Here is a 42,059-nt window from a genome sequence, read left to right on the forward strand (position 1 = left end):
GCGTAAGCGTGGCCGGTAGGCCGCCTTGCTATTGTGCTCGGCTTTTCAGGTAGGCGATCTTCCCGGCATGGCGGCGGCCCGCGATGGCGGCGACGGCGCGTCGGGTGAGGCGTTCGTCGATATCGTCGGGATTGTAAGGGCCGCCGTACCATTCACGTAGACGATGGTGCTCCTCGTGGGTCGGGTCGGCCATGGCATCGAGGAACATCTCGAAGCCGGGTAGCCCCCCGACATCCTCGGGCGGACAACGTCGCGCGCCATCGACAAAGCGCGGATATTGTTGGTCCGGCTCACCGGAGCCGATGCTTTCGACGGTGATGGTGTGCCGCCAGTCATCACCCATGTCGTAGGTATAGAGGAGTTCCCGTACGCCGCGGTCGAGGAGCACCGCGAGCTTGACGTTCCGCGCCGCAGCCATGCCGTGGTCCGGCCATGCCGGGTCGGGCACACCGTAGCGCCGGTCTCCGGCTTCGAAATGCCACAGGTGGTAATGCCCCCAGCCCATGGCGGCCTGGATGATGTCATGGAGCATCTTCAGGCTGGCAGTGACCGGCACGTCGACCCGGCGCCAGATGGCGGGTTCGATGTCGTTCAGGACAATATGGAGGCGGGCGATGGTTTCGGCGCTCATGCCGCCATTTTGGCAGGTTCGCCTACCCAGTTCCACGGCAGGAGTTCATCCCAGCGACTGGCCGGCCAGTCGCTGGCGATTTTGGCGATTACATCGGCGATATAGGCCTGTGGGTCGACGCCGTTGGCCTTGCAGGTCTGGATGACGGTGTAGATGGCGGCGGCGCGTTCACCGCCCACGCGCGAACCGGCGAACAGCCAGTTGCGGCGGCCGATGGCGACGCCGCGTAGCGCGCGTTCCGCGATGTTGTTGTCGATCTCCAGCCGGCCATCGTCCAGGAAGCGCGACAGCGCCGGCCAGCGCTTGGTGCCATAGGCGATCGCCTTGGCCATGTCGGACTTGGGCGACAGGCGACGCAACGCGGCATCGAGCACCGCGCGCAGCGCCTCGACCAGCAGTTTGCTGCGTTCCTGCCGTGCCCGGTGCCGAATATCCGGCGGCTGGCCGCGCACCTCGGCCTCGACGGCGTAGAACGCGCCGATCCGCTCGAGGATGTCGGTGGTCAGCGGCGTGGGCGTACGTTCGTGCAGGTCGAAGATCTTGCGCCGGAAATGCGCCCAACAGGCAACCTCAGTCACGCCGCCCCGATACAGCCCGTCATAGCCAGCATAAGCATCGGCCTGGAGGAACCCGCGAAAGCCGGCGAGATGTGCCAGCGGGTGGGCGGCGGTGCGGTCCGGCGTGAAGCGATACCAAGTCGCACGCGGCGCCGTGCTGCCCGAGGCCTGGTCGTCGGCCGCGTACACCCATAGCCGTCCCGTCGCGGTCCTGCCGCGGCCGGGGTCGAGCACCGGCACCGGGGTGTCGTCGGCATGGATCTTGTCGGCCTTGAGGACTGCGTCGCGGATACGGGCGACGACCGGATCGAGCAACGCAGTGGCCTGTCCGGCCCAGCCGGCCAGCGTCGAGCGGTCGATATCGAGCCCCTGCGCCGCCATCATCTCCGCCTGACGGTACAGCGGCAGATGGTGCTCGAACTTCGAGACCACGACATGCGCCAGCGTGGCGAAGCTGGCCTTGCCGCGCGCGACGGCGCTGGCCGGCGCAGGCGCCTGGACAATCTTCTCGCAGACCCGGCAGCTATATTTGGGGCGGATGTTGCGCATGACCCGCCAGTGCACCGGCACCACGTCAAGCATCTCATGCGCATCCATGCCCAGCCGGCGCAACGCGCCGCCGCAATCGGGGCAGGTGCAGGCGCCCGAGGCCGGTTCGTGGAAGACCTCCTCGCGTGGCAGGTGCGTCGGCAGGCTGCGGACCGGTGCCGGCCGCGACGCCGTCTCGGACAGGCGCTCCCCTACCGGCGCCGCGTCGCGCTCGGCTTCCAGCTCTTCCAGCGCCAGTTCGAGCTGCTCGATCTCGCGGCCCAGCTTCTCGGACGAGGCGCCGAACTGCATCCGCCGCAGCCGGGCGATCTGCCCGCGCAATCTGTCGATGAGCAGATCGCGGGCAGCAAGCGCGGCATTGGCCCGGGCCAGCAACGCCTCCAGCGCGGCGATCCGCGCGGTGGCATCAGCAGGGGAAACGGGCGCTTCCGACACCCGGATTTCCTAGCAGATCGCAGCACCACAGGCGAGCAAAAGCAACGCAAAACCGCCGGTTTCAGCCCGCCAGCGTCGGCGTGTACGTCCGCTCAGGGCGGCGCCAGTCGATGCCCTCCAGCAGCATCGACAATTGCGCCGGCGTCAGCACCACCGTGCCGCTTGTCGTCACTGGCCAGACGAAACGGCCCCGATCGAGCCGCTTCGAAAACAGGCACAGGCCTTGCCCGTCGAACCACAGCAGCTTGACCAGATGCCCGCGCTTGCCCCGGAACGCGAACAGCGCGCCCGAATGCGGGTTTTTCGCCAGCACCTGCTGCACCAGCACCGCCAGCCCGTCGAAGCCCTTGCGCATGTCGGTCACGCCGCACGCCAGATATACCCGCGTCGGCAACGGCGCCGGGCTCACCGCAGCACCGACAGCACCCGTGCCAGCGCCTCCGCATCCACCCCGCCGTCGACACTGATCCGCACGCCGCTGGGCAGCGCGATGTCGATGCGGCCCGACGAACACGGCACCGGCGGCGACGCGGGCACCACCGGCCGGGCGAGCCGAACCTCGGCAAACACCGGCAGCGACGCTGCCGCCCCGGCCAGCTTGCCGGCCCGCAACTGCTTGCGCCACGTATAGATCAGGCTGCTCGAAACCTCGCGCCGGGCGATCACATCGCAGACCCGCACGCCAGGCTGGAACGCCTCGGCCAGGATCTCCAGCTTCTCCGCATCCGACCATCGCCGCCGGCCCGACACACGGCCGACGACCTCCATGCGACCAGTCATACGACTGCTCGTAGGACTGCTCGTAGAACCCGAAACTCCCTGCACCACCACCGCCCTCGTTAAAGGCGGCAAGCATCCCGGCTATCAACGATGCCGCAAGGCGGCCTGCAGGCCGCGCTTACGGCGCGGCCTAGCGCGAGTTCGCATCAAACAACATCCCCTGAGCTGTCGCATGGTGTGAGCGAATTACTCGCGCAGGTCCGGCGCGCCCTCGACCATGACCCGGAAGCCGCGCATGCCTTTCTGGACAGGCTTGAAGTGATCCTCGCTGCCAGCGAACCAGCGCTCGACAGCATTCTTTTGCCTGCCATGCCTCCGGGCTTGCATGGGCGCAGAATCAGCAAAGGCGGGCTCGCATCATGGCAGGTTCGTCGGGTCAGCGAGCATGTGGAAGCGCGACTGACCGAGCCGGTGACTGTGGACGCGCTGGCGGAGGTCGCGCAACTTAGCACCGGTCATTTCTGTCGCGCCTTCAAGGTGAGCGTTGGTGAGACCCCGCATGGCTTTCTGATCCGGCGGCGTGTGCGACGTGCGCAATCCCTGATGCTTCGCACCAGCGATCCGCTGAGCCAGATCGCCCTTGCCTGCGGTCTTACCGACCAAGCTCATCTCACTCGCCTTTTCCGGCGAATGGTCGGCGAGACACCACTCAGCTGGCGACGCAACTGGGCGCACATATTGCTCACGCCAAGCGCCGGTCCTTAGTTCAGCAGGCGGTTCGAATCTTTCTCAACATCGAGGAGCGTCAGATGCCTGTGACCGCCATGAAAGCGTGGCTTCGACAGAGCGACAGCGATTGGGGGCGCTGCTTCCAGAAAGCTGCCCCCCCCGTCAGCGGCAGGTTTCGGCGGAGGCCGCCGTTCAACACGCCGCCGACGAACGGCTGAAGGTGGTCGACAGTCGCCGATGCCGAATTTTGCATACTGGGTGAAGAACGGGCACGCGATTTGGGAATGCGCTGTCGATAGCTTCGCCCTCGAAACGCGGGCATTTCAGAAATTGGGAAAGGGCTCTAAATTTCCGCCTTCAAGTGCCGGGGAGTCTTGCCGTGAGCGTATTGCACGCGGCGAGAAAAATGGGATCGTGAAGCATAGCCGGCGGCCTGAGCAGCCTGCATAACGGAGTAGCCGGACGATCCCAGGAGCATGCCCGCCGTTCTCATGCGGACGCACAGCAACACCTCGCGAAAGGATGTTCCTGCCCTGTCCAGCTGCCGGCGGAGCGTTGAAGCTCCCACGCCAAGTTCGGCTGCGACATCACCCACCTGCCATGAGTGGCTTGGATCGGCGCAAATGATTGCTTCGACCTGTTCTTTCCGGCCGACCGTCGTCAGCATCCCGGCTACAGGCGTCTCCGCCAGCAGCAACAGGATTTCGAGTAGCCGGTTGCGCGCCAGGGTTGCGGCGACCGCAACCCCCAGCCCGGTCAATGCACTGGCGGCATGGCCATAGGCCTCGACAAGCGCTGGTGTGAGGTCAATGTCGAGCCGATCGGCAGTCGCGCTGTTCACCGGGACGGTACGCAGACTGCGGCGGAGCATCTGGCGAAGAACGTCATCGACAGTGATGCAGATCGATTCATATCGGCCAGATGCAGGATCGGGAATGTTCACCAGATCGAAATCCATGCCCGCCGGAATGACGAACGGGACGCCTGCTGCGAATGTCTGTGCAACGTCGCCACGCCAAACTTCCTTGGTGCCGCTCAAAACCACAACGACTGCTGGATGCTCCATCCGGTTGCGGGCGATGCGCTCGCGCTCCTGGATGCAATAGCCAAAGACGCGAACGCCTGTTTCGGCGCCATGGGAGACAGATCCGTGCACGCCAGACGGCGCACGAAGCCCGGCCAAGCGGTTCAACAATGAGGCACGCAGCCCGTTCTGATCGACAGCGGTGGTCGGCATGGCACAATAATCGCCTCATCGGTTGCACCCCGCAAGAACGCAGTGAGCGTTTCGGGCGCAAAGACGAGCATAGTCGGCACTTTCGCTTCTTGGAGGGTGGGCATCGTCACACCGTATCTAAGGAGAACGCCATGCTTGTTTCGCTGTGGTCCCGCATTGTCGCGGGGTGCATATTCGCCGCTATGAGCGCGGGAGGCCAGGCCGCTGCGCCCAGAGCTGAGGTGATGATCTGGCGTCTCGACTGCGGTCAGATCGTCATGAACGACGCCTCGCCGTTGTCGGATGCTGGCATTTACAATGGTGAATCCCGTCGCTTGAGCGTCGGCTGCTACCTGATCCGCCATGGCAAGGAGTTGATGCTGTGGGATGCCGGCTTGCCCAAATCGCTGCTTGGCAAGCCGATCGATCATCAGCCGATCAGCCCAACGTTGTCGGTCGATCTGCCGACCCAGTTGGCGCGCATCGGCGTGCGACCGGGGGATATTACGCGACTGGGTCTAAGCCACTACCACTTTGACCATGCCGGCCAAGCGGCGGCGTTTTCCAATGCTACGTTGATGATCGGAGCCGCGGACTGGGCTGCGCTCCGTTCCAGCACCATGCCCTTCGGTGCGGATCCGATCCTCCTCGCGAATTGGCTGAACGGGACGGCCAAGGTCGACCCGCTTGAAGGCGACAGGGACGTGTTTGGCGACGGCTCGGTCGTCATTCTAGCGACGCCAGGACATACTCCCGGCTCCACCGCATTGCTAGTAAGGCTGCCAAAAACCGGCCCCATAATCCTGAGCGGCGACGTCGCCCATCTGGAAGCGCAATGGCCCCTATCGGCCGTGCCGACATGGAACACGGAACGCGCCGATAGCTTGGCGTCGATGGATCGCTTGCAGAAGCTAGCATTGAACCTCGGTGCCACGATTGTCGTGCAGCATGACCCAACCGATATACCCAAGCTTGCCGCTTTCCCGGAAGCGTCTCGGTAGACGCCAGCCGTTCCCGATTGGGAACCATTTGGGGATCAGCACCTCAAAGATCGGTTCGAAAGTCCTTCAAAGCGTTCGCTTTCCTTAAATATGTTGCCGACTGCTGTTCCCGAGTTTGCCGTCCGGAGATAAGAAATCCGGATCTATGCCGTCAGCAATCGGCACCTTTGAAGCGCGCAATCGCACGCCTGACTGGGCGCATCCGGGCGGAAGCAGCCAGTCCGGGATCCGGTTTCTGACGGCTGCCGCCTATGGAGCAATTAGGGCTCCGTTCGGCGGCTTTCGGCTCGAGCGGTCCTTCCCGCCAGCTAACAGGAACGGCTTAAGTTGGTCGTCAGCTGCCTCGCCCGCGGCTTTCAAAAAACGGCAGCTTTCCCGCTTATCCTCAACAAAAGCGGACAGGCAACAAACCACCAATCTCGGCCGTCGCCGGGAGGGTTCGAGCTGAAAGCGGACGTTTCCCTGGGGCGAGCAGCGAATGGCGGCTTTTGACACGACCGCTCGCCTGAATGGCCGAGATTGGGGCGTTAGGCGACATCCTCCGGGCGCCCCGTCACGACGTCGAATAATATGTTGCTGGCTGAGTGTGCTCCCACGAAACGGATAGCTTCCTGTTCAGCCGCTCTTGGAGTGATGGCTTGCGCCGAAAGATCGAGAACGAGATCGAGCCGACCAATATGACCTTCGGCAGCTATCTCGATCCCATCCACCCCGAGCACCTGACCGCCGGTCTCGGTGCACAGCTTGATCCGCGCGATCGCATCGTCGGCGGTCAGCATTTGTATCGCCATCGGACCGTACCTCTCATCCGCTCCCGGCAGATTGGCGGTGCTTCTCGATGTCCACAAGTGGAGCGGGAGCAGACCGGCAGCTTTTTCATCCGAAGCGGAATGGCAGCTCCTGGCGCGTGCGGGGCGCTGAGTGGCTGAAAATGGTGGTTTGCGGACTGTCCGCTAAAAAGCCGCAACGGTGGAAAGCAGACTTACCCTCGCGTCGGAACGAGGGATGGTCGACCCTCGTCAGTCACATCCGTGACCGTAGCCTACAATGAGAGAGGCGGCATTCCTCTCCGCACCACGTCACTGGGTCGCGGCCAGTATCACGGCAACCGTCTCGTCCGGCTGGTCCCACATAGGAAAATGTCCGCTGGCCTCGAACCAGTGCAGGTCGGCGGAGGGAAAGGCGAGTTTCGCCCGCGCTGCCTGCCTCGGCAGGCACAGCCGATCATGGCGGCCCCAACCTATCACGATCCGACGCGCAGAGTCGGCTGCCGGGCCAACTTGCTGAGGCCCGCCCGCAAGGTCGCGAACCAACGCGTCGAACGTCGGTGTCGCGCTGAGACTTGCCAACTCGGTCGCAACGACTTTCGCATCGAGCGCCCAAGGACGCGCGGACAGCTGCACGAGCAACGCGGTGCGTGATGCGGCGTTCTTGCTGAGCATCGGCAAGATAGGTCGAATTGCGCGAACCAGCCGCCCCGAAACGCCTATGGTGGTTTTGAAGAATGTGCGTTCCCAACCGCGCCAGAAGCCGCCAGGGTCAAGTGCCACGACGTTGCCGACGCGGCCACGCCGGGCAAGTTCCAGCACGATCCGGGCACCCATCGAGCTACCGACGACGTCGATCCCGTCCAATCCGTTGTCCGCGATATAACGCTCGACGCTGCCTACAAGGCCATCAAAGGTCCCGCTATCGTGATCCGGCGGGGTGGCGCCGTGTCCGGGAAGGTCAATCGCGATCAACGTCCGTTCGACGCTGAGCGGCCCCATGACGGTGTTCCACGATTGCCAGCTGCCGCCGAGACCGTGAACAAGTAGCAGCTTGCGGCCGGTGCCGCGTTGGACCTCATTCATTCAGGGGGTGCTCCTATTGGTTGCTACTGAACCATTGGGAGCTGCCTTTGGGGCCGATAGGCATGTCGTCTGTACGGAATCAGCCGGTTCAGGTCCGCCCGCTTCCAAGGTTAAGCGAGCGACCGCGTCAGGGACCGGCGATCGTCGCGCCGAACGACCGATAATGGGGCGCTTGCCGCCACTTGCTCGGTTCTGGACGCGGTGGCTGACGAATGCCAACATCGAGCGTCCAGACAGGAAGGCACGCTGACATGACGAAGTATCTAATCTCTTTTCCCAGCGACGCGATGCAACTGAACGAAGAAGAACTCGTGCGCGCTGGGGTGGAATCGCGTGCCGTGATCGCGCAGGCAAAAGCAGCGGGTGTTTACGTCTTTGGCGGTGGCATCAACGAAGACGTAGGTCCGGTGTTGGTCTCCGCCGACGGCTCGACGACATCCGATGTCTACCCGGGCAGCCATTTGGATGGGGGATTCACTGTTTTGGAGCTACCAACGCGACCTGATGCCGAGGAATGGGCGCGGAAAATCGCCGTCGCTTGCCGTTGCTCCCAAGAATTGCGCGAATTCATGTACGACCCCGCGAGCTAGTCCCTCGGTGGCGATGGCAGTTGCCTACCACTCAGGGGAGCCGCCACTCCGGCGTCATATATCAGCGAAGGCGCTCGCTTGGTTGAACGGCCCATCTCGGCAGACGCCCGCCTCGGGCTCGTCCGCTGTTGGGGCGGGAGCAGACCGGCTGCTTTTTCCTGCGAAGCGGATGACCGCTGTTGGCGCCTGCGGGGCGCTGAGCGGCTGAAAATGGTGGAAAGCGGACTAGAGCCACAGGTCTCTACGGCAGTTCTAACCTGCGAAACGCGACGTCCTCCAAGCGCCCTTTCGTCAGGGTGAAGCGGGGCAGTCGCACTGATCCAAATTGGGACACGTGGCTCCAAATCGGTCGTTCTCTACGCGGAACAAGTTGCGCGTCCGAGTGTTCGCTCGCAGGCATGTGATGCAGATCAAGAGTAGTATTCCTGACTGGTGCGGCTGAAACCTGCCATCTACCTGAAGAGCGCGAGCGCAAATAAACCTACGGCCGTAGAGCTTTCGCCTGCAGAGTCCATGAAAGAAGCACATAATGGCAGACGCGATTCTCGTTCTTCTTGTAGAGGATGAACCGATGCTTCTAATTAACGCTCAGGATAGCTTGCGGGACGGGGGATTTGAGGTTTTAGACGCAAGTGACGCAGAGGATGCTATCAGAATTCTCGAAGCTGATGCAGAAACCATCGGCGGGTTGATCACCGACGTGCGCCTTGGCTCCGGTTCAACAGGATGGGACGTTGCGCGGCGCGCGAGAGAGCTGAAACCTACGATGCCGGTCGTCTATATGACGGCCGAGAGCGCGGAAGACTGGTCGGCCCAAGGGGTTCCCAAAAGCATTCTGGTGCAAAAACCGTTTGCTCCGGCACAGCTTCTGACTGCTATTTCCACGCTCATCAACGAGGCTAGCACCGGGCTCTGAAAGGGTCGACCTGCGCGTCCACCCGGGGTGCGGACTGGCTGGTTGATCGCGTCTAGGCGCGAGCTGAAGGCCTTCGGCAGCCTCCCCTCTGCTGCACCGCCATCGCTGCAGCGTCCTGCACTCCACGCGGTCAGTCGGGGAAACCCCTCTTTGTGTTACGCGCACGCCGCGCTGTCTAGGCAGCTAAGTGGGTGCAGTTTCGGCCGCTCGACTTTGCGTCATACAAGACCTGGTCCACACTTGCGAACCATGCGCCGACGTCGACAAAACTCCCGATGGGCGACACTCCGAAGCTCGAGGTAACCTTGATGGCTTCACCCCCGGGGAGCTCGAAATCGTGGTTTTGGATGCTGTGCCTCAGCCGCTCGGCAGCCACGAGCGCCTCCGCGGCACTGGTTTCAGGGAGAAGAATGGCGAATTCTTCTCCCCCCATTCGCCCGAGGAAGTCGGTCGGCCGCAGTGTCTGCGTCGCAATCCGGCCGATGTGACGAAGCACCTCGTCTCCCGCTGGATGGCCGTGCTCATCGTTGATCTTTTTGAAGTGATCGATGTCGAACGCCACCAGGGTGCTTGGCCTATGATACCGTGCGTTGCGCGCGAACTCGCGGTTCACCTGCTCCTCGAAGGCGCGACGGCTGAGCGCTCCCGTAAGGTGGTCTGTGCTCGCGATCAGGCGCAGCTCCAGCTCATCGCTTACGATGTTTGCGAAGTTCTTGAGGATGGCAATGTCAGCTGGGCTAAACCGACGAGGTGTGGTGTCAATAGCGCACAAGGAGCCGACATTGTACCCATCTGGCGAGCGCAGTGGCACACCGGCATAACTCCGGATCTTCGGTCCGCCCAGCACCAGCGGGTTGCGAGCAAAGCGCTCATCAAGGAGAGCGTCCTCGACAGTCAGCGGTTCAGCCTGCTGGATCGTGTAGTTGCAGAAGGAAATCGAACGCGGCGTTTCGCGAACGTCCAAACCGCGATAGGCCTTGAACCATTGCCGCTCCCTGTCGACCAGGGAAACGGTTGAGATAGGCACCGCGAGGACGGTACGGACAAGATTGACGATCTTTTCGAAAGGCTCCTCTGGTGCGGTCTCCAGGATCTGCATGCGCCCGAGCGCAGACAGCCGCGCTTCGTCATCCATAAGCTTCTCATCAAGCACGGGCATTCCCCAGCACCACCGCTCGCATCGCCGCAGTAAGTTCGTCACGGTAGCTGTCGAGAAGCTGGTACACGCTCATCTCGATGACGGCTTCATCGACACTGACGTGCTCCCCTGAAACTCCTCCAGTTTGAGGTAGAGTCCTCGATCAAGGAGGACGAAGATGAAGCGCAGCAGGTTTTCAGAAGAGCAGATCATCGGGATTCTGCGCGAGCAGGAGGCCGGGTCGTCGACGGCAGACGTGTGTCGGAAGCACGGTGTAAGCAGCGCGACGTTCTACAAGTGGAAGGCGACGTATGGCGGCATGGACGTGTCGCAGGCGCGCAAGCTGAAGGTGCTCGAGGACGAGAACGCGCGGCTGAAACGGCTGCTGGCCGATGCGATGCTCGACAATGCGGTGCTGAAGGAAGTTGCCGCAAAAAACTGGTGAAGCCTGCCGCTCGCCGAAGGGCTGTCGAGGACGTGCGGCAGATCTTCGGCATCAGCGAGCGTCGGGCATGCGCCATTCTGAGCGTGGATCGGTCGTCGATGCGCTATGCGCATCGGCGTAGTGATGATGGCGACCTGCGGTCGCGGCTTCGCGAGATCGCGCTTGAGCGCCGTCGGTTCGGCTATCGGCGGCTTGGGATCATGCTGGCCCGAGAAGGGATCGTCATGAACCACAAGAAACTGCTGCGGCTGTATCGCGAGGAGAATCTGCGGGTGCGTCGTCGCCGCGGCCGCAAACGGGCGATGGGCACGCGGGCGCCGATGGCGCACCCGCAGGGGCCGAACCAGCGGTGGAGCCTGGACTTTGTGAGCGATACGCTGGTGTGCAGCCGGCGCATCCGCATCCTTGCCGTCGTCGACGACTTCACGCGGGAGAACCTGGCACTGGTGGTGGATACCTCGCTGTCGGGCGCTCGTGTCGCTCGCGAGCTCGACGCGATCATCGCGGTGCGCGGCAGGCCCCTGATGATCGTCAGCGACAACGGGACCGAACTGACCAGCCTGGCGATCCTGCGCTGGGCGCAGGACCGGCAGATCGAGTGGCATTACATCGCGCCGGGCAAGCCGCAGCAGAATGGCTACATCGAGAGCTTCAACGGTCGCTTGCGCGACGAGTGCCTGAACGAGACGCTGTTCGCCTCGCTGAGCCATGCCCGCTCGGTGCTGAGCAACTGGCGAAACGACTACAATCATGTGCGGCCGCATAGCGGCATAGGCGGGCTGACGCCTGCCGATGCCGCCAAGCGCGTTGTGCAAACCCACCCGCCAGCGCATCCTGGCAGCCCCGGACTCTACTTATGAGTGGAGGAGAAAAGGGGAGCACGTCAACACCGGCAGCACGAAGGCTTTCCACAAGGGAGGAAAGGTGTCGTTGATGCCGCTGAACGCTTTCCTGGAGCTCGGGCGGGATCGCATCCTGCTCATTTTTGGGGTCGGTCGCCGCTACGGACTTGCCTTCAGCCATACTCGCTACACTTGCCATGCTCTTTTATAGATTGGCAGGAGGGGGATTGGCGTGGCTGCCAGCGGATTTGCGACAAGCTGCGGAGTTGCGACCTAGCGAACGCCACAGACCATCGCCGTATCGTAATCTCATAAGCAATCGTAGTTGGCCGCACGCCTTAAGGTCCCATGCTGGGTGGAAAGCTGCCGTCGGCGTTGGCTCGTAACGTCGGAGCTAGTCAGAGCTAAACAGCGATTCTCCAGCGGGGTAGACCGCGGGGGGCGTTCTGGCGACAAAACACAGTCGAAGCCGAGCAAAATGTAGGCACGTGCCTACCTTGTAGCGCCCGTGACACACTGCGATCTAGTGCGGTGAAAATCGCCATCTTTGGTCGAAAAGTGGTTGCGTGAGGCGACTTACCTCGTGCTCTTTAGCGCACGGCAACGGGCCAAGCACCGCCATGACAAGGCTGTCGGCCCAGCAGGCCTTGGAGGGAGAGGGGATATGAGTCCAGGCGAGCTGAGCGTCGCATTCTTCATGCAGGTTCTTGTCATTCTCGCGGCGTGCCGTGGGATGGGATGGGTGATGAAGCGTTTCGACCAACCGCAAGTGGTCGGCGAGATGATTGCCGGCGTGATCCTTGGGCCATCGCTCTTTGGCTTGTTCCTGCCGGATGTGCAGGGGATGATCTTCCCAAAAGAGACCAAGTCGATCCTCTACGTCGTCGCTCAGCTCGGCGTCGGGCTGTATATGTTTATGGTGGGGCTGGGCTTCCGAACCGACCACTTTCGTCTGAATGCCAAAAGCGCGGTCGCAGTCTCACTCTCGGGCATGGCTGCGCCCTTTCTCGTGGCGCTCGCGCTGACGCCTTGGCTGATCGGGCTCCACCTGTTCGGAGACAAGGTTACCGAGCTTCAAGCCACGTTGTTCATGGGTGCATGCATCTCGATCACTGCGTTCCCGGTCCTCGCCCGCATTATCCAGGAGCGGGGCATCACCCGCACACCGCTCGGCTCGCTGTCCTTGTCAGCGGGTGCAATCGACGATGCGGGGGCATGGACGGTGCTTGCCATCGTGTTAGCGAGCATCGGCGCCGGGCCACTGGTGGCGGTGAAAGCAGTTCTGGGCGGGGTATTCTTCGCTGCCTTCATGGTGCTCCTTGGACCTAGCGTCTTCGCCCCGCTGGCCAAGTGGGCAGAGCGAGAGGAGCGGATCACGCCGCCGCTTCTAACCGTCATTCTCATGCTGTTCGCGCTGAGCGCATGGGCGATGGATGCGGCTGGGCTTCATTCGGTATTCGGCGGTTTCTTGCTCGGCGTCGCGATGCCGCGTGGCCTATTGACCCGAGAAATCCGCAAGCAAGTCGAGCCGTTCGCCACCGCCCTGCTGGTACCGATGTTCTTCACCTTCTCCGGGCTCAACACCCAGCTGACGATGGTGAACAGCTGGAGCCTCGCCGGCATCGCGCTGGTAATCGTTGCTGGATCAATTCTCGCCAAGGGGGTGGCTTGCTGGGCTGCGGCCCGTGCAACGGGCCAGGACAACGCCACTGCAATGGCGGTAGGCGCATTGATGAACGCACGTGGTCTAATGGAACTGATCATTATCAACATCGGCCTGCAAAAGGGCATTATCGGGCCAGCGCTGTTCTCGATGCTTGTTGTGATGGCGATCGTCACCACGCTGATGGCAACGCCCCTCTTCGAAATCGTTTACGGGCGAAATGCGCGCGCTGCAGGGCTGCTCGGCAAGCTGAACGAGAACGAGTTCGCGGACGAACGAAACGCCGGCGGCGCTCTGGCATCGCGCTAAGCTTACCTCAGAGCATCCCGATGGGCAGAGCCCGTAGGGCAATGCCGACATAGGTGCGCCGTGTGGCGCTCAGGAAGAATTGATATGCAAGAAGGTTTGACGGGAGATCGGGTGGTGCGGCGCGTCGTAGTCGCAGGGGGCGGCACCGCAGGCTGGGTGACCGCGACTGCGCTGATCCGGCATCTTGGGCCGCTGATCGACGTCACGCTCGTGGAATCGGACGCAATCTCCACGATCGGCGTTGGGGAATCGACGGTGCCCACCTTCAAGGGCTTCCATGACCTTCTTGGGATCAAGGAAGACCGGTTCATGGCTGCGGCCCAGGCTACTTTCAAGCTGGGTATCGAGTTTCGTAACTGGGGGAGGATTGGCGATCGCTACATCCATCCGTTCGGAACGATCGGTACCCGAGCTTCTTGGATGGCCGACTTCCACCATTTCTGGATGCATGCACGTGCGAATGGCTTCGGCGGCGACCTCGGCGAATATTGTCTCGAGTGGGTTGCTGGAGAAGCAAATCGCATGGCGCTCGATGCGGCGCCCTACATCGGTTACGCATATCATGTCGACGCGACCCGCTACGCGCGATTTCTCCGAGATCTCGCCGAGCCCGCAGGAGTTCGCCGTGTTGAAGGTAAGATCGAGCGCGTCGAGCTTGATGTTGAAAGCGGTTTCATAAAGGCACTCGCGCTTGAAACCGGCGAGCGAGTAGAGGGAGACCTCTTCATCGACTGCACCGGCTTTCGCTCGCTCCTGTTGGGGCAGGCTCTGGAGGTACCATTCGAAGATTGGGGCCAATGGATTTCGACGAACAGCGCGGTTGCGGTCCAGTCATCCTCCGCTGGGCCGGCCCAGCCCTACACCTCCGCGATCGCCCACGAGGCGGGGTGGCGATGGCGCATCCCGCTTCAGTCTCGCGAGGGCAACGGCTTCGTGTTCTGCAACGAGTTCCTTTCAGACGATGAAGCTCGAGCGCGACTGCTGGCGGAGATTGAAGGCGAGCCGACCATTGAGCCATGGCTCATCCGGTTCAAGACTGGCATGCGAGCCAAGACCTGGAGTCGCAACTGCGTGGGGTTGGGGCTGGCCGGCGGCTTCATCGAGCCGTTGGAATCCACTAGCATCCATTTGATGATGGCGGCAGTTACGCGGCTAATTCAGGACTTCCCGTTCAACGGCTGCAATGAGGGCCTCATTGCCCACTTCAACGAGAAGTCGCGGCTGGAATTCGAGTGCATTCGAGATTTTATCATCCTGCACTACCATGTCACCGAGCGCGACGACTCTCCCTTCTGGCGTAGGTGCCGCAGCATGGAGATCCCACCCTCACTGAAGGAGCGCCTGGAACTCTGGCGCGAGGACGGTCGGGCTTACCAGCTCGATCATGAGCTGTTCCGGGTCGAGAGCTGGGCAATGGTGCTGCTCGGCCAGCGCTTTCCGGCGATTGGCTATCACCGCCTTGCGCAGATGATGCCGCAGGAGGAGCTCCGGAGTCAGCTGGATAGAATGCGGCACCAGATCAGGGAAATAGTCGCGCGAATGCCGACGCACCCGGAGTTTCTTAGCCGCTACTGTCCATCGGGAGCACCCTAGATGCTCGACGTATTCAAATGCCCCAAACGAATGGATGAGATACCTACCGCTGCGGTGCTTCCCATTGGCCACAATGCCTAATTCGGAACCCAGTCGAGAGCGTGGAAGTGGAGCCCCACCCACAACTGAGCGAAATGGCGATTATGCCTATATAGACAAATCGAATTTCGTACGTCCGCTGTCATGGCTTGCCCCTTCGAGTGAAAAGGCTGCGCGATCTTCGGAATGTCCGCTGCTGGGCGCGAGCTGCCGGTCCGCTTTCTCTGCCAAAGCTGCCGTCGACACCATACCCGATAGCACGAGCACCGGCAGTCGAGGCGGTGTGACCGGGCCCGCTGCGTGCGCAGCGGGTCCTGGGTCAGGAGCCGGGAGTGTGGGACATCAGCGGGGGCAGCGCTGCGCTATGAGGAGGGCTCCACGCAGCCCCCGCTGCCACGAGCGGGGGTGTGCCATTTCTATCTGGCTGCGGGATGTGCCTTTTCTAACTGGCGGCAACGATGGGAATCTTCAATCGAGCTTGACATGTGAGATTTCGATTGAGCACTTCACCGGTCTACCGAACTGTTTCGCCCGCTGCCGGCATCCTGCAAGTACGTCCGCATTGTCTGTCGAAAGCCGAGCGGCCTCGCCGAGCGCATGCGCCTGCTGCGGTTTCGCAACCTGCATGAGCCGCACGCCCGCGTCCCAAGGCGTCCGCCTGAGTATTGCTGCAGCCCGTTCTTCTGGCCAATGCCAACTCTCGGGCGCGAGCTGAGCAATAACTGTTGGGACGGCTGTGCCGGAAGCGAAGCCGACCAATAGTGCCAAAGCCGCCGCCCCCGCGATCCACAGCTGCTGAGTTTCCGCAGAGTGGGCCGACACGACCATCCCCTTCAGTTCCTGGACTGCGCCGGCAAGGGCACGGCTGGCGCCGGTCCAGGCACGATGATCGTCCGCACGACCCTGCGTCCCAGCCGCCTCAATCTGCTTTGCGACATCCTGCGGCGTCAATGCCATCGCAGGCCGCTTGGCCAGGATGTTGATCGCACCGCAAACTTTCTCGTAGCCCTCACGGATCTTCTCCAGGTCAGGCCCATAGTCGCGCGCATGCAATTCCTGCTGCCGGGCAGCGAAACCGTCGACCGCAGCGGTGAGCCCCGCCAGCTTGCGCGACATGTCGTTGAACGCCTGGACGGTCTGGTCCGCTTCGACGGGAGGTTCGTGGATACCCATGGCTACATCCCAATTCCAAGACCCCGATCACGATCAATCGAGAAGGTAAGCTGGCGGATGATCGAGCGGGTACGAGCATCGTCGCCAAGTGCTCGGCTAACACCGCCATCGCGGCTGCCCGGCGTCCATTCCGGCGACCATTGCCGGCCAAACAACTGACTGCCCCGGCGGCTGAGCGCGGCGCCGAGGGCCGGATCTTTCTCCAGCCCCTTCGCCATCGATCGCATCGCGTTTTCGACACCGACTCGCTTCTCTTCATTCTCCCACCCGCTCAGCTTGGCCCGCCGCGCCTGCAGTTGCTGCCAGGCCTGCACAAATCGATCGGCCCGCAACTCAGGATTGGTGCGCATCTCGGCTTCCAGCTGCATCTTGCGAATGGCGTTGGCGGTGCGGCCATTGGCCGCTTCGCTGACCAGACCCGGCGTCCGCTCGAACGCCATGTCGAGATCGCGGGCGCCGTGGGGATGCAGCGCGTTGACCGCCTCGGCAGTGCGCGCAAGCGCCGCCTTCTGCACTTCAAGCGGCGCACGGCCCTGGCTCGTCATGCGGCCTGCCTCCTGCACGGCGCGCGCATAGCCTTCGACCGCCCGCTCCAGCTTCTGCGTTGCGGATGCCTCGGGCGCAGCCGCTGACACCGACAGTTTGAGCCCGTCGAAGCGCAGCTTGGTCGGCGCGCGATCGGGCTCGGGGATGGACAACCGCAACCCATCGAACATGCCCCGCCGCCGGGCGGGTGCAGGCGCGCTGCGCTGGGGTTCGGCGAGCGGCTCTCTTGCGAGCGTATCGAGGATACGCGACCGTTCGACACCGCGCCGTGCAGCGAAGCGCTCGGCAGCGGTATCATAGTCGATGGCATTGTCCTTCTGCCGGTCGCGCGACAGCGTGTGTGCCAGTTTGCCCTGGTCGGCGAAATCGTCCCGGCCATAGTGAAGCTGCACGGCAGCGCGGTGCCGCGACAGCGCGACATAGGCAGCGTGCCGATCGAGCCCCGGCGTGGCCAGCACATGCACCCGGTCGACGGTGACACCCTGCGCCTTGTGGATCGTGGCGGCGTAGCCATGGGCGACGTCGCCATAGTTCTTGTGGTCGAAGGCGACCTGGCGGCCATCGTCGAGCCGCACGGCCATGCGGGCATGATCCACCTGTTCGATGGTACCGAGACTGCCATTCTTCACACCCAGGCTGCGTTCGTTGCGCAGGAACATGACCCTGTCGCCGGTCCCAAACAAGCGTTCTCCACGGGTGGTTTCGACAGCAATATCAGCATCTAAGGACCCACTGCGTTTCATCGCATCCCGGGCCAGCGCATTCAGTTCATCGCATTCTTGGTTGGTGTGGGTCAGAATAATGCGCGAGGATGTCCGATCAGCGATCCGCTCGCGATCCCAGCGCTCGATCAGCGCCGTTCGAGCTTCGATTCGCGTGTCCGAGTCGACAACCATGCCGGCCTGGGCATAGGCCTCCAGCGCCTCGGCGGTGCGGCCGGTCGCAAGCTGGCGCGTCGCCAGCCGCTGCCAGTCGTCGCGCTGTCGGCGGATGTCGGTGATCTCGATGGCGCCATGCCGCTCAGCAACCGAACGGAACGCCGCCCCCGCTTCGATCGCCTGCAACTGTTCAGGATCGCCGACCAGCACCACCTTGGCGTGGCGCTTCTCGGCTTCGGCGATCACCCGCTCCATCTGGCGTGTGCCAATCATGCCGGCTTCGTCGATCACGAGGATCGACCTGTCGGTCAGCAACTCGCGCCCCTGCCCCCATTGATGCTCGATGCTGGCTACGGTGCGCGACACGATGCCCGAGCCGCTTTCAAGATTCTCGGCGGCGATGCCCGAAAGCGCCAGGCCCTGCACCTGATAGCCGGCGCTCTCCCAAGCTTCGCGTGCCACCCCGAGCATCGCCGATTTGCCGGTGCCGGCATAGCCGACGACCACGCCCAGATCCTTGCCGCTGGTGACATGGTCAAAGGCGCTGCGCTGCTCGCTCGACAGCACCAGTCCGCGCATCTCTGCGCGGGCCAAGGCAAGCTTACGATGCCGCTCGTCCATGCCGTGTCGGCGGCCCGCGTCGAGCTTTACCGTCGCGCGCTCCAGCCGCGTCTCGGTCTCGATCATATCGCGGTTGGTAAAACGGTCTTCGCCGCGCCCGTCCTTGCCGAGCTTCACCAGTTCGGGTGCCGCGCGCACTGCCGCCATCACCTTATCGAACTGCTCTTTCCCTTCGCTGTGGCGATGCACGAACATCGCCAGATCGCGCGTGGTGAAGGTTGCCTGGGTGCGGGTGATCGCGTCGAGCGCAATCGCCGGATTGGCGAGCAGCTTTTCGCCATTGGCGCGCGCGATGTCGTGATGTTCTTCCAAGCGCTCGGAGGCGAGCCCCTGCTCGGCCATCCGCGCAGCGGCCGGGCCGATCTTGTGCTGCGGTTCGAGGTCGATCCCCTGCGCCTCCAGCGAGCGATGATCGACCCGCGCATCGATATCCAGTTCGGCCAGCCGCGCATTGACATGCCCCGCCCAGCGCTCGCGCCATGTCTCCAGCAGGTCGGTACGATTCCAGTCGCGGTTCTTCTTGCCAAACCCGTCGGCATCCACCTCGCGCAACGCGAGCATGACATGCGCGTGGGGCTTGGGTTCGCCGTCGGCGCCGATATCCCAATGCACATTGAGATCGGCGACCATGCCGCGGTCCACGAATTCCGCCTGAACAAACTCGCGCGCCAGCCGAATGCCCTCCGCCTGGTTCAGCTCGCGCGGGATCGCGAATTCGATCTCGCGCGCCAGCTGCGCGTCCTTCCGCAGCTCGACGGCCTCGACTTCATTCCAAAGCTTTTCCCGATCGGCGAGAAGCTCGGGTGCGCCGTCCGGCAGCAGCACTTCGGAATGGACGACGCCCGCCTTGTTCGAGAAATCATGATGCCGATCGAGCCGCTGATCGTGGAGCCGCGAAGCCGAGCGATAGGCGGCAGCGGCCAGCGCCGACGATCCGCTGGCGCGGCTGATGATCTTGGCTGAAAAATGGTAGATCGCCATAGCGGCAATCCATTTACACCAAACAAGCGACGTCGGCACGACGTATAAGCGCGCCCTCAAAAGATTTCATCTTTTTCGCGACGTGATCATCCCAAGATATTTCACGATATTGCGCTGATCGACGCAGTTCCTAAATCACCGAACATCAGCCATCAACTGCGGAGGTTTCGATGCGCAAGCCACGTGACTTCGATTTGGAACTGAAGACGCTCGACAGCAAGGCGCGACAGCTCAAACAAGCCAAGCTCCAGCATCTCGGCGAATTGGTCGTTGCGACTGGTGCCGATGCGCTACCGGTCGAGCAACTGGCAGGCGTGCTGCTCGCTGCCGTCGGCACGTCGGACATGATGGTGCGGGAGGGCTGGCGCCAGCGTGGCGCGGCCTTCTTTCAACGGGAGGGCAAAGCTCGTGGCAGCGCTGGTGCGCGTTCGGCATCGGCTACGTCAGCTGACGACGGCGCAGCACCGGCTGGAAGCGCAGCGGGCGCGGAATGACACGCGAGAATGGGTGGTGAAGCGCCGCGAGCGGACGCACCAGTTGATCGAACTGGGCGGCCTGGTTGCGAAAGCCGGATTGGTCGAACTTACCGACGATGATCGCGCCGTATTGTTCGGTGTGATGATCGACGCTGCCGCCACGCTCAAAGGCGAACAACGCGATCAGGCGCTGACGTTATGGCGAAGACGTGGGCGTCGCGCGTTCGAGCAGCTGCAGAATGATTAATCTCGCCGGATCCTCCAACATATTTTAGCAGACGGAGCACGTACGCTCCTATAATCCTGTTGTCGGCAGCATGCCGAAAAACAAGGAGCAGGGACGCAGAATGTCTGAGCAGAACAATACCGATCCCGTTGAACTCGCCAGCGACCTCACCATTGCCTGGTTGTCGAACCCGAACAATCGCGCAACGATGGACGACGTGTCCACGTTCCTGCGGAAGATGCATTCAGATGTGATTGAACTTTCAGGTGGCGTCGCGAGCGCGGAAGTTGCGAGCGAAGAATCTGCGCCGGAAGAATTCACGCCGGCCGTCTCGGTCCGCAAATCGCTGGCCTCGAAAGACCACATCATCTCGCTGATCGACGGCAAGCCGTATCGGACGCTGCGCCGGCATCTGAGCACGCACGGTCTGACGCCTGAGGAATATCGCGCGCGCTACAATCTGAAGGCGGATTACCCGATGGTGGCGCCGACCTATTCGGAGCAGCGCCGCGCGATGGCGCACAAGATCGGCCTGGGCGCCAAGGGCCGCGCAGCACGCAACGCGCCTGCCGAAGCGCCAGCCTCGAAGCCGGCGCGCAAGCCCCGCGCGACGGCGGCACCTACTACCTGAATTCAATCCCGCGCCGAGGCTGCATGCCTCGGCGCGGGGCGAGCATGCGCGGACGACTGCCCAGCACATCCTTCACCTTGCGATTGTCGAGCCGGTAATCGCCAGCCGCCACGACCAGCACCACCGCATCGCCGACGCGCAGTGACAGCGTCTTGGCGATACGCCCCGTCAGCACATCAAGCGTGGCGGCAGCTTTGAACACCGGCGCGGTGCTCGAAGCCTGTTCGATGATCGAAATGTCGGGTGCCGGCACCTCCAGAAAGGCGGACCGCCTCGATGCCCATCAGCCGTTGAGCTTGTCTTTCACTGCCTTTGCGGGCGTGAAGGCCAGCTTCTTCGACGCTGCAATTTGGATCGCCTCGCCGGTGGAAGGATTGCGGCCCTCACGTGCGGCGCTTTCCTTGACCTTGAACTTGCCGAAGCCGTTCAGCGACACTTCCTCGCCAGCCGCTGCAGCTTCGGTGATCGCGGCGAAAATGCCGTCGACCAGCTTGCGCGCGTCCGCCTTGGTGAGGCCGTAAGCTTCGGAAACGCGGTCGGCGAGATCGGCATTGTTCATGGACGTGTTCTCCGTGTGAAAAGGGGCGTGCCATCTAGGTGCGGGCCATCAACCTGTCCAGCGACGCGCGCAATCATGCGGCAGCTTGCTCCAGCGCCGCGATGCGTTCTTCGCAGATCACCTGCACCGCCTGCCCCAACACTTCGACGCGTTCGCCCAGCCACGCCAGCTCCTCGGCGCTGATGCGGTAGTGCTTCGAATAGCGTGCCTTCACATAAGCCTCTTTCAACTTCTCGAATCGCGAACGGTCGCCACGCTGGTCGCGAGGCCAGGCGTCGACCAGGCGCGGATCGATCCGCTCGGCCTGGGTGCGCAGAAATCCAAGATTGTGGGTGTGCGGCGTGTAGAAGGTGCAGACCAGTAAAACGCAGTGGTAGAGGCGTTCTGCGGCTTGGTGCATGTTGAATGCCGCTTCCCGAAGTCCATCCTCTGCCGCCAGAAAATCGGCCGCTCGCTTGAACTTCTCGGCGCTCGGAAACCACTCGACAAAATACTCCCGCGCCATCGCCAACGCCTGCGGTGGCGTCTTCGGCTTGGGCTGATGCAGCTCACTCGGTTCGCTCTCGTATAGCGCGATGCCATCGCGGGCGACGTCCATGAAGAAATAGCGCCCATGTGCGAGCCCGTCGTTCACCTCCTGCAGGGTGTGGACGATGAAGTTGATGGGCGTGCGCAGCGTCTTGGTAATCGCCAGTTCGCGGTTGAGCCGATCCTCGGCGGTCGCCCAGAACTCCACCCGATCGGTGAGCTTGTCCTTGTTGACGATCACGAGCAGGTCGAAGTCCGATTGATAGCCCTTTGCGGTATGGGGTTCGTCGACCCAGCCCCCGCGCGCATAGCTGCCGTACAGAATGACCTTGAGAATCCGCGCCTGCTTCTTCCAGTCCGACGTGGCAATGGCGATCGCGTCGCCAAACTCCTCGAACAGGATCTGGACGACGCGCTCCAGCTCGCGCTGCTTGGCTGGGGGCAGATGGTCGAGGCTGGTCCTCATGGATCGATCCTAACGCGCTGATGCGGCGGCGTACACCTCGCCTGGTTCCCCGGGCGAGGTGTCGCATCGCTCATGGCTGCTCGCCCCGCTCCGCCCGACCCAGCGCAATCAGCACGCGGGCGACGGTCTGCTCGACCTCTTCCACCGTGCAGCCATGCAATTCGGCCGTTTCGACGAAATCACAATCGTCGAATCGCACCGATCCGAAGATCGCCCGATCGCGCTCGGGCATTGCGCGAAAAGCACGGCGCATCCGCCGCAGACGAAGCCAGCGCATCATTGCCCCGCCTCCCCATCCGCGACGAAGCCGAGCAGATAGTCCGCCGCCTTGCTGGCAGCGCTCGCCGCCCGAAAGATCGCCTTTTCATCCTCGCGCAGCACCGCCAGCCAGCTGCCGACATAATCGGCGTGCCGCACCGTCGGCCGGATCGCCAGCGACGCGCAGGTGAACGCGCTCGCCATCTCGGCAACCAGCTCCTCCCGGCTATAGGCGGCGCTGCCGAACGCGCCCGACTGATCGCGGTCGAGCCGAGAGCCGTGTCCGCTCCAGTGCCCAAGCTCGTGCAGCACGGTGCGATACCAGTTGATACGGTTGTAGAAAGCGAGCTGCGGCGGCACCGCGACATAGTCTCCCGCCGGGCTATAATAGGCTTCGCCACCCCCGATCCGGATATCCGCCCCGCATGCTTCCATCAGCGCGTGCGCGGCGGGAATGCAGTCGGCCTCCGCCACCGGCTCGCCCTGCTCCACCACCGCCAGCCGCTCGGGCAGTCCCTCGCACTGGTCGACGTTGAACACGGTAAAGCGCTTGAGAAACGCCAGCTGCCGCGCCTCACGATCTTCATCCCGCGCCCGCTCCGCCTCATCCTTCGGGGTGAAGCGATCCGCATAACAGATCGTCGTCCCCCGCTCGCCGCGTCGCACGCTCCCGCCCGCCGCCTGCGCCTGCCGAAAGGTCAACCAGCGCTGCGAAGCATACCGCCCTTCGATCACCGCCGCCCAGAGGATCAGCACATTGATCCCCGAATAGCGCCGCCCCGTCACGGCATTCGCCGGCATCGTACATCCACACGCAGCGGCATCCCAAGGCTGCACCCAGGGCAGCCGCCCCTGCTCCAGCTCGGCAATCACCCGCCCCGTCACCTCGGCATAGAGGCTAGTCCGGTTCTCGTGCCCAACACCCATTGTCCTGCTCCTTCCAAAACACCGCAACCGGCGCCGGAAGGGCGGGGGGAGCGGCAGGAGCGAACCGGCAGTCCTGCCGTCAGAGGCAGGCCGCACCCGCAGGGCCGCAACGGAGAGGAGGAGCCGGGCATCGCCCGGCTTGCGGCATGCCGCGGCAGGACTAAAGGCGAGCGACGCTCCCCCTGCCCTGTCCGCGTGCCGGCGCATCAACGCCGCCGCGCCCCGGCGCGGCGACCACCCTGTCAGCGCGACCGCGCTGCCGGGAGCCACCGGCGCCCGGACAAGAACCGCACCCTTGCAACCGGGCGGGCCTCGCGCGGGCGGCGTGCGCGCGCCAGCACGTGCGCCAGCCGCCGCCCGTGCCTCCCGCCCGGGCAAGTGTGCCACGCGGGAAACAACACCTCGCGCGCCCTGGTGTCGCCGAAGGCGTGCGCCAGCGCGCGCACCGCACCCGCGTTCCGCTACCAGCACCTGCCGGCCGCCGATCCGCAGGATCGGCCGCGTCCGCGATCAAAACCCGAAGGCCCGAGACGGCCCAGCCGACTCGGCGCCGTGCAGCGGCGTGCGAGCGCAGTCACGCCAAAGGCTGAGACGCCCTCGCACACCCGCATTAAAACTCAGGTGTTGCCTGTTCGCCGACAGGGGCTGGGAGTCACCAAGTGGCCCCATTTGACCCGAACGAGGCTCTTTTCCCGACCAGCCACCCGGTTCAGACTTGCCCCGGAGCGCTCCACCAATCCCCAAAACGATGCAAGGTGATAGCAATGCAGATCCAACCCGACCCACCAGATCACATTCTCCGGATCAAGACCGTGCTCGCACGCACCGGCCTGACCCGCTCCACCCTCTACCGAAAGATGGAAGCCGGCACATTCCCGAAGAACATCCGAATTAGCACCCGCTGCATGGGCTGGCGGGAATCCGCTATCGCTGAGTGGCTTGCCAGCCTCCCATCGGATGAGCCCGGCCTACACTCGTGAGGTGTTCTTCTCAGACGCATTCACCGCGACTGCTAATGGGCCGTAAGCCGCCAGGCAGCTTTTAGGCCGGGAAATGCGAAAGCGGACAGTAGGCTTGGGGACGCTGACTCGTGCTATCGGGTATTGCGTCTCTGCCTTTCCTGGAACGATGATCAGCGCCAACAGCTTAGCTCTCCTTCCCTGCCAGCAATGCCGCGACGCTCGTTCCGGTCATGAACATGGACCGGCAGCGCGCGCGCCTTGTCATCGCGGCAGGCGCAGCGATGCAGTTGGCTTAGGGGGAAGCGTATGCATCTCGATTATGTTTTAGAAATTTCCGCATGCGCCTTCGCCGTGACGCTGTTGTCTGGCTGCGGCGGTCCGTCAGCTGAAGTGACCGGCGCCCGCCGGGCGGCCGTCGAGAGATGGGTAACAGCCGATCATGGCTATCGCACCCCGCTCAAGTTCGATAGCGTCTGGTATTCGCAAGGGTTCGCGGATCAGCATATGGTGTGCGGCCAGTTCGATTCCCCCCCAGAGTTCGGTGGTAACCCTCGCTATATCCGCTTCATCTACGACTTCCAGACCGGAGTGAAGCAGGTCGAGATGCACCGGCTATGGGCAACGGGGTCTGGCGTGTCGCAGGCGATCATAGACCAGAACCGCAAGCTGTTCGACGACCTTTGGAAGGGCCAATGCGCCGGTTTCCACCCCTGAGTGCAAAGGCTGAACGGCCTAATCATAGCGGAGGGCGACAGGCTTTCGCCTGCCGCCCGATTGTCGGGCCTTCTTGGTCTGACCGCTGCCCCTGGCTGCAGGTGCGTGGGCGTTCAGGGGTAGGCGGCCCTCCGAGCAGGATCGTGCGTCACAAAGTCACTTGTGTGCGTTCTTGGTTTTGGAACCTGTCCGCGCTATGTTCTGACCAGGAGGAGCTGATGCGAGTTAATACTGACGAATCGATCAAGCTCGGGGAGCGGATCCACGGTCGCTTTGGGAGCTGGGAAGCCGCACGCAAGGCCTCCAGGCTCCGCAATGGCGTCTATCTGGTTCCTGCCGAAAGCGAGAAGCAGGAGCGGAAGAGGCAGACTGCCGCGACTGCGTAGCCGTTGTGACGTTCAGCTACACACTGGTTTTAGCCCTGCTGCTTCTTTTTCCAGGGCTCTGCGCATTCGTTGGGATACGAGCTGGAGAGCGAACCGACTTCCTCGCGCCGCGGCCCGAGAAACCAAACTCCACGAACACGCTGTTCATTGTCGTAGCTGGCACCATTGCTGGCCATATTCTTGGTGCCGGCATCTTCGCCGCTCAAGCCGCCTGGTGTCAAAATACAGGTCTGTGTGTCGCGACTGCCTATGATCCGAACGTGTATCGTGTGCTGCTTGCCAGCCAGCACCCGGCCCGCGACCTGACAGACGGTGCAATAGAATGGTGGATCTTCTTCCTCGGAGCCCTTGGCGCGGCCACAGGCTGGCTATTCAGCCGAGCAGCTCAGTCCGCAGCCTTCAAGGGCACGTTCGACCCGATTGATTTCGGCTGGCTTAACCCAGCGGTTCAAGCGGTGAAGGCCGGCAACTCTGTGGTGGTTGCCTACGTGGTGAGCAAGACCAGCCACAACGGAACCAGCATAGCATATGAGGGGATCGTTGATCGACTTGCCTTAGACGATGACCAGAAGGTCGCCATGGTCGTGTTGAGCCGAGTCGACCGGTTTACCGTTCGAATAGAGGAGGATGGCAGTATCAAGCGTCATGAGGGGGGTGGAGCCCCGATCGCGCAGATGCAGTTCGCCGCATCAGAGATCGCGAACATAGCGTTCGAAGTGTTGACCGAACCGACTGTTTAAGAGGCACGTTGTGGTTTGAACGGCTATTATCACGGTTGCAACCAACAGACGCACGGGTCGCGCTGAGGTCGGCCCAATCAATGACAAAAACTGGGACGAATCTGCCATCCGCGCAAGTCTCGCCAAAAGGCGGGATCAACCGAGAGCTGCCGTTCTCGAGTGTCGCGAAAAGGAAGATATTGTGGTAATGGTCAAGCGTTCCTGAGATCGCATCGAGGCGTCTTCAGAGAGCCTGCTCGCCAAGTTCGAGGTGCGAGATACTCGCCGCCAGTGCGTCGATGAAGACCCGCACCTTTGCGGAGAGGCTGCGATGGCTGGGGTAGACGGCGTGGATTACGCTGTGCTCGCGCGCGATGGTCGGCCGCAGTCTGACGAGCCGACCATCCGCCACGAGAGAGCGGGCGAGAAAGTCGGGCAAGGGTGCGATCCCGGCACCGGCCAGCACCACGGGAAGCAGCGCTGCAGCGTCGGAGATCGCGATCGCGGGTGCCAACTCGATACGGCCGGCATCGCCGGATGGGACGTCCACGTACACGATCGTCCGATCATGATAGCCGATCAAGCGGTGGTCCGACAGGTCGGCGGCACGAAGGGGCGTACCGCGCGCCGCAATATAGTCAGGACTGGCGCACAGCCATGTCTCCGATACCAGCAGCCGACGCACGATCAGGTCGCTGTCGGCCATTGGCCCCACACGGATCATCAGGTCGACGGGATCAGCCGGCATGTCTATGAATCGGTTCTCGACAGCCAGCACGACCCGGACCTGCGGATAACGCGCCATGAACGCCGGCAGCATCGGTGCGACCAGCGCCGTCGCGATCGTAAACGGCAGACTGATCGTGAGCGAACCGGCAGGGACGGCACCAAGGCCATCGAGCGCAGCGCCCGCCTCGTCGACATCGGCCAGGATACGCAGGGCGTGCGGGCGGAAATGCGCGCCGGCGTCGGTCAGCCGCAAGTGCCGCGTCGAGCGATCGACCAGGAGCACCCCGACATCCCGCTCCAGTCTGGCAAGCGCTCGGCTGACCCCCGACTTCGGCAAGCCGAGGGCGCGGGCCGCAGCCGACACGCTCATCAGGTCGGTAATGCGTGCGAAGGCGCGTAGGTCTGACAATTCCATGGTCGTTTCACTTTTCGCAACACCCTGTCGCGATCGGTCGGCCTAATCACAACGAAGCGCAACAGCTATCTGCGATCGCATCACACAACAGGAGGTGCGAAGCGATGGACGATGGGCAGACCCAGCCGATGGTGGCCGTCGCAGGGGCCGCAGGTGACCTTGGGTTTCGGATCGTCACGGCGCTGACCGCGAAGGGTGCGTCTGTGCGGGCGCTGGTGCGGCGTCCGTTCGATACGCTGATCCTGAACCAGGTCGAGCAGGTCACGGTCGATTTCGATGACGCGGCGGCGCTGACCGGCGCCGTCACCGGCGCGGTGTCGGTAGTCTCGGCGCTGAACGGCACGGCGCCGGTGATCCTGGGAGTCCAAGGGCGGCTCCTTGATGCCGCCGTCGCGGCGCGGACGCCGCATTTCATTTCGTCCGACTTCAGCCTGGATTATCGGGCGACGCGCCCGGGCGATAACCGCAACATGGACCTGCGTCGCACCTTCGCAGCGCGAGTCGACGCCGCCCCGATTCGTGCCACGTCGATCCTGAACGGGCCGTTCGCGGATCTGCTGGAAGGCGAAGCGCCGATCGTCCTGCACAAGCTACGCCGCGTCCTCTATTGGGGGAACGCCGACCAGCTGTTCGACTTCACGACCAAGGACGACGTGGCGGCGTTCACCGCGGACGCAGCGATGGACCCAGCGGCACCTCGCTATCTGCGGATCGCCGGCGACCAGATCAGCCCGCGTGGCCTTGCCGCGCTGCTGACCGGAATGGATGGCCGGCCGTGGAAGCTGCTGCGTGCCGGTGGCATCGGGCGCCTGAGCGCGATCATCGCGGTGGTGCGGGCGCTGACCCCAAATACCGACGCACCGTTCCCCGTGTGGCAAGGGATGCAATATCTCCGTGACATGTCGACCGGCCGCGGCAAGCTGCACGACCTCGACAATTCCCGCTACGGCAAGCGCCACTGGTCACGCGCCGCGGATGTCCTCGCCCCCACCCTTTGAGCCTCTGACCCTGCGGAAAGGACAAGCCTGCCATGACCGACGCCATCACCCCGTTTCCGATCCGGGTCGCAGATACCGAGCTAGCTGACCTCGCCGACCGGTTGGCCCGCACCCGCTGGCCCGATGCCGGCACCGTCACCGACGGCAGCCAGGGGCCGACACTTCCCGCGATCCGGTCCCTCGTGAAGCGCTGGCAGAACGAGTATGACTGGCGCATTGCCGAGGCGCTTATCAATGCCTCGGGAAGCAGCCGCACCGTCATCGACGGAATTGGTATCCACTTCCTCCATATCCGCTCGCCCGAGCCCGACGCGGTGCCGTTGCTGCTGGCCCATGGCTGGCCGGGATCGATCCTCGAGTTTCGCGAGATGGTCGCACCGCTGACCGATCCGGTGGCGCATGGCGGTGATGCGCGGCAGGCGTTCCACCTGGTCATCCCGTCGATGCCGGGGTTCGGCTTTTCGGACAAGCCTACCGAGCCTGGTTGGAACGTCGCCCGGGTCGCCGGCGCCTATGTCGAGCTGATGCGGCGGCTCGGATATGGCGCGCAATGGTTCGCGCAGGGCGGGGATTGGGGCGCGGCCGTCGTGTCGGCGCTGGCGCATATGCGCGCGCCCGGGCTTTCCGGCATCCACCTCAACATGGTCCTGTTCCGGCCGACCGATCAGGAAGTGGCGGAGGCGTCTCTGGAAGAGCAGGCGATGCTGGCTGCCATGGCACGGTACGAGGCCGAGCAATCCGGCTACATGAAGCTCCAAAACACCCGGCCGCAATCGGTCGGCTTCGCACTGGCGGACTCGCCGGTTGGGCTCGCAGCCTGGACCTATGCCCTTTTCCAGGACGTGAGTGATAGCGGCGGAGAGCCGAAGCGGGTGATCCCGCTCGACCATATAATCGACGACATCATGCTCTACTGGCTGCCCAATGCCGGAGCGAGTTCGGCGCGCTTCTATTGGGACAATGCACGGACGCAGGGCGGCATGCCCGGCGGTCCGGTTCCGCTGCCGGCGGGCGTCAGCATGTTCCCCGGCGAGGCGCTGCGCCTCTCGCGTCGCTGGGCGGAGAAGAGGTTCGCCGACCTGCGGCACTACAACCAGCCCGAGCGCGGCGGCCACTTCGCTGCGATGGAAAATCCCGCGGCGCTGGTCGATGATATCCGGGCGACCTTCGCATCGAAAAGATAGCGTCGTTCCTAATTGGGAACCTCATGCGGGCAGAAGGAGACTGTCCAGGCCCGCACTTGGAAAGCAGGTTTGGCTCCTTGAGTCCTGTTCTCGATTTTTTTCCCGAAATGGCGCGTCGGAGATGGAAGAACAGGATTGTCGCAACTCCCACCGCGGGCCGATTTCGGGCAGCGGGCGGAGTCGCTTGAATAGTGATGCCTGTGCTTCATATCCGGCAATTGGCGTCGCTCGATCGGCGGCTTCTGTCAAATCCGGACTTTCGGACCGATACACGTGAATGGCAATATCTGGTCCAGACCGTGTGAAAACGCGGCAGATGTGGTAGTATGATCCGACAGTTTGGAGGGTCGCATGGGTCGCTTCATTGCCGGCGCGGATCGCACGCAGACGACGCTGTTTCCGCTATGCATGGACGATTGGATCGACGAGGAGAATCCCGTTCGGGCGGTCGACGTGTTCGTCGATGCACTGGACCTTGGGGATCTTGGATTTGAGGGGGTCGCACCGGCATCGACCGGACGCCCGTCGTATCATCCGTCGGTGATGCTGAAGCTCTACATCTATGGCTATCTGAACCGGGTCCAGTCGAGCCGTCGCCTGGAGCGCGAGGCCGGTCGCAACATCGAGCTGATGTGGCTGGTGGGGCGCCTCGCGCCCGATCACAAGACGATCGCGGACTTCCGGCGCGACAACGGCGCGGCGATCAAACGGGTCTGTAGCCGCTTCGTCCTGCTGTGCCGGGAGATGGGCCTGCTCGCTGGCCGAAGCGTCGCCATCGACGGCAGCAAATTCAAAGCGGTCAACAATCGCGACCGCAACTTCACCAAGGCTAAGCTCCAGCGCCGACGGCAACAGATCGAGGAAAGCGTCGCGCGGTACCTCTCCCAGCTCGACACGGCCGACCTTCAGGAGCCGACCGAGGGGATGGCCGCCAAGACGGAGCGGCTCAAGGAAAAAATAGCCAGGCTCGGTGACGAGATGCGGCGTCTGGACGCGTTGGAAACGCAGATGCTGTCTTCACCGGATCAGCAGATATCGCTGACCGATCCCGACGCACGATCAATGTCGTCGAGTGGGCGCGGGACAGGCGTGGTCGGCTACAATGTTCAGGTGGCGGTCGACACAGACCACCATATCATCGTCACGCACGAGGTGACGAACGTCGGAACCGATCGGGCGCAACTCAGCGGCATGGCAACCAAGGCCAAGGCGGTTCTTGGCGTAGAGCAACTCGATGTGGTCGCCGATCGCGGCTATTTCTCCAGCGAACAGATTCTCGCCAGCGAACAGGCCGGCGTCACCGTAACACTGCCAAAGCCGTTGACCTCGCAAGCCAAGGCGGCGGGACGGTATGGCAAGCAGGACTTCGTCTATATCCCCGATCAGGACACGTATCGCTGCCCAGCCGGCGAGACGCTGACATATCGCTACACCAACGTGGAAGCGGGTCTGACGGTAAGCCGATACTGGACAAGTGCCTGCCCAAGATGCCCCCTCAAGGCGCGTTGCACACCGGCCCCGGAACGCAGGGTCACGCGTTGGGAACATGAGCACATCCTCGAAGCCATGCAGCAGCGCTTGGACGCAAACCCCAACGCAATGCGGGTACGGCGCCAGACCGTCGAACACCCCTTCGGCACGTTGAAGGCGCGAATGGGTGCATCGCACTTCCTCATGAAAACCAAGCGGCACGTCTCAACCGAGATGGCGCTCCATGTTCTCGCTTATAACCTGACCCGCGCGCTCAGCATCCTCGGGACCCGGAAGATTCTAACCGCCATTGCCACCTGAGCGCGCGTCGCGCGACGGGCTTGCGCGTCTTTGCATACATGCCTTCGATAACCGTCCGCCGTTTTCACACGGTCTGGGTCGATAGCTGCCAGCCGTTCGTGGGACAAAACTCCCGGTCGCTGCCGCCGCCAAGAACGACCGGTATCGCTGAAACCGGCCATCCTTGTCGCCGAGAAACGGTTGCGACGAAGACTGAAGTTAAGCAGCGATCCCGGAAGAAACAAATGCGCTCAGGCGCGGGCCAGGGCCTGCGAGATGGTCCAGAGCCGGTCGGCGTTGTCGCCGTCCAACGCATAGGCCGCAAAGCCACCTGAGAAGTCCGTGGGGCGGCAGGTCACCAAAGGCGCTTCGTTGCAGTCCTCGAAGTAGCGCCCACCGCTGCCCTCAAGGAGCGGCGAGGCTGCGAGGAGGACGCTCGTCGCTGCGCCCTGCTCCAGCGTTTTGCGTCGATCGACAGGCGTCCGGAGCCCGCCGGTGTGGCGCTGCAGGCCGGTCGCTATCGCGCCGGGGTTGAGGGCGTTAGAGACGATCCCGCGATCGGCCCAGTGCCGCGTGATGGCTACGGACAGCAGCGCTGTGGCCGACTTTGACTGCCCGTAGGCGCCGATCGGAGTGTAGGGCACGAAGTCGAAGTTGAGGTCGTCGAAGATCACCGGCGAAAAGAGATGCCCGCTCGAGCTGATCGACACGACGCGGGCACCCCCGGCCGAAGCCAGTGCATCGCGCAAGCCCCACGTCAGCGCGAAGTGGCCAAGGTAGTTGGTCGCGAACTGGAGCTCGAAACCCTGCGGCGACAGCTGCCGCTCGGGCAGAGCCATGATGCCGGCATTGTTGATCAGCACGTGGAGCGAACCGGACCAACCTTCCACGAACGCGCGAACGGAGCGAAGGTCGGCAAGGTCGAGCGGACGCACTTCGATCGCAGCGCCGGGCACCTGCCCGCGAAGCTCTTCCACCACGGTAACGGCAGCTTCCGGCCGCCGCACCGCCAGGGTGACATGCGCTCCGGCGAGTAGAAGCGCGCGGGTGGTCTCGAGACCGATGCCGGCCGCGCCTCCCGTTACGATTATCCGCTTTCCGGCGAGGTCGATGCCGCGGAGCACGTCCGCGGCTGTGGATTGGAAGCCGAAGGGTGTCGATAGCCGGTCCATGGAACTCTCGAAGCATCTCGGTTGGTGGGAGCGGCTGAGGCGCGTCAGAAGCGATCCAGCTGAGCGAGCAGGCTATTGGTCAAGCGAGCTGCCGAACCTGCGTCCCGAACGGATTGTCGATGATGTAGCGCCAGTAGCCGTCCTCGCCGCGTCGGGCGATGTCGTTGGACGTCGCGACCATGTGGAAATCCTGCCCCTCCGGCGTCTTGCCGACGATGTTCCAGTCCAACACCAGCGAGGCGATCGTGTCAGCCACGAACACGTGGCGGGCGATGATCGCCATTGGCAGCCGCACGCTGTAGTATTTGAGCAGTTCTGCTCGGATGGCGGGGATGCCCCGCTGCGGCTCGCCGTTGGCGCTCACCAGGATCGCGTCCGGTTCGTAAAAGCCGCACATGATGTCAACGTCCATCGAGTTGAAGTGCTGGAGGAGTGATGGGACTATGCCTTCGGGCGTGCGGGAAAGCTCTGGCTTGGAGGTCATATTCGTAAGTCCTTGTGAAGCGTATTGAAGACCAGCGGGTCGCAAGAGGCCGGGAGCTTAGGGATGCGCCCTCACCGGCAGTCGGAAGGGCGCACCAAGGCGATTGAAGGCGTTCATGGCGGCGATCGCGATCGTGAGATCGACTAGATCCTTCGGCGCGAATGCCTCTGAAGCCGCTGCATAGGACTCATCCGAGGCATGGGTCTCGCTAACCCGCGTCACCTCTTCGGCCCAGGCCAGCGCAGCCCGGTATTGCTCGGGGAATAGCTGCGGCACCTCGGCCCAAACCGGCACAAGCGCGACCTTGTCTACGGGCATCGTCCTCAGGAGGTCGCGCGTGTGCAGATCGATGCAGTGGGCGCAGCCGTTGATCTGGGAGACGCGCAGGAAGACGAGGTGGATCAACTCACTGGGCAGGTCTGTGCTCGTCGTGACATAGTGGTGGACGCCTGCGAGCGCCTTCGCCCCCGCCGGCGTGATCTCGTGCCAGACCAGTCGCTTGTTTTCTTCCATGATCAATCCTTCAACGTGCGCCAGCCTTCTGGCTGTGCCGGATTGACGAACCGAGACGGCGGGGTGTGACATCCCCGCGCGAATTTTTTCCGGTCACAAAGACGGCGGAGGGCGCCCACCGCGTCGCGGCCTGTCAGAAAAGACCCAAGGCTTCCTGGACATGGCGTAGTTTATCTGGGTTGCGGACGATGTAGATCGCGGTGATCCGTCCCTCGCGAAGCTCCAGCGCCGTTGTCTGAAGCACCTCGCCGCGCTCGATGCTGACATAGCCGGGAAGTCCGTCGACCATTATTGGACGGATGAAGCGTGGCAAGTCGACGTGCTTGCGCTTCAGCCCCTCGAAAAGCCTTAGTGCGCGCTCCAGACCCCGCACGACGTTGCGGAAGGCCAACACCTTGCCGCCTCCGTCGGCGTGGATCGCGACATCCTCGGTGAGGAGCGCAGACAGCGCCTTCGCATCTCCGCTAGCTGCAGCTGCGAAAAAGGCGCGTGAGATCTCTTCAGCCTCCTTGGGTTGCAGGGCGAAGCGTGGCCCGGCGGACTGGACGTGCCGGCGCGCCCGGGATGCAAGCTGACGCACGGCAGCCGGTTCCCGCCCTAGCGCCGCCGCGATCTCGGGAAGCGGAGTATCGAAGACGTCGTGTAGCAGAAAGGCCGCGCGTTCAAGCGGCGAGAGCCGCTCCATCGCCAGCATCAGCGTGAGCGTCACGTCATCGGCCAGAGCCTCGTCCCGCTCGGTCGTCCCGACGAGCGGATCAGGGAGCCAGGCGCCAACGTAGGTTTCGCGGCGAGCGCGTGCCGACTTGAGCTGGTCAAGGCACAGACGCGTCACGATCCGAGTGAGATAGGCCGCCGGACTATCGACGCCGCCAGGGACGTCGCACCAGCGCAGCCACGCCTCCTGGACTATATCCTCGGCCTCGCTCACCGAGCCGAGCATTCGGTAGGCCAGCCGCAGCAGGCGCGCCCGTTCGGCCTTGAAGTCCGAGAGGCGCAATGCAGAGCCATCCTCTGGTTTCGCAGTCATGCGATCGCCCTCCGGCCGTTCACCCGCGCGTCACACGACGCCCATCCTGCAAGTGCCGCCGTCAGGATAGCCGGGAGCGGCACCGCCGGAAAGTTCCGCCCGATCGCGCCTGGGCCGCAATTCCCGACCGCCACTTCCCGCAGCTGGGACATCGCGTGGCCACGAAGCCATAGCGCGGCAGTGCTCCACAAGGCGGTTGGCACGGGTTGCCGCAGGACGCCGATCAGCAGGACCGCCCCAACCAGCAAGAAGATCAGTCCGTCGTCGTGGACGAAGTGCTGGTTGAACGCGCCCGTCGAGGCGTCGCCCGGGACAGCAAAATACCAGTACATCGGATCGCGCAGCATGAAGGTGCCGTTGACCACCCCGACGAGCCCGAGTGCGGTCGTTACCCCCAGGATGATGGATCGCGTGTTGATCATGCTGCGGCCTTCGCGGGTTGCGCTTCGAGCCAAACCTCGAACCGGGTCGGCATCAGGCGGGCATCGTCACCGGGGACCAGCGTTGTATCGTCGGCTGGCGCTCCGAAGTAGCCGGCGCCCTCGTCGGGCACGATGCCGCGAGGATCGTCCTGCGCCCCCAGCCAAGTCCCGACGAACTCGGAGAGCGGAGCGCGGTCCGGCCCGGCGATCTCGATGATGCCATTCACCGGCTGTGAGGTGACGGCATTCGCGAGTGCGAGTGCAACGTCAGCCGACGCCATGGGCTGGAACACGAAGGTCGGCAGATACGCCACGCCGTCCTGCGTGTGACCGTCCGCAATCGTGCGCAGGAACTCAAAGAATTGGGTCGCTCGGACGATCGTGAAGGGAACGCCGCTGTCCACGAAGGCCTGCTCCTGGGCGAGCTTGCCGCGAAAGTAGCCGGAGTTCTGCAGCCGGTCGGTGCCGACGATCGAGAGGACCAGCAGATGGCTCACGCCGGCCTTCCGAGCGGCGGCGGCGATGTTCCCCGCGGACGAACGAAAGAAATCGATGACGGTATCGTCTTCGAACGACTTGGGGTTAGTGACGTCCACAACCACCTGCGCTCCGGTGAACGCGGCGAGGAGCCCGGCTCCGGTCATGCTGTCGACGCCATTGCTTGAAGACGCGGCGACCGCGTCATGGCCCAGACCGGCGAGCTTGGCGACGAGTTGACAGCCGACGAGGCCGGAACCGCCGAGGATAACAATTTTCATGTCCACGTCTTCTGCATGTGCTGAGCGCATGACGAGGCAGCCGGAAGCGGTGTGACATGAGCGATCATTTTTTCGCCCGTGCTAGTGGTGCTTGAGGCAACGGTGGGAACGGCAGGTCGCAGCGTTTGCCGCCGTTCCCCGGGGCTGGCGAGGAACGGCTTCATTTGGTCGACTCCTGCCACTTCAGCCAGCAGCCACCCCTACGCACCATTCAGTCTGCGTCCGCTTTCGGAAGGCCCGGTTAGCCGGCTGAAAGACTAAAAGTGGGCGCGCAGCTGCCTAGCACCCTTCGCTCGCCGGCTTGGCCGTTCACACTACTGATGAGATCGACGGCCGGCCGCCACCCTGCGCGCGCGGAACAACCCGGATACGCCGCGGGGAAGTGCGTTAAGATCGAGCCCTTAATGAGGTTCTCGCCACCTCCGAGATCCCCCACTCCTGGCGGGGGTGGCAAACTATAAAGCGACCCAGGCGCGCCGACGGGTAACGTCCGAGCGCATCTTCGCTATTCGATCGGAATCACGGCCTTCTCACACGCAAGCGCAGGCGTAGAGCCGCAACCCCTGCGGCGAGAGCCCGCGGGTGATCAGAGGTCCTTACGGGATTGCCAATCCCCACCGTCGTACGTGAAGGCAACCTTGCTGGCTTCGAGGAACGACGTGCCGCCCCACGCAATCACTTGAAGGCTGAAACGGTCATGGCTGGCTACTTCAAGCCAATTGAAGCTCTGCGGCTCCGCATTTCGTAGCCTGGTCGAGGTAGCGGTCCCTGCCTGGACGATGATCGCGGAGCCCGCCTTCTCAGCCATCTTCCGCGCGGATTCGGCATAGGTCCTGTGGAAATGCCCCGCGAGGGCTATGTGCACCCCAGCCTCGCACGCGCCCTTGACTGCCTCATCATGTCGACCGACCGCTTCGCTTAGTTCGCCGCCAGCGCCGATCGGCATCGAGAAGAGCGGGTGGTGGGTGACCAGGATCTTCGTCTTGCTTGAGCTGACCGTCGCGAAGCGTCCTCTCATCAAGGCGATCTGCTCGCGATTAACCCGACCGTCTTTGATCGTAAGCGAACGGGCGGTGTTGATCCCGAGGACGCTGATCTCGTCATTCTCAAACCACGGGCAAAGATCGTTTGAGATGAAGCGCTTGTACCGCTGAAGCGGTGCCGCAAACCGCCGAACGACGTCATAGAGGGGCACATCATGGTTTCCGGGTACCACCAACAGGTTGTGGCCGGCTGCGCGAAGGCGATTCACATAAGCGGCGGCCTGACGAAACTGGCTGACGCGCGCACGCTGCGTGAGGTCTCCGCTTATGATCACCAGGTCAGGCTGGCGGGCCTGCAGCCAAGCCTCGGTCGCGGCTACAATCTTGGGGTCGTTGGCTCCGAAGTGGATATCCGAAAGATGTGCAATAGCTGCCATCGCCGCTCAACGGCGATATGGCATAGGGGTTTCACGTCGTCCGACGGAGGGCTACCCATGACCGCTTTTAGGGAGCGCTACGGAACCTCTGAGCGGCAGGAAGTGGGCGCGCAGCAGCCGCGTGCCGTCCGAGGGTTTTATGCAACTCTCTGAACGGCTGCCTCATTGATGTTCTGCTTCGGCAGCAGGAACCCGTGGACATGATCCGCCCATTCCTGCAGCATGCGCCTTCGAGGCGAGAGGTACAGCGCGCTGTTGTACGCGCGGCGGACGTCGTCACGGTCGGCATGGGCGAGCGCCATCTCGATCCAGTCCGCTCTATAGCACTCGGCTTCATTCGCCCACGTGGAGGCCAGACCTCGGAAGCCATGGACGGTCTGTCGTCCGCGATAGCCCATGCGGTAGCAGCCGTAGATCATGGTGTTCTGGGAAATGGGCTGCCCAAGCTTGTCGCCGCCAAAGACGTAGGCGCCAGATGAATAGCTCTGAACGTCTTCAAGCAGCGACACGACCTGACGCGAAAGGGGCACGATGTGTTCGCGCTCCATCTTCATCCGCTGCGCTGGCACGCGCCAAATCGGCTCCGATCCATCGAGCCCCTCGAACTCGTCCCATCGGGCTAGCCGCGTCTCGTTGGTACGTGCCCAGGTCAGCAGCGTGAACAGCAACGCCGCACGGGTGACGGCACGCCGCCGAGGGTTCTCCTCGCCATCGTAGCTATCGATCGCCTGCAACAGTGCCGGCAGCTCCTGCAATCCCACTCGTGCCATGTGCCGCACGCGCGGCTTAGGCTTCAACAGGTCGGAGAGATAGGCCGCCGGATCCTGATCAGCCCAGCCCTGCGGGATGGCGAAGCGATAGATCTGGCTGACATGCTGCTTGATCCGCCGGCTGACGTCGAGTGCGCCACGCGCTTCCACGGTCCGGACCATGGCCAGCACGTCGGCGCTGGTGATAGACCGAAGCGGCCGATCGCCGATCACCGGAAAGGCATCCCGCTCGAGCCGCGTCATCAGCCGCCTGGCATGGCCTTCGTCGAGATTGCTCTCCCGGTTCTCATGCCAGGCGCGGGCCGCCTGCTCGAAGGTCTTGCCAACCGGCGACTTGTTGCTGGCGCCGGGGTCTCTGCCCTGCCCCAGCGCCACCCTCGCCTCGGCGCGGCGCAGCCGCGCCTCTGCAAGGCTGAGATCGGGATAGCGCCCGAAGGAGAGCAGTTTCTCCTTGCCGTCGAAGCGGTACTTCATCCGCCAGAGCTTCGAGCCATTGGGTCGGACGAGCAGGTAGAGGCCTTCGCCGTCGGCGAGTTTGTAGTCCTTCTGCCGCTTGGTCGCGTAGCGGACTTCGAGTTCCTTGAGCGCCATCTGGGGGTACTCCGCTGGGGGTTGCGGCGATTACCCCAGAAAATACCCCCAAAAGCAAATCGACGTCCTGGCGTTCGATGGAGTCCGAAGGAACCATCTGAGACGTCGCGACTCGGGCGTAAGCCATGGAAAACAGGCATAAAAAAACCGCCTCAGGAGTTCCTGAAGCGGTTTGGTACGTGTGAGTTTGGTTGCGGGGGCAGGATTTGAACCTGCGGCCTTCAGGTTATGAGCCTGACGAGCTACCGGGCTGCTCCACCCCGCGCCAATGCTGGTGCCCTTGGTAGGGCGAACGGGGGACATGTGAATGGGTTTTCCGTGTTTCCTGGGTCCAGACGCGACACCGGCTTCAATGCCTGGCGGCGACCTACTCTTCCATTGCTTGAGCAATAGTACCATCGGCGCTGTCTGGTTTCACGGCCGAGTTCGGGATGGGATCGGGTGGGTCACAGACGCTATGGCCACCAAGCAATGAAGCAGGTGTGGCGTTTGGGGAAACATGGGGTTTTCAAATCGTGCACTGTCAAAGGCTGGAATGTTCATCCACCCGGATCCAGACAACCCAGGGTTGTCGATGGGGGTGTGAAACTCTCAAGCGCGAAAAGAGCAATTAGTATCGGTTAGCTCCACGCGTTACCGCGCTTCCACATCCGATCTATCAAGGTCGTGGTCTTCGACCGCTCTATGAAATCTTATCTCGAGGGAGGCTTCCCGCTTAGATGCTTTCAGCGGTTATCCCGTCCATACATAGCTACCCAGCTGCGCTCTTGGCAGAACGACTGGTACACCAGAGGTATGTTCAACCCGGTCCTCTCGTACTAGGGTCAACTCCTCTCAAATTTCGACGCCCACGGCAGATAGGGACCAAACTGTCTCGCGACGTTCTGAACCCAGCTCACGTACCACTTTAATTGGCGAACAGCCAAACCCTTGGGACCTGCTCCAGCCCCAGGATGTGATGAGCCGACATCGAGGTGCCAAACAACCCCGTCGATATGAGCTCTTGGGGGTTATCAGCCTGTTATCCCCGGCGTACCTTTTATCCGTTGAGCGATGGCCCTTCCACGAGGGACCACCGGATCACTATGACCGACTTTCGTCTCTGCTCGACTTGTCAGTCTCGCAGTCAGGCTGGCTTATGCCATTGCACTCTAACAGCCGGTTTCCAACCGGCCTGAGCCAACCTTCGCGCGCCTCCGTTACTCTTTAGGAGGCGACCGCCCCAGTCAAACTACCCGCCACAGAGGGTCCCTGTACCGGATGACGGTACGAGGTTAGACAGTAAAGAACAACAGGGTGGTATTTCACTTGGTGGCTCCACATCAGCTGGCGCCGATGCTTCAAAGCCTCCCACCTATTCTACACAGTTGTTCTCCACTGCCACTCTGAAGCTGCAGTAAAGGTGCACGGGGTCTTTCCGTCTAACCGCGGGTACTCCGCATCTTCACGGAGAATTCAATTTCGCTGAGCATGTCCTGGAGACAGTGGGGAAGTCGTTACGCCATTCGTGCAGGTCGGAACTTACCCGACAAGGAATTTCGCTACCTTAGGACCGTTATAGTTACGGCCGCCGTTTACCTGGGCTTCATTTCGGAGCTTGCACTCCTCCACTTAACCTTCAGGCACCGGGCAGGCGTCAGGCCCTATACGTCGTCTTGAAGCCGACTTAGCAGAGCCCTGTGTTTTTGCTAAACAGTCGCTACCCCCTGGCCTGTGCCCCCTACAAGAGCTTGCGCCTATGTAGGGCCTCCTTCTTCCGAAGGTACGGAGGCAATTTGCCGAGTTCCTTCAGGACACTTCTCTCAAGCGCCTTGGTATACTCTACCTGACCACCTGTGTCGGTTTCGGGTACGGTCTATACGGTGGGGCTATTTCCCGGGACTGCTTCGAAGCCAGCTCAATCCGTTAAGAGCTGACAACACACGCAATCCGTCACACACCACCAGGCCCACGAATATTAACGTGGTTCCCATCGACTACCCCCTTCGGGCTCGTCTTAGGGGCCGGCTCACCCTGCGCGGATTAGCCTTGCGCAGGAACCCTTGGTCTTTCGGCGAGAGGGCATCTCACCCTCTTTATCGCTACTCATGTCTGCATTCGCACTTCCGATACCTCCATGGTCGGTTACCCTTCCACTTCACAGGCTTACGGAACGCTCCGCTACCGCGTGATCGTAAACGATCACACCCTAAGCTTCGGTGCACGTCTTGAGCCCCGTTACATCTTCGCCGCAGGAACCCTTATTTAGACCAGTGAGCTGTTACGCTTTCTTTAAAGGATGGCTGCTTCTAAGCCAACCTCCTGGTTGTTTTGGGATTCCCACATGCTTTCCCACTTAGACGTGACTTGGGGACCTTAGCTGTAGGTCAGGGCTGTTTCCCTTTTGACGACGGACCTTAGCACCCGCCGTCTGTCTCCCGGATATCACTCCTAGGTATTCGGAGTTTGGTTAGAGTTGGTAGATCTCGCGACCCCCGCATCCATCCAGTGCTCTACCCCCTAGGGTGTTCATCCGAGGCACTACCTCAATAGTTTTCGCGGAGAACCAGCTATTTCCCGGCTTGATTGGCCTTTCACCCCTAAGCACAACTCATCCGGTAACTTTTCAACGTTAATCGGTTCGGACCTCCAGTGCGTGTTACCGCACCTTCATCCTGGTCATGCATAGATCGCCGGGTTTCGGGTCTAATGCATCAAACTAAGTCGCCCTATTCAGACTCGCTTTCGCTGCGCCTACACCTATCGGCTTAAGCTTGCTTGATACATTAAGTCACAGACCCATTATGCAAGAGGTACGCGGTCAGGGCATAAAGCCCCTCCCACTGCTTGTAGGCATTCGGTTTCAGGTACTGTTTCACTCCCCTCATCGGGGTGCTTTTCACCTTTCCCTCACGGTACTAGTTCGCTATCGGTCATGTACGAGTATTTAGGCTTGGAGGGTGGTCCCCCCATGTTCAGACAGAATTTCACGTGTTCCGCCCTACTCGAGTCCTGATACATCACTTTCGCATACGGGGCTGTCACCCGCTATGGCCAACCTTTCCAGGTTGTTCTGCTAGTTGAATATCAGGCACTGGCCTGGTCCGCGTTCGCTCGCCACTACTAACGGAATCTCGGTTGATGTCTTTTCCTCCGGGTACTGAGATGTTTCAGTTCGCCGGGTTCGCTTCACCAAAGCTATGTATTCACTTCGGTGATACCTTGCCCCAATTAACTCGGTCGTTGATTGCTCAACCACTGAATTAATTGGTGAAGGTGGGTTTCCCCATTCGGAAATCGTCGGGTCAAAGCTTGCTCACAGCTCACCGACGCTTATCGCAGCGTGCCACGTCCTTCATCGCCTGTACATGCCAAGGCATCCACCAAATGCCCTTACCTCACGCTTGAGAGTCCACACCACCAACGACAACGCTGGGCGCTTGCCTTACGGCAAACACCAACTCGGCAGAGCAGCGTGCGCGGCATATCGGTGTGGATGAAAATCTCAGCCTTTAATTGGACAGCTGTCGATCCAGTCTCACGACTGAAA

General features: G+C 62.5%; 40 protein-coding genes, 1 tRNA gene and 2 rRNA genes. 16 read left to right on the forward strand and 27 right to left on the reverse strand.

What is annotated here, in order from left to right:
- Nucleotides 1-28 precede the first annotated feature (28 nt).
- From ACTJKY_RS21105 to tnpA, 4 genes are read right to left on the reverse strand one after another with little or no spacing between them, the layout of a single operon-like run.
- Entirely contained in the window at nt 29-631 is a 603-nt protein-coding gene (locus ACTJKY_RS21105; protein ID WP_440847118.1) for a plasmid pRiA4b ORF-3 family protein, read from the reverse strand.
- Nucleotides 628-2,178, reverse strand: a complete 1,551-nt coding sequence (gene tnpC / locus ACTJKY_RS21110) for an IS66 family transposase (protein WP_440847296.1) — start codon at nt 2,176-2,178, stop codon at nt 628-630. Before tnpC ends, ACTJKY_RS21105 begins: the two co-directional genes overlap by 4 nt.
- Before the next feature lie 55 nt (nt 2,179-2,233).
- Nucleotides 2,234-2,581 (reverse strand): IS66 family insertion sequence element accessory protein TnpB, encoded by a 348-nt coding sequence (tnpB, locus tag ACTJKY_RS21115; protein WP_440847117.1) that lies wholly within the window; start codon nt 2,579-2,581, stop codon nt 2,234-2,236.
- Complete coding sequence (gene tnpA / locus ACTJKY_RS21120; RefSeq protein ID WP_440847116.1) at nt 2,578-2,952, reverse strand: IS66-like element accessory protein TnpA; 375 nt, start codon at nt 2,950-2,952, stop codon at nt 2,578-2,580. The genes tnpB and tnpA overlap by 4 nt, the downstream gene beginning before the upstream one ends.
- Before the next feature lie 177 nt (nt 2,953-3,129).
- Here tnpA and ACTJKY_RS21125 point away from each other — a divergent pair, with 177 nt between their 5' ends.
- Entirely contained in the window at nt 3,130-3,657 is a 528-nt protein-coding gene (locus ACTJKY_RS21125) for a helix-turn-helix domain-containing protein (RefSeq protein WP_440848049.1), read from the forward strand.
- Nucleotides 3,658-3,964: 307 nt separating this feature from the next.
- On the opposite strand, the gene ACTJKY_RS21130 is transcribed toward ACTJKY_RS21125, so the two are convergent.
- Nucleotides 3,965-4,858: an AraC family transcriptional regulator gene (locus ACTJKY_RS21130; RefSeq protein ID WP_440848050.1), complete on the reverse strand. Its 894-nt coding sequence runs from the start codon at nt 4,856-4,858 to the stop codon at nt 3,965-3,967.
- Between the two features lie 131 nt (nt 4,859-4,989).
- Between ACTJKY_RS21130 and ACTJKY_RS21135 the strand changes: the two genes are divergently transcribed.
- Nucleotides 4,990-5,838 carry an N-acyl homoserine lactonase family protein gene (locus ACTJKY_RS21135; RefSeq protein ID WP_440848051.1) on the forward strand — a complete coding sequence of 283 codons (849 nt, stop codon included), beginning with the start codon at nt 4,990-4,992 and terminating at the stop codon, nt 5,836-5,838.
- A gap of 527 nt (nt 5,839-6,365) precedes the next feature.
- Here the strand turns inward: ACTJKY_RS21135 and ACTJKY_RS21140 are convergent.
- Nucleotides 6,366-6,617 (reverse strand): hypothetical protein, encoded by a 252-nt coding sequence (locus ACTJKY_RS21140; protein ID WP_440848052.1) that lies wholly within the window; start codon nt 6,615-6,617, stop codon nt 6,366-6,368.
- 300 nt (nt 6,618-6,917) lie between these two features.
- Nucleotides 6,918-7,691: an alpha/beta fold hydrolase gene (locus tag ACTJKY_RS21145; protein ID WP_315589035.1), complete on the reverse strand. Its 774-nt coding sequence runs from the start codon at nt 7,689-7,691 to the stop codon at nt 6,918-6,920.
- Nucleotides 7,692-7,942: 251 nt separating this feature from the next.
- On the opposite strand from ACTJKY_RS21145, the gene ACTJKY_RS21150 reads away from it, so the two are divergent.
- Together ACTJKY_RS21150 and ACTJKY_RS21155 are read left to right on the forward strand one after the other, a co-directional pair.
- Nucleotides 7,943-8,281 carry a YciI family protein gene (locus ACTJKY_RS21150; protein ID WP_440848053.1) on the forward strand — a complete coding sequence of 113 codons (339 nt, stop codon included), beginning with the start codon at nt 7,943-7,945 and terminating at the stop codon, nt 8,279-8,281.
- 529 nt (nt 8,282-8,810) lie between these two features.
- Nucleotides 8,811-9,197, forward strand: coding sequence for a response regulator (locus ACTJKY_RS21155; protein WP_440848054.1), 387 nt, complete (start codon nt 8,811-8,813; stop codon nt 9,195-9,197).
- Nucleotides 9,198-9,372: 175 nt separating this feature from the next.
- Here ACTJKY_RS21155 and ACTJKY_RS21160 read toward each other — a convergent pair whose 3' ends face one another.
- Nucleotides 9,373-10,332 carry a sensor domain-containing diguanylate cyclase gene (locus ACTJKY_RS21160; RefSeq protein ID WP_440848055.1) on the reverse strand — a complete coding sequence of 320 codons (960 nt, stop codon included), beginning with the start codon at nt 10,330-10,332 and terminating at the stop codon, nt 9,373-9,375.
- A gap of 181 nt (nt 10,333-10,513) precedes the next feature.
- Here ACTJKY_RS21160 and ACTJKY_RS21165 point away from each other — a divergent pair.
- From ACTJKY_RS21165 to ACTJKY_RS21175, 3 genes are all read left to right on the forward strand, one after another.
- A protein-coding gene (locus tag ACTJKY_RS21165) for an IS3 family transposase (RefSeq protein WP_440848056.1) occupies nt 10,514-11,640 on the forward strand; the annotation gives its coding sequence in 2 pieces (ribosomal slippage) (nt 10,514-10,766 and nt 10,766-11,640; 1,128 coding nt in all).
- 727 nt (nt 11,641-12,367) lie between these two features.
- Nucleotides 12,368-13,594, forward strand: coding sequence for a cation:proton antiporter (locus tag ACTJKY_RS21170; protein WP_440848057.1), 1,227 nt, complete (start codon nt 12,368-12,370; stop codon nt 13,592-13,594).
- Between the two features lie 84 nt (nt 13,595-13,678).
- On the forward strand, nt 13,679-15,187 hold the full coding sequence (locus ACTJKY_RS21175; protein ID WP_440848058.1) for a tryptophan halogenase family protein: 1,509 nt from the start codon (nt 13,679-13,681) through the stop codon (nt 15,185-15,187).
- A gap of 507 nt (nt 15,188-15,694) precedes the next feature.
- Here ACTJKY_RS21175 and ACTJKY_RS21180 read toward each other — a convergent pair.
- On the reverse strand, nt 15,695-16,399 hold the full coding sequence (locus ACTJKY_RS21180) for a DUF6118 family protein (RefSeq protein WP_440848059.1): 705 nt from the start codon (nt 16,397-16,399) through the stop codon (nt 15,695-15,697).
- 2 nt (nt 16,400-16,401) lie between these two features.
- Nucleotides 16,402-19,425 (reverse strand): Ti-type conjugative transfer relaxase TraA, encoded by a 3,024-nt coding sequence (traA, locus tag ACTJKY_RS21185; protein WP_440848060.1) that lies wholly within the window; start codon nt 19,423-19,425, stop codon nt 16,402-16,404.
- A 170-nt stretch (nt 19,426-19,595) separates the two neighbouring features.
- Here traA and ACTJKY_RS21190 point away from each other — a divergent pair, with 170 nt between their 5' ends.
- From ACTJKY_RS21190 to ACTJKY_RS21200, 3 genes are all read left to right on the forward strand, one after another.
- A complete protein-coding gene (locus ACTJKY_RS21190) occupies nt 19,596-19,919 on the forward strand; it encodes a conjugal transfer protein TraD (protein ID WP_440848061.1) in 324 nt (107 codons plus the stop codon).
- 16 nt (nt 19,920-19,935) lie between these two features.
- Nucleotides 19,936-20,148, forward strand: coding sequence for a conjugal transfer protein TraD (locus tag ACTJKY_RS21195; RefSeq protein WP_084584445.1), 213 nt, complete (start codon nt 19,936-19,938; stop codon nt 20,146-20,148).
- 100 nt (nt 20,149-20,248) lie between these two features.
- Entirely contained in the window at nt 20,249-20,758 is a 510-nt protein-coding gene (locus ACTJKY_RS21200) for a MucR family transcriptional regulator (protein ID WP_440848062.1), read from the forward strand.
- On the opposite strand, the gene ACTJKY_RS21205 is transcribed toward ACTJKY_RS21200, so the two are convergent.
- The 5 genes from ACTJKY_RS21205 to ACTJKY_RS21225 all read right to left on the reverse strand — a co-directional run bounded on the left by ACTJKY_RS21205 (nt 20,751) and on the right by ACTJKY_RS21225 (nt 23,496).
- Nucleotides 20,751-21,011 carry a YbaK/EbsC family protein gene (locus ACTJKY_RS21205; RefSeq protein WP_440848063.1) on the reverse strand — a complete coding sequence of 87 codons (261 nt, stop codon included), beginning with the start codon at nt 21,009-21,011 and terminating at the stop codon, nt 20,751-20,753. The genes ACTJKY_RS21200 and ACTJKY_RS21205 overlap by 8 nt on opposite strands.
- Nucleotides 21,012-21,041: 30 nt before the next feature.
- Nucleotides 21,042-21,317 carry an HU family DNA-binding protein gene (locus tag ACTJKY_RS21210; RefSeq protein WP_440848064.1) on the reverse strand — a complete coding sequence of 92 codons (276 nt, stop codon included), beginning with the start codon at nt 21,315-21,317 and terminating at the stop codon, nt 21,042-21,044.
- 73 nt (nt 21,318-21,390) lie between these two features.
- On the reverse strand, nt 21,391-22,311 hold the full coding sequence (locus tag ACTJKY_RS21215) for a HEPN domain-containing protein (RefSeq protein ID WP_440848065.1): 921 nt from the start codon (nt 22,309-22,311) through the stop codon (nt 21,391-21,393).
- Between the two features lie 70 nt (nt 22,312-22,381).
- Nucleotides 22,382-22,591, reverse strand: a complete 210-nt coding sequence (locus ACTJKY_RS21220; RefSeq protein WP_440848066.1) for a sigma factor-like helix-turn-helix DNA-binding protein — start codon at nt 22,589-22,591, stop codon at nt 22,382-22,384.
- A complete protein-coding gene (locus ACTJKY_RS21225) occupies nt 22,588-23,496 on the reverse strand; it encodes an ArdC family protein (protein ID WP_440848067.1) in 909 nt (302 codons plus the stop codon). The genes ACTJKY_RS21220 and ACTJKY_RS21225 overlap by 4 nt, the downstream gene beginning before the upstream one ends.
- 764 nt (nt 23,497-24,260) lie before the next feature.
- On the opposite strand from ACTJKY_RS21225, the gene ACTJKY_RS21230 reads away from it, so the two are divergent.
- The 3 genes from ACTJKY_RS21230 to ACTJKY_RS21240 all read left to right on the forward strand — a co-directional run bounded on the left by ACTJKY_RS21230 (nt 24,261) and on the right by ACTJKY_RS21240 (nt 26,298).
- The gene (locus ACTJKY_RS21230) at nt 24,261-24,476 is read left to right on the forward strand and encodes a helix-turn-helix transcriptional regulator (RefSeq protein WP_440848068.1); all 216 of its coding nucleotides are present in this window, start codon (nt 24,261-24,263) and stop codon (nt 24,474-24,476) included.
- Nucleotides 24,477-24,764: 288 nt separating this feature from the next.
- Nucleotides 24,765-25,172 (forward strand): hypothetical protein, encoded by a 408-nt coding sequence (locus tag ACTJKY_RS21235; protein WP_440848069.1) that lies wholly within the window; start codon nt 24,765-24,767, stop codon nt 25,170-25,172.
- 391 nt (nt 25,173-25,563) lie between these two features.
- Nucleotides 25,564-26,298, forward strand: coding sequence for a hypothetical protein (locus ACTJKY_RS21240; protein ID WP_440848070.1), 735 nt, complete (start codon nt 25,564-25,566; stop codon nt 26,296-26,298).
- A 223-nt stretch (nt 26,299-26,521) separates the two neighbouring features.
- Here the strand turns inward: ACTJKY_RS21240 and ACTJKY_RS21245 are convergent, their stop codons facing one another.
- Complete coding sequence (locus ACTJKY_RS21245) at nt 26,522-27,421, reverse strand: LysR family transcriptional regulator (protein WP_440848071.1); 900 nt, start codon at nt 27,419-27,421, stop codon at nt 26,522-26,524.
- A 104-nt stretch (nt 27,422-27,525) separates the two neighbouring features.
- Here ACTJKY_RS21245 and ACTJKY_RS21250 point away from each other — a divergent pair, with 104 nt between their 5' ends.
- The 3 genes from ACTJKY_RS21250 (at nt 27,526) to ACTJKY_RS21260 (ending at nt 31,394) form a co-directional block, all read left to right on the forward strand.
- Nucleotides 27,526-28,419 (forward strand): NmrA family NAD(P)-binding protein, encoded by an 894-nt coding sequence (locus ACTJKY_RS21250; RefSeq protein ID WP_440848072.1) that lies wholly within the window; start codon nt 27,526-27,528, stop codon nt 28,417-28,419.
- A gap of 32 nt (nt 28,420-28,451) precedes the next feature.
- On the forward strand, nt 28,452-29,603 hold the full coding sequence (locus ACTJKY_RS21255) for an epoxide hydrolase family protein (RefSeq protein WP_440848073.1): 1,152 nt from the start codon (nt 28,452-28,454) through the stop codon (nt 29,601-29,603).
- Between the two features lie 351 nt (nt 29,604-29,954).
- Nucleotides 29,955-31,394 carry an IS1182 family transposase gene (locus tag ACTJKY_RS21260; protein WP_440848074.1) on the forward strand — a complete coding sequence of 480 codons (1,440 nt, stop codon included), beginning with the start codon at nt 29,955-29,957 and terminating at the stop codon, nt 31,392-31,394.
- Nucleotides 31,395-31,624: 230 nt separating this feature from the next.
- Here the strand turns inward: ACTJKY_RS21260 and ACTJKY_RS21265 are convergent, their stop codons facing one another.
- From ACTJKY_RS21265 to ACTJKY_RS21315, 11 genes are all read right to left on the reverse strand, one after another.
- Entirely contained in the window at nt 31,625-32,545 is a 921-nt protein-coding gene (locus ACTJKY_RS21265; protein ID WP_440848075.1) for an SDR family NAD(P)-dependent oxidoreductase, read from the reverse strand.
- Between the two features lie 79 nt (nt 32,546-32,624).
- Entirely contained in the window at nt 32,625-33,029 is a 405-nt protein-coding gene (locus ACTJKY_RS21270; RefSeq protein ID WP_440848076.1) for a YybH family protein, read from the reverse strand.
- A gap of 57 nt (nt 33,030-33,086) precedes the next feature.
- Nucleotides 33,087-33,542: a carboxymuconolactone decarboxylase family protein gene (locus ACTJKY_RS21275; protein ID WP_440848077.1), complete on the reverse strand. Its 456-nt coding sequence runs from the start codon at nt 33,540-33,542 to the stop codon at nt 33,087-33,089.
- A 133-nt stretch (nt 33,543-33,675) separates the two neighbouring features.
- Nucleotides 33,676-34,569, reverse strand: coding sequence for a sigma-70 family RNA polymerase sigma factor (locus ACTJKY_RS21280; RefSeq protein WP_440848078.1), 894 nt, complete (start codon nt 34,567-34,569; stop codon nt 33,676-33,678).
- Nucleotides 34,566-34,991, reverse strand: a complete 426-nt coding sequence (locus ACTJKY_RS21285) for a hypothetical protein (protein ID WP_440848079.1) — start codon at nt 34,989-34,991, stop codon at nt 34,566-34,568. Before ACTJKY_RS21285 ends, ACTJKY_RS21280 begins: the two co-directional genes overlap by 4 nt.
- The gene (locus ACTJKY_RS21290) at nt 34,988-35,749 is read right to left on the reverse strand and encodes an SDR family oxidoreductase (protein WP_440848080.1); all 762 of its coding nucleotides are present in this window, start codon (nt 35,747-35,749) and stop codon (nt 34,988-34,990) included. Before ACTJKY_RS21290 ends, ACTJKY_RS21285 begins: the two co-directional genes overlap by 4 nt.
- Nucleotides 35,750-36,335: 586 nt before the next feature.
- Complete coding sequence (locus ACTJKY_RS21295; RefSeq protein WP_440848081.1) at nt 36,336-37,169, reverse strand: metallophosphoesterase family protein; 834 nt, start codon at nt 37,167-37,169, stop codon at nt 36,336-36,338.
- Nucleotides 37,170-37,306: 137 nt separating this feature from the next.
- On the reverse strand, nt 37,307-38,530 hold the full coding sequence (locus tag ACTJKY_RS21300) for a tyrosine-type recombinase/integrase (RefSeq protein ID WP_440848082.1): 1,224 nt from the start codon (nt 38,528-38,530) through the stop codon (nt 37,307-37,309).
- A 188-nt stretch (nt 38,531-38,718) separates the two neighbouring features.
- Nucleotides 38,719-38,795, reverse strand: a tRNA-Met gene (locus tag ACTJKY_RS21305).
- Nucleotides 38,796-38,884: 89 nt separating this feature from the next.
- A 5S ribosomal RNA gene (gene rrf, locus ACTJKY_RS21310) occupies nt 38,885-38,999 on the reverse strand.
- 121 nt (nt 39,000-39,120) lie between these two features.
- Nucleotides 39,121-41,916 (reverse strand): 23S ribosomal RNA (locus tag ACTJKY_RS21315).
- Nucleotides 41,917-42,059: the final 143 nt, after the last annotated feature.

It is taken from the genome of Sphingomonas sp. 22176 (assembly GCF_052045505.1).
GTDB lineage: Bacteria > Pseudomonadota > Alphaproteobacteria > Sphingomonadales > Sphingomonadaceae > Sphingomonas.

Bases quoted from the DNA above. Each gene is read 5' to 3' on its own strand.
- ACTJKY_RS21175 (WP_440848058.1), top strand. From the start codon at position 13,679: ATGCAAGAAGGTTTGACGGGAGATCGGGTGGTGCGGCGCGTCGTAGTC.
- ACTJKY_RS21225 (WP_440848067.1), bottom strand. From the start codon at position 23,496: ATGGGTGTTGGGCACGAGAACCGGACTAGCCTCTATGCCGAGGTGACG.
- ACTJKY_RS21215 (WP_440848065.1), bottom strand. From the start codon at position 22,311: ATGAGGACCAGCCTCGACCATCTGCCCCCAGCCAAGCAGCGCGAGCTG.
- ACTJKY_RS21210 (WP_440848064.1), bottom strand. From the start codon at position 21,317: ATGAACAATGCCGATCTCGCCGACCGCGTTTCCGAAGCTTACGGCCTC.
- ACTJKY_RS21290 (WP_440848080.1), bottom strand. From the start codon at position 35,749: ATGAAAATTGTTATCCTCGGCGGTTCCGGCCTCGTCGGCTGTCAACTC.
- ACTJKY_RS21160 (WP_440848055.1), bottom strand. From the start codon at position 10,332: ATGGATGACGAAGCGCGGCTGTCTGCGCTCGGGCGCATGCAGATCCTG.
- ACTJKY_RS21180 (WP_440848059.1), bottom strand. From the start codon at position 16,399: ATGGGTATCCACGAACCTCCCGTCGAAGCGGACCAGACCGTCCAGGCG.
- ACTJKY_RS21150 (WP_440848053.1), top strand. From the start codon at position 7,943: ATGACGAAGTATCTAATCTCTTTTCCCAGCGACGCGATGCAACTGAAC.
- ACTJKY_RS21155 (WP_440848054.1), top strand. From the start codon at position 8,811: ATGGCAGACGCGATTCTCGTTCTTCTTGTAGAGGATGAACCGATGCTT.
- ACTJKY_RS21275 (WP_440848077.1), bottom strand. From the start codon at position 33,542: ATGGAAGAAAACAAGCGACTGGTCTGGCACGAGATCACGCCGGCGGGG.
- ACTJKY_RS21135 (WP_440848051.1), top strand. From the start codon at position 4,990: ATGCTTGTTTCGCTGTGGTCCCGCATTGTCGCGGGGTGCATATTCGCC.
- ACTJKY_RS21140 (WP_440848052.1), bottom strand. From the start codon at position 6,617: ATGCTGACCGCCGACGATGCGATCGCGCGGATCAAGCTGTGCACCGAG.
- tnpA (WP_440847116.1), bottom strand. From the start codon at position 2,952: ATGACTGGTCGCATGGAGGTCGTCGGCCGTGTGTCGGGCCGGCGGCGA.
- ACTJKY_RS21145 (WP_315589035.1), bottom strand. From the start codon at position 7,691: ATGAATGAGGTCCAACGCGGCACCGGCCGCAAGCTGCTACTTGTTCAC.
- ACTJKY_RS21265 (WP_440848075.1), bottom strand. From the start codon at position 32,545: ATGGACCGGCTATCGACACCCTTCGGCTTCCAATCCACAGCCGCGGAC.
- ACTJKY_RS21235 (WP_440848069.1), top strand. From the start codon at position 24,765: ATGCATCTCGATTATGTTTTAGAAATTTCCGCATGCGCCTTCGCCGTG.
- traA (WP_440848060.1), bottom strand. From the start codon at position 19,425: ATGGCGATCTACCATTTTTCAGCCAAGATCATCAGCCGCGCCAGCGGA.
- ACTJKY_RS21270 (WP_440848076.1), bottom strand. From the start codon at position 33,029: ATGACCTCCAAGCCAGAGCTTTCCCGCACGCCCGAAGGCATAGTCCCA.
- ACTJKY_RS21230 (WP_440848068.1), top strand. From the start codon at position 24,261: ATGCAGATCCAACCCGACCCACCAGATCACATTCTCCGGATCAAGACC.
- ACTJKY_RS21255 (WP_440848073.1), top strand. From the start codon at position 28,452: ATGACCGACGCCATCACCCCGTTTCCGATCCGGGTCGCAGATACCGAG.
- ACTJKY_RS21170 (WP_440848057.1), top strand. From the start codon at position 12,368: ATGAAGCGTTTCGACCAACCGCAAGTGGTCGGCGAGATGATTGCCGGC.
- ACTJKY_RS21280 (WP_440848078.1), bottom strand. From the start codon at position 34,569: ATGACTGCGAAACCAGAGGATGGCTCTGCATTGCGCCTCTCGGACTTC.
- ACTJKY_RS21260 (WP_440848074.1), top strand. From the start codon at position 29,955: ATGGGTCGCTTCATTGCCGGCGCGGATCGCACGCAGACGACGCTGTTT.
- ACTJKY_RS21105 (WP_440847118.1), bottom strand. From the start codon at position 631: ATGAGCGCCGAAACCATCGCCCGCCTCCATATTGTCCTGAACGACATC.
- ACTJKY_RS21250 (WP_440848072.1), top strand. From the start codon at position 27,526: ATGGACGATGGGCAGACCCAGCCGATGGTGGCCGTCGCAGGGGCCGCA.
- ACTJKY_RS21200 (WP_440848062.1), top strand. From the start codon at position 20,249: ATGTCTGAGCAGAACAATACCGATCCCGTTGAACTCGCCAGCGACCTC.
- ACTJKY_RS21130 (WP_440848050.1), bottom strand. From the start codon at position 4,858: ATGCCGACCACCGCTGTCGATCAGAACGGGCTGCGTGCCTCATTGTTG.
- ACTJKY_RS21190 (WP_440848061.1), top strand. From the start codon at position 19,596: ATGCGCAAGCCACGTGACTTCGATTTGGAACTGAAGACGCTCGACAGC.
- ACTJKY_RS21300 (WP_440848082.1), bottom strand. From the start codon at position 38,530: ATGGCGCTCAAGGAACTCGAAGTCCGCTACGCGACCAAGCGGCAGAAG.
- ACTJKY_RS21220 (WP_440848066.1), bottom strand. From the start codon at position 22,591: ATGATGCGCTGGCTTCGTCTGCGGCGGATGCGCCGTGCTTTTCGCGCA.
- ACTJKY_RS21295 (WP_440848081.1), bottom strand. From the start codon at position 37,169: ATGGCAGCTATTGCACATCTTTCGGATATCCACTTCGGAGCCAACGAC.
- ACTJKY_RS21245 (WP_440848071.1), bottom strand. From the start codon at position 27,421: ATGGAATTGTCAGACCTACGCGCCTTCGCACGCATTACCGACCTGATG.
- ACTJKY_RS21285 (WP_440848079.1), bottom strand. From the start codon at position 34,991: ATGATCAACACGCGATCCATCATCCTGGGGGTAACGACCGCACTCGGG.